The organism is Billgrantia campisalis (genome assembly GCF_022341425.1).
Classification (GTDB): Bacteria; Pseudomonadota; Gammaproteobacteria; order Pseudomonadales; family Halomonadaceae; genus Halomonas; species Halomonas campisalis.
In genome coordinates this window covers 54,484-110,696 of record NZ_JABFUC010000002.1, presented here as the reverse complement: position 1 = coordinate 110,696, position 56,213 = coordinate 54,484, and the positions used below count along the sequence as shown (strand labels likewise).

Annotated in this window: 51 protein-coding genes and 1 tRNA gene (2 of these 52 only partly in view); 30 read left to right on the top strand and 22 right to left on the bottom strand. The window is 66.5% G+C overall.

The annotated features are described in order from the left end of the window. The 3 genes from HOP52_RS02495 to HOP52_RS02485 all read left to right on the top strand — a co-directional run. Window positions 1–867: the 3' portion of an FAD-dependent oxidoreductase gene (locus HOP52_RS02495; RefSeq protein ID WP_238975656.1), read on the top strand. 294 nt of this gene lie to the left of the window's left edge; 867 of the gene's 1,161 nt are visible here — the last part of the coding sequence; its start codon lies off the left edge, out of view; its stop codon occupies window positions 865–867. A gap of 47 nt (window positions 868–914) precedes the next feature. Then, a complete protein-coding gene (locus HOP52_RS02490; protein WP_309674361.1) occupies window positions 915–1,253 on the top strand; it encodes an HU family DNA-binding protein in 339 nt (112 codons plus the stop codon). An 87-nt stretch (window positions 1,254–1,340) separates the two neighbouring features. Beyond that, window positions 1,341–1,697, top strand: coding sequence for a hypothetical protein (locus HOP52_RS02485; protein ID WP_238975654.1), 357 nt, complete (start codon window positions 1,341–1,343; stop codon window positions 1,695–1,697). Between the two features lie 70 nt (window positions 1,698–1,767). Here HOP52_RS02485 and recG read toward each other — a convergent pair whose 3' ends face one another. Both recG and HOP52_RS02475 read right to left on the bottom strand, forming a co-directional pair. Beyond that, window positions 1,768–3,861: an ATP-dependent DNA helicase RecG gene (recG, locus tag HOP52_RS02480; RefSeq protein WP_275298041.1), complete on the bottom strand. Its 2,094-nt coding sequence runs from the start codon at window positions 3,859–3,861 to the stop codon at window positions 1,768–1,770. Then, window positions 3,858–4,778 carry a hydrogen peroxide-inducible genes activator gene (locus tag HOP52_RS02475; RefSeq protein ID WP_238975652.1) on the bottom strand — a complete coding sequence of 307 codons (921 nt, stop codon included), beginning with the start codon at window positions 4,776–4,778 and terminating at the stop codon, window positions 3,858–3,860. The genes recG and HOP52_RS02475 overlap by 4 nt, the downstream gene beginning before the upstream one ends. 79 nt (window positions 4,779–4,857) lie before the next feature. On the opposite strand from HOP52_RS02475, the gene HOP52_RS02470 reads away from it, so the two are divergent. Then, complete coding sequence (locus HOP52_RS02470) at window positions 4,858–5,730, top strand: NAD-dependent epimerase/dehydratase family protein (protein WP_238975650.1); 873 nt, start codon at window positions 4,858–4,860, stop codon at window positions 5,728–5,730. Between the two features lie 77 nt (window positions 5,731–5,807). Here HOP52_RS02470 and thpR read toward each other — a convergent pair whose 3' ends face one another. The 8 genes from thpR to HOP52_RS02430 form a co-directional block, all read right to left on the bottom strand. After that, window positions 5,808–6,323: an RNA 2',3'-cyclic phosphodiesterase gene (gene thpR, locus HOP52_RS02465; RefSeq protein WP_238975648.1), complete on the bottom strand. Its 516-nt coding sequence runs from the start codon at window positions 6,321–6,323 to the stop codon at window positions 5,808–5,810. 7 nt (window positions 6,324–6,330) lie between these two features. Then, window positions 6,331–6,720 (bottom strand): RidA family protein, encoded by a 390-nt coding sequence (locus HOP52_RS02460; protein WP_238975646.1) that lies wholly within the window; start codon window positions 6,718–6,720, stop codon window positions 6,331–6,333. 82 nt (window positions 6,721–6,802) lie between these two features. Next, on the bottom strand, window positions 6,803–8,938 hold the full coding sequence (locus HOP52_RS02455) for a RelA/SpoT family protein (RefSeq protein ID WP_238975644.1): 2,136 nt from the start codon (window positions 8,936–8,938) through the stop codon (window positions 6,803–6,805). Window positions 8,939–8,959: 21 nt separating this feature from the next. Next, complete coding sequence (rpoZ, locus tag HOP52_RS02450) at window positions 8,960–9,220, bottom strand: DNA-directed RNA polymerase subunit omega (RefSeq protein WP_238975642.1); 261 nt, start codon at window positions 9,218–9,220, stop codon at window positions 8,960–8,962. 202 nt (window positions 9,221–9,422) lie between these two features. Then, complete coding sequence (gmk, locus tag HOP52_RS02445) at window positions 9,423–10,037, bottom strand: guanylate kinase (protein ID WP_238975639.1); 615 nt, start codon at window positions 10,035–10,037, stop codon at window positions 9,423–9,425. Window positions 10,038–10,600: 563 nt separating this feature from the next. Beyond that, complete coding sequence (locus tag HOP52_RS02440; RefSeq protein ID WP_238975637.1) at window positions 10,601–11,149, bottom strand: hypothetical protein; 549 nt, start codon at window positions 11,147–11,149, stop codon at window positions 10,601–10,603. A gap of 517 nt (window positions 11,150–11,666) precedes the next feature. After that, complete coding sequence (locus HOP52_RS02435) at window positions 11,667–12,092, bottom strand: PRC-barrel domain-containing protein (RefSeq protein WP_238975635.1); 426 nt, start codon at window positions 12,090–12,092, stop codon at window positions 11,667–11,669. Between the two features lie 378 nt (window positions 12,093–12,470). Then, on the bottom strand, window positions 12,471–13,352 hold the full coding sequence (locus HOP52_RS02430; RefSeq protein ID WP_238975633.1) for a YicC/YloC family endoribonuclease: 882 nt from the start codon (window positions 13,350–13,352) through the stop codon (window positions 12,471–12,473). Between the two features lie 150 nt (window positions 13,353–13,502). Between HOP52_RS02430 and rph the strand changes: the two genes are divergently transcribed. Further along, a complete protein-coding gene (gene rph, locus HOP52_RS02425) occupies window positions 13,503–14,240 on the top strand; it encodes a ribonuclease PH (RefSeq protein WP_238975631.1) in 738 nt (245 codons plus the stop codon). A 79-nt stretch (window positions 14,241–14,319) separates the two neighbouring features. Here the strand turns inward: rph and HOP52_RS02420 are convergent, their stop codons facing one another. After that, window positions 14,320–15,087, bottom strand: coding sequence for an exodeoxyribonuclease III (locus HOP52_RS02420; RefSeq protein WP_238975629.1), 768 nt, complete (start codon window positions 15,085–15,087; stop codon window positions 14,320–14,322). Between the two features lie 143 nt (window positions 15,088–15,230). Here HOP52_RS02420 and pyrE point away from each other — a divergent pair, with 143 nt between their 5' ends. From pyrE to rep, 4 genes are all read left to right on the top strand, one after another. Beyond that, on the top strand, window positions 15,231–15,902 hold the full coding sequence (pyrE, locus tag HOP52_RS02415; protein ID WP_238975627.1) for an orotate phosphoribosyltransferase: 672 nt from the start codon (window positions 15,231–15,233) through the stop codon (window positions 15,900–15,902). Between the two features lie 49 nt (window positions 15,903–15,951). Continuing rightward, window positions 15,952–16,521: a YfaZ family outer membrane protein gene (locus tag HOP52_RS02410; protein ID WP_238975625.1), complete on the top strand. Its 570-nt coding sequence runs from the start codon at window positions 15,952–15,954 to the stop codon at window positions 16,519–16,521. 80 nt (window positions 16,522–16,601) lie between these two features. Continuing rightward, window positions 16,602–17,093 carry a tRNA (uridine(34)/cytosine(34)/5-carboxymethylaminomethyluridine(34)-2'-O)-methyltransferase TrmL gene (gene trmL / locus HOP52_RS02405; RefSeq protein WP_238975623.1) on the top strand — a complete coding sequence of 164 codons (492 nt, stop codon included), beginning with the start codon at window positions 16,602–16,604 and terminating at the stop codon, window positions 17,091–17,093. Continuing rightward, the gene (rep, locus tag HOP52_RS02400; protein WP_238975611.1) at window positions 17,090–19,147 is read left to right on the top strand and encodes a DNA helicase Rep; all 2,058 of its coding nucleotides are present in this window, start codon (window positions 17,090–17,092) and stop codon (window positions 19,145–19,147) included. The genes trmL and rep overlap by 4 nt, the downstream gene beginning before the upstream one ends. Before the next feature lie 88 nt (window positions 19,148–19,235). Here rep and HOP52_RS02395 read toward each other — a convergent pair whose 3' ends face one another. Further along, on the bottom strand, window positions 19,236–20,081 hold the full coding sequence (locus tag HOP52_RS02395) for a c-type cytochrome (RefSeq protein WP_238975609.1): 846 nt from the start codon (window positions 20,079–20,081) through the stop codon (window positions 19,236–19,238). Between the two features lie 287 nt (window positions 20,082–20,368). Between HOP52_RS02395 and lhgO the strand changes: the two genes are divergently transcribed. The 4 genes from lhgO (at window position 20,369) to HOP52_RS02375 (ending at window position 23,883) form a co-directional block, all read left to right on the top strand. Beyond that, window positions 20,369–21,568, top strand: coding sequence for an L-2-hydroxyglutarate oxidase (gene lhgO, locus HOP52_RS02390; RefSeq protein ID WP_238975607.1), 1,200 nt, complete (start codon window positions 20,369–20,371; stop codon window positions 21,566–21,568). Between the two features lie 52 nt (window positions 21,569–21,620). Continuing rightward, window positions 21,621–22,439, top strand: coding sequence for a hypothetical protein (locus HOP52_RS02385; RefSeq protein WP_238975605.1), 819 nt, complete (start codon window positions 21,621–21,623; stop codon window positions 22,437–22,439). Between the two features lie 107 nt (window positions 22,440–22,546). Beyond that, window positions 22,547–23,701 carry a hypothetical protein gene (locus tag HOP52_RS02380; RefSeq protein WP_238975603.1) on the top strand — a complete coding sequence of 385 codons (1,155 nt, stop codon included), beginning with the start codon at window positions 22,547–22,549 and terminating at the stop codon, window positions 23,699–23,701. 105 nt (window positions 23,702–23,806) lie between these two features. Further along, window positions 23,807–23,883, top strand: a tRNA-Arg gene (locus HOP52_RS02375). A gap of 270 nt (window positions 23,884–24,153) precedes the next feature. Here HOP52_RS02375 and HOP52_RS02370 read toward each other — a convergent pair. The 7 genes from HOP52_RS02370 to HOP52_RS02340 form a co-directional block, all read right to left on the bottom strand. Further along, window positions 24,154–24,633: a cytochrome c gene (locus HOP52_RS02370; protein WP_238975601.1), complete on the bottom strand. Its 480-nt coding sequence runs from the start codon at window positions 24,631–24,633 to the stop codon at window positions 24,154–24,156. 28 nt (window positions 24,634–24,661) lie between these two features. Further along, window positions 24,662–27,799: an efflux RND transporter permease subunit gene (locus HOP52_RS02365; RefSeq protein ID WP_238975599.1), complete on the bottom strand. Its 3,138-nt coding sequence runs from the start codon at window positions 27,797–27,799 to the stop codon at window positions 24,662–24,664. Further along, window positions 27,796–29,178 carry an efflux RND transporter periplasmic adaptor subunit gene (locus HOP52_RS02360; RefSeq protein ID WP_238975597.1) on the bottom strand — a complete coding sequence of 461 codons (1,383 nt, stop codon included), beginning with the start codon at window positions 29,176–29,178 and terminating at the stop codon, window positions 27,796–27,798. Before HOP52_RS02360 ends, HOP52_RS02365 begins: the two co-directional genes overlap by 4 nt. Beyond that, window positions 29,175–29,792, bottom strand: coding sequence for a TetR/AcrR family transcriptional regulator (locus tag HOP52_RS02355; protein WP_238975595.1), 618 nt, complete (start codon window positions 29,790–29,792; stop codon window positions 29,175–29,177). The genes HOP52_RS02360 and HOP52_RS02355 overlap by 4 nt, the downstream gene beginning before the upstream one ends. A gap of 352 nt (window positions 29,793–30,144) precedes the next feature. Next, complete coding sequence (locus HOP52_RS02350) at window positions 30,145–30,807, bottom strand: Crp/Fnr family transcriptional regulator (RefSeq protein ID WP_238975593.1); 663 nt, start codon at window positions 30,805–30,807, stop codon at window positions 30,145–30,147. 120 nt (window positions 30,808–30,927) lie between these two features. Next, window positions 30,928–31,929, bottom strand: a complete 1,002-nt coding sequence (gene trxB / locus HOP52_RS02345; RefSeq protein ID WP_238975591.1) for a thioredoxin-disulfide reductase — start codon at window positions 31,927–31,929, stop codon at window positions 30,928–30,930. 39 nt (window positions 31,930–31,968) lie between these two features. Next, window positions 31,969–32,622 carry a DUF4395 domain-containing protein gene (locus HOP52_RS02340; protein WP_238975589.1) on the bottom strand — a complete coding sequence of 218 codons (654 nt, stop codon included), beginning with the start codon at window positions 32,620–32,622 and terminating at the stop codon, window positions 31,969–31,971. Between the two features lie 607 nt (window positions 32,623–33,229). On the opposite strand from HOP52_RS02340, the gene HOP52_RS02335 reads away from it, so the two are divergent. From HOP52_RS02335 to gcvT, 3 genes are all read left to right on the top strand, one after another. Further along, window positions 33,230–34,288 carry a GGDEF domain-containing protein gene (locus HOP52_RS02335; protein WP_338072522.1) on the top strand — a complete coding sequence of 353 codons (1,059 nt, stop codon included), beginning with the start codon at window positions 33,230–33,232 and terminating at the stop codon, window positions 34,286–34,288. A gap of 194 nt (window positions 34,289–34,482) precedes the next feature. Further along, window positions 34,483–35,220 (top strand): sulfite exporter TauE/SafE family protein, encoded by a 738-nt coding sequence (locus HOP52_RS02330; RefSeq protein ID WP_238975583.1) that lies wholly within the window; start codon window positions 34,483–34,485, stop codon window positions 35,218–35,220. Between the two features lie 267 nt (window positions 35,221–35,487). Beyond that, window positions 35,488–36,603, top strand: coding sequence for a glycine cleavage system aminomethyltransferase GcvT (gcvT, locus tag HOP52_RS02325; RefSeq protein WP_238975581.1), 1,116 nt, complete (start codon window positions 35,488–35,490; stop codon window positions 36,601–36,603). Between the two features lie 154 nt (window positions 36,604–36,757). Here gcvT and HOP52_RS02320 read toward each other — a convergent pair whose 3' ends face one another. After that, window positions 36,758–37,549: an IclR family transcriptional regulator domain-containing protein gene (locus HOP52_RS02320; RefSeq protein WP_238975579.1), complete on the bottom strand. Its 792-nt coding sequence runs from the start codon at window positions 37,547–37,549 to the stop codon at window positions 36,758–36,760. 205 nt (window positions 37,550–37,754) lie between these two features. Between HOP52_RS02320 and HOP52_RS02315 the strand changes: the two genes are divergently transcribed. The 4 genes from HOP52_RS02315 to HOP52_RS02300 are packed head-to-tail and all read left to right on the top strand — an operon-like array spanning window position 37,755 to window position 41,430. Continuing rightward, window positions 37,755–38,585, top strand: coding sequence for a CoA transferase subunit A (locus HOP52_RS02315; RefSeq protein WP_238975576.1), 831 nt, complete (start codon window positions 37,755–37,757; stop codon window positions 38,583–38,585). Beyond that, entirely contained in the window at window positions 38,585–39,358 is a 774-nt protein-coding gene (locus HOP52_RS02310; RefSeq protein ID WP_238975575.1) for a CoA-transferase subunit beta, read from the top strand. Before HOP52_RS02315 ends, HOP52_RS02310 begins: the two co-directional genes overlap by 1 nt. 18 nt (window positions 39,359–39,376) lie before the next feature. Next, window positions 39,377–40,579: a 3-oxoadipyl-CoA thiolase gene (pcaF, locus tag HOP52_RS02305; protein WP_238975572.1), complete on the top strand. Its 1,203-nt coding sequence runs from the start codon at window positions 39,377–39,379 to the stop codon at window positions 40,577–40,579. An 11-nt stretch (window positions 40,580–40,590) separates the two neighbouring features. Beyond that, entirely contained in the window at window positions 40,591–41,430 is an 840-nt protein-coding gene (locus HOP52_RS02300) for an alpha/beta fold hydrolase (RefSeq protein WP_238975570.1), read from the top strand. Window positions 41,431–41,437: 7 nt separating this feature from the next. Here the strand turns inward: HOP52_RS02300 and HOP52_RS02295 are convergent, their stop codons facing one another. Next, window positions 41,438–43,162 carry a DUF262 domain-containing protein gene (locus HOP52_RS02295; protein WP_238975568.1) on the bottom strand — a complete coding sequence of 575 codons (1,725 nt, stop codon included), beginning with the start codon at window positions 43,160–43,162 and terminating at the stop codon, window positions 41,438–41,440. A 226-nt stretch (window positions 43,163–43,388) separates the two neighbouring features. Between HOP52_RS02295 and HOP52_RS02290 the strand changes: the two genes are divergently transcribed. Beyond that, window positions 43,389–43,532: a hypothetical protein gene (locus HOP52_RS02290; protein ID WP_238975566.1), complete on the top strand. Its 144-nt coding sequence runs from the start codon at window positions 43,389–43,391 to the stop codon at window positions 43,530–43,532. A gap of 313 nt (window positions 43,533–43,845) precedes the next feature. Then, window positions 43,846–44,658 (top strand): universal stress protein, encoded by an 813-nt coding sequence (locus HOP52_RS02285; RefSeq protein ID WP_238975564.1) that lies wholly within the window; start codon window positions 43,846–43,848, stop codon window positions 44,656–44,658. Here HOP52_RS02285 and HOP52_RS02280 read toward each other — a convergent pair. After that, window positions 44,655–46,370 (bottom strand): methyl-accepting chemotaxis protein, encoded by a 1,716-nt coding sequence (locus HOP52_RS02280; RefSeq protein ID WP_238975562.1) that lies wholly within the window; start codon window positions 46,368–46,370, stop codon window positions 44,655–44,657. The genes HOP52_RS02285 and HOP52_RS02280 overlap by 4 nt on opposite strands. A 313-nt stretch (window positions 46,371–46,683) precedes the next feature. Between HOP52_RS02280 and HOP52_RS02275 the strand changes: the two genes are divergently transcribed. The 8 genes from HOP52_RS02275 to HOP52_RS02240 all read left to right on the top strand — a co-directional run. Further along, a complete protein-coding gene (locus HOP52_RS02275; protein ID WP_238975560.1) occupies window positions 46,684–47,844 on the top strand; it encodes a ChaN family lipoprotein in 1,161 nt (386 codons plus the stop codon). Then, the gene (locus tag HOP52_RS02270) at window positions 47,841–49,814 is read left to right on the top strand and encodes a M1 family metallopeptidase (RefSeq protein ID WP_238975556.1); all 1,974 of its coding nucleotides are present in this window, start codon (window positions 47,841–47,843) and stop codon (window positions 49,812–49,814) included. The genes HOP52_RS02275 and HOP52_RS02270 overlap by 4 nt, the downstream gene beginning before the upstream one ends. A 330-nt stretch (window positions 49,815–50,144) precedes the next feature. Beyond that, on the top strand, window positions 50,145–50,549 hold the full coding sequence (locus HOP52_RS02265; RefSeq protein ID WP_238975554.1) for a ribonucleotide reductase subunit alpha: 405 nt from the start codon (window positions 50,145–50,147) through the stop codon (window positions 50,547–50,549). 126 nt (window positions 50,550–50,675) lie between these two features. Then, window positions 50,676–51,239: an alkyl hydroperoxide reductase subunit C gene (ahpC, locus tag HOP52_RS02260; protein ID WP_238975552.1), complete on the top strand. Its 564-nt coding sequence runs from the start codon at window positions 50,676–50,678 to the stop codon at window positions 51,237–51,239. 191 nt (window positions 51,240–51,430) lie between these two features. Then, the gene (gene ahpF, locus HOP52_RS02255) at window positions 51,431–52,987 is read left to right on the top strand and encodes an alkyl hydroperoxide reductase subunit F (protein WP_238975549.1); all 1,557 of its coding nucleotides are present in this window, start codon (window positions 51,431–51,433) and stop codon (window positions 52,985–52,987) included. Between the two features lie 290 nt (window positions 52,988–53,277). Beyond that, on the top strand, window positions 53,278–54,303 hold the full coding sequence (locus HOP52_RS02250) for an amino acid ABC transporter substrate-binding protein (protein ID WP_238975965.1): 1,026 nt from the start codon (window positions 53,278–53,280) through the stop codon (window positions 54,301–54,303). Between the two features lie 125 nt (window positions 54,304–54,428). Continuing rightward, entirely contained in the window at window positions 54,429–55,619 is a 1,191-nt protein-coding gene (locus HOP52_RS02245) for an amino acid ABC transporter permease (protein ID WP_238975547.1), read from the top strand. Window positions 55,620–55,628: 9 nt separating this feature from the next. Continuing rightward, on the top strand, window positions 55,629–56,213 hold the 5' portion of the coding sequence (locus tag HOP52_RS02240; RefSeq protein WP_238975545.1) for an amino acid ABC transporter permease. Its footprint extends 516 nt past the window's final position; only the first 585 of its 1,101 coding nucleotides appear in the window; it begins with the start codon at window positions 55,629–55,631; the stop codon falls past the right edge of the window.

Here is a 56,213-nt window from a genome sequence, read left to right as displayed (position 1 = left end):
CCCTGGAGCGAGCTGGTGCTGGCCACCGGGGCGGCGCCGACGCTGCCCTTCGCCGTCCCCGAGGCGGTGCGCGAGCGGGTGTTCAGCATCAACGACCTGGATGACTACCGGCGCTTCCACGCCGTGCTGCAGGGGCTGGGTCGCCCGGCGCGGGTGGTAATCATCGGCGCCGGGCTGGTGGGCTGCGAATTCGCCAACGACCTGGTCGCCGGCGGCCACGCGGTCAGCCTGGTGGCGCCGGAAGCCGCCCCGCTGCCGCGGCTGCTCCCCGAGCCGCTGGGCCATGCCCTGGGTGAGGCCTTCCTCGAGGCGGGCATGGCGCTGCATCTGAGGCGCGGCCTGGAGGGGCTCGACGGGGCCGGCGACGAGGTCGTCGTGGCGCTGAACGACGGCAGCCGGCTCGGCGCCGATCTGGTGCTGGCGGCCACCGGCCTGCGTCCGCGTATCGAGCTGGCAAAGGCCGCGGGCCTGGCCGCCGATGCCGCCGGCATCCGTGTCGACCGCACCCTGGCCACGTCGGCGCCGGGCATCTATGCCCTGGGCGATGCGGCCTGCGTGGCGGGCATCAACGCCATGTACGTGCAGCCGCTGCAGGCCAGCGCCAAGGCCCTGGCCGCCACCCTGTCGGGCCAGCCCACCGAGGTGAGCTACGGCGCCTGGCCGGTGCTGGTCAAGACCCCGCTGCTGCCGGTGGTGGCGCTGCCTCCGACGCGCCCCCCGGCGCGCTGGCGGGTCGAGGGCGAGGGGCGTGATCTGGTGGCCTACGCCGAAGCACAAGACGAACGTTTGATCGGTTTTGCGTTGACAGGCAGCCGCGTGCGGCGGAAAGTTGAGCTGGCGCGAGCCGCGCCGCCGTTGCTAGGCTAGTGACGTTGTTGTCTCGCAGGTGCCGTGCTTCACCTCATCTCGATCATGTGAACAATAATACTGCCGGCTCCCACCGCCGGACCCCCAGCCAACATCAGGAGGGCGTTATGCGCAAGCCAGAACTCGCTGCGGCGATCGCCGAGCGTGCGGATCTATCCAAGGACAAGGCCAGTCAGGTGCTCAACGTGATTCTCGACGAGATCACCGGCAGCGTGGCGCAGGGCCAGGATGTATCGCTGATCGGTTTCGGGACCTTCACCGTGCGCGAGCGCGCGGCCCGTACCGGCAAGAACCCCCAGACCGGCCAGCCGCTGGCCATTCCCGCCAGCAAGACGGTGGCCTTCAAGCCCGGCAAGGGGCTCAAGGATGCCGTTGGCAAGGGCTGAGGCTAACGCCGCCAGCGACCTGGCGCGGCCCGTGTACGATGCGGGCCGCGATGCCTTCCCCCTTTTCTCGTTCGAAGCGGACTCGACATGAAGCTGCGACTGATGCTTTGGGTGCTGGGTGTGCTGCTAAAACGCGCCCTGCGGCGCAAGCCGCGATTTCGCGATACCCTAAGCGAGCTGCGTCGCCTCGACTGGGGCATCGCCACCGAGGATCTGCGCATCGCCCGGCACTACCGCATGTCGCCCAACGGCATCGAGAGCGGGGCCGGACTGCCGGTGGACCTCGACCTGGAGCTGCGCTTCGAGGACCAGGCGACGGCGCTCAAGGTGCTGCGCAAGCCCACCCAGCAGGCCTTTCTCGACGGCATGATGGCCGGCAGCGTTCGCCTGGTGGGCGACTCCGGCGACCTGCAGAAGCTGCAGAAGCTACTCAAGTACCTGTAAGGCCTTCGGCCAGCCACAAGCTTCAAGGGGGCAAGCTGCCTCGCCCCTCGCCCCTCGCCCCTCGCTCCTTTCACACCTGCCCGTAGCGCCCGGCCTGCTCGCCCAGCCAGCGGCGGATCAGCGGCTGGCTGGCCTCAGGGTGGCTGGCGAGCAGCGCCTCGGCCAGCGGCGCGACCCGCTCCAGCAGGTCGGCATCGCGCTCCAGGTCGGCGATCTTCATCTGGGCGAGCCCGGTCTGGCGGGTGCCCAGCACCTCGCCGGGGCCACGCAGCTCGAGGTCCTTCTCGGCGATGCGAAAGCCGTCGGTGGTTTCGCGCATCACCGCCAGGCGCTGCCGTGAGTGGGCCGACAGCGGCCCGTGGTAGAGCAGCACGCAGAAGCTCTCGGTGGCGCCGCGCCCGACCCGGCCGCGCAACTGGTGCAGCTGGGAGAGCCCCAGCCGCTCGGGGTTCTCGATGATCATCAGGCTGGCGTTGGGCACGTCCACCCCCACCTCGATCACCGTGGTGGCCACCAGCAGGTCGAGCTCGCCGGCCTTGAAGGCGTCCATGACCGCCGCCTTCTCGGCGGCCTTCATGCGCCCGTGGACCAGGCCGATGGCAAGCGTGGGCAGCGCCTCGCCGAGCTCGTCGCGGGTCGCCTCGGCGGCCTGACACTCCAGCGCCTCGGACTCCTCGATCAGGGTGCAGACCCAGTAGGCCTGGCGCCCCTCGGCGCAGGCGCGGCGGATGCGCTCCACCACCTCGGGGCGGCGCTCGTCGGGCACCGCCACCGTCTTCACCGGGGTGCGCCCCGGCGGCAGCTCGTCGATCACCGAAACGTCCAGGTCGGCGTAGGCGCTCATCGCCAGGGTGCGGGGAATGGGGGTGGCGGTCATCACCAGCTGGTGGGGCGTCAGGCCGCCGGCCTCGCCTTTCTCGCGCAGCGCCAGGCGCTGGTGCACGCCGAAGCGGTGCTGTTCGTCGACGATGGCGAGCCCCAGGCGCTGGAAGTGCACGTCGCCCTGGAACAGCGCGTGGGTGCCGACCACCATGCGGATGCGCCCGTCCTGGATCGCCGCCTTGGTGTCCAGGCGCGCCTTGCCCTTGAGCTTGCCTGAGAGCCAGCCCACCTCGATGCCCAGCGGTTCGAACCAGGCCCGGAAGGCGCGGTAGTGCTGCTCGGCGAGCAGCTCGGTGGGGGCCATCATCGCCGCCTGGCAGTCGCCGGCGATGGCCGAGAGCGCCGCCATTGCCGCCACCACCGTCTTGCCCGAACCCACGTCGCCCTGGACCAGGCGCAGCGTTGGCACCTCGCGGGCCAGGTCGGCGGCGATCTCATCGAGCACCCGGCGCTGGGCGCCGGTCAGCGAGAAGGGCAGCTGGGTGAGAAAGCGCGCCTGCAGGCTGCGTCCGCCGGGCAGCGCCGGGGCGCCATCCTCCTGGATGCGCAGGCGCACCTGCCGCAGGCTGAGGCGATGGGCCAGCAGCTCCTCCAGCGCCAGGCGGCGGGTGGCCGGGTGGCGGCCGCTGGCCAGCAGCTCCGGGTCCACGTCCGGCGGCGGCAGGTGCAGCACCTGCAGGCAGCGGCGCAGCTCGGGCAGGTTGAAGCGGCGCCGCAGCGCCTCGTCGAGCCAGTCGGGCAGGGCCTCGGGGTGGGCGTCGAGCCGCCCCAGGGCCTGCTCGACCAGCGCCCGCAGGCGGGTCTGGTGCAGCCCTTCGGTGGTGGGATAGATCGGCGTCAGGTGATCCTCCACCGGCGGGGCCTCGTCGCTGAGCAGGCGGTACTCTGGGTGGTAAAGCTCGAGCCCGGTGGCCCCGGCGCGGGCCTCGCCGAAGGCGCGCACCCTGGCGCCGGGGCGGAACTGCTGCTGCTGGGCCGGCGAGAAGTGGAAGAAACGCAGGCTGAGGATGCCCGAGCCGTCGCGTAGCCGTACCAGCAGGCTGCGCCGGCGGCCGCGCACCACCTCGCTGGCCATCACCTCGCCCTCCACCACCGCCTCGTGGCCGGCGCGCAGGGTGCCGACGGGGGTGATGCGGGTGCGGTCCTGATAGCGCAGCGGCAGGTGGAACAGCAGGTCGGCGACGCTGTCGATGCGCAGCCGTGCCAGCTTGATCGCCAGTGCCTCGCCGACCCCCTTGAGCTCGCTGACCGGTGCGTCAAGCGCCTTTATCTCAGCGCTCATGCCGGCTCGGGCTGCGCCTCGTGGCACCGGGCGATGGCCGCGGTGACGGTGTCGATGGCCTTGGGCCGCGGGAAGCTGGCGCGCCAAGCGATGGCCACGGTACGCGATGGCGCCGGGTCGCTGAAGGGCCGGCTGACGAGCAGGCCGCTCTCGTAGTGAACGGTGCCGATCGCCGAGCGCGGCAGCACGGTGATCCCCAGCTTGGAAGCCACCATATGGCGAATGGTCTCCAACGAGCCGCCTTCGGCGGTGAGGGTGTTGTGGGGGCTGTTGAGCTTGTGGCTGATCGCCGGACAGGCCTCCAGGATCTGGTCGCGGAAGCAGTGCCCCTCGCCGAGCAGCAGCAGTCGTTCCTCCAGCAGGTCCTCCTTGTTGATGGTGGCACGCTGGCTCCAGGCGTGGTCGGCGGGCATCAGCACCTCGAAGGCTTCGTCGTAGAGCGGCTTGGTGACCACGTCGGTCTCGGTGAAGGGCAGGGCGATGATGATGGCGTCGAGCTCGCCGCTTCTCAGCTTGCGGCGCAGGTTGGCGGTGAAGCCCTCCTCAATGTAGAGCGGCATCTGCGGGGCGCTGCGCGCGAGTTCCGGCACCAGATGGGGAAACAGGTAGGGGCCGATGGTGTAGATGGCGCCGATGCGCAGCGGACTGGCCAACTGGTCCTTGCCGGCATTGGCCAGCTCCTTGATCACGCTGCTCTGCTCCAGCACGCGCTGGGCCTGCTCGACGATCTTCTCGCCCATGGGGGTGACCTGGACGGTGGACTTGGAGCGCTCGAACAGTGCCACGCCCAGCTCTTCCTCAAGCTTCTTGACCGCCACCGAGAGAGTCGGCTGGGACACGAAGCAGCGCTCGGCGGCGCGGCCGAAGTGGCGCTCCTGAGCCAAGGTTACGATGTAGCGAAGTTCTGTTAGAGTCATGGTGGTGCCCGCGGGCATCCTCTCGAACGATGAATGAGGTTTTTCCAATAGGGACTTTTTATCAGGGGGCGAGGGAAAGGTGAAGAAAACGACGCTTATTCTGGGCTGTGGCGACATCGGCATGGTGCTCGGCCGCGAACTGATCGAGGCCGGTCATCGGGTCATCGGCGCCCGTCGCAAGGCGGCGGCGCTGGAGGGAAGCGGTATCGAGCCGATGGCCCTGGACCTCGGCGACGAGGCCGCCCTGGCCAAGCTGCCGAATGCCGACTTCGTGGTCTACGTGCTCAGCGCCGACCGCTTCGACGAGGCCGCCTACCGCACCGCCTACCCCGATGGTCTCAAGGCGGTGCTGCGCACCTACGAGGGGCGCGACAAACCGCCGCAGCGCATCCTCTTCGTCTCCTCCACCAGCGTCTACGGCCAGAAGGAGGGCGAGCGGGTCGACGAGCAGAGCCCGGCCGAGTCCGCCGGCTTCTCCGGCGTGCTGATGCGCGAGGCCGAGCAGGCGCTGCACGACAGCCCCTTGGCCGGCAGCGTGGTGCGCTTCTCGGGGATCTACGGCCCGGGCCGCGACCGGCTGATCCACCAGGTGCTCGAGGGCCGCATTGCGCCCAAGTCGCCGCCTATGTACTCCAACCGCATTCATCGCGACGACTGCGCCGGGGTGCTGGGCCATCTGATCGCCCTGAGCGAGGTCGGGCGGCCGGTCGATGACCTCTACCTGGCCAGCGACTGCGACCCGGCGCCGCTCTATGAGGTGATGGCCTGGATGGCGGGGCTGCTCAAGGTGGAGTCCACCGAGGTGATCCAGGCGCCGCTGCGTAAACGCGCCAGCAAGCGCTGCGACAACAGCCGGCTGCTCGCCACCGGCTATGCCTTCCGCTACCCCAGCTATCGTGACGGCTATGCCCAGGTAATGAAACTGGGTGGTTTCCTGCCCGAGCCGGTGTGAGGCCGGCAGCCTACAAGGCCCAGCGATAGCCCAGGGTCAGGGTCTCGAAGCCGTTTTGGGGATTCTTAGTGAGACGTTCAGCTGCTACGCGAGCGAGCCAGGCTGGCGTAGCGGGCGCCGTGCCGATCCACGCTGGAGTGGATCAGCTCAATCTGATGATAGGCCCAATCGAGGCGAATGTCCGGCAGCACCTCGGTAGCGAGCCGCCGGGCGCGGCGCAGCAGGGTCACGTGAGGGACGAAGCGCGTCGGCCGGCCGCGGTGGCCGAGGGCTTCCAGGTCATTCCACAGCCGTTGGTGCAGAGCGGCAAGGTCCGGATCGGCGGCCGTGCCGCCGACCCAGACGATCCCCGGTCGGTGGAAATGGCCCCAGGCATCGAGCCGCCAGCGCCCCGGGGGAGCGGCGAGACCGCAAACCCAGTCGATCAGCTCGCCGGTCTTCGCTTCCTCCACCTCGCCGAGGAACGCCAGGGTCAGATGCAGGCTCTCGTCGGGCATGCGCCGCCCGCCGCAGCGGGCGTGGGCAACGTCGGCCAGCTCGCCGAGCCGCCCGCGCAGCTCATCCGGCGGCACCAGCGCCAGAAACAGTCGCATCTCCCTACTAGTCGCCGATGACCATTACTGCTTCGGCCTCGAACTGGGCGCCCTTGGGCAACGCCTTGACGCCCACCGCGGCGCGGGCCGGGTAGGGCTTGGCGAAGAACTCCTCCATCACCTGATTGACCACGGCGAAGTTGTCCAGGTCCACCAGGTAGAGGTTGAGCTTGACGATTTCGCCCAGCGAGCCCGCGGCCTCCTCACAGACGGCCTTGAGATTCTCGAACACCTGGCGGGCCTGGGCCTCGATGTCGTCGGAGACGATCTGCATGGTGGCCGGGTCCAGGGGAATCTGGCCCGACAGGTAGACGGTGTTGCCGGCCTTGATGGCCTGGGAGTAGGGGCCGATGGCGGCGGGTGCCTTGTCGGTGTTGATGACGGCCTTGTTGCTCATGGTGGCTCCTTGCGGTTAAGCGGTACAGAGTCAATGAAAGCACTCGCCCACTGCCGGCGACAGCGGGCGAAGCGCAGAGGGGTCAATTGCTGACGCGGGTGATCTTGCCGACGTGGGACAGATTGCGGATGCGCTTGATGATGCGTGCCAGATGCACGCGATTACGCACCGCCAGGGTCAGGTGGACGATGGACAGTCGGGCATCGCGCTCCTCGATGCCGATGCGCTCGATATTGGCGTCGGCATCGGTGACCAGGCCGGCCAGCTCGGCCACCAGGCCGCGGCGGCTCTCGATCTCGAGACGCAGCGCCACCGGGAAGTCCTCGCTGTTGTCATCGGACCACTCCAGGGCGAACAGCTTGTCCGGGTCGCTCTTCAGCTCGTCGAGGTTGCGGCACTCGTCGCGGTGCACCACGATCCCCTTGCCCACCGAGAGGTGGCCGATGACCGGGTCGCCAGGCAGCGGATGGCAGCAGCGGGCGAACTTTATCACCATGCCCTCGGCGCCGCTGATCACGATGGGCCCCTGCTTCTGGGTGACCTGGCGGCGGGTATCGTCGTCGCTGCCGTGAAGGAGGTCGATCAGGCGCCGGGCTACCACGTAGGCCACCCGGGTGCCGAGCCCGATGGACTCCAGCAGGGTATCCTCGTTCTTGAGCGAGAGCTCCTTGAGCAGCCGCGGCAGCAGGTCGTCGGGCAGCTCCTCCAGGCTGGTCTCGAACTCGGCCAGGGCCTTGTTGAGCAGGCGATGGCCCAGCTGCACGGCCTCGGTGTGCTGCTGGTGCTTCAGCGCATGGCGGATCGCCGAGCGTGCCTTGGCGGTGATCACGAAGTTGAGCCAGGCCAGGTTGGGCCGGGCCCCGGGGGCGGTGATGATCTCGAGCGTCTGGCCGCTCTCCAGGCGGGTGGAGAGCGGGGCCAGGTGGCGGTCGATGCGACAGGCGATGCAGCTGTTGCCGATATCGGTGTGCACGCTGTAGGCGAAGTCGATCACCGTGGCGCCCTGGGGCAGCTCCATGATGTCGCCGCGCGGCGTGAAGACGTAGATGTCGTCGGGGAAGAGGTCGTTCTTGACGTGTTCGATGAACTCCAGCGAGTCCCCGGCGTGGCGCTGCATCTCCAGCAGCCCCTTGACCCAGGCCCGGGCCCGGGCGTGACTGCCCTCGGCGATGGGGTGGTCGGTCTGGCCGGCCTTGTAGAGCCAGTGGGCGGCGATGCCGTTGTTGGCCATGGCCTCCATCTCGCGGGTACGGATCTGCACCTCGATGGGCATACCGCCGCTGCCGAACAGGGTGGTGTGCAGGCTCTGGTAGCCGTTGGCCTTGGGGATGGCGATATAGTCCTTGAAGCGCCCCGGCACCGGCTTGTAAACATTGTGCACCACGCCGAGGATGCGGTAGCAGCTGTCGACGTCCTCGGTGACGATGCGAAAGCCGAACACGTCCATGATCTCGGCGAACGGCTTGCGCTGGTCGCGCATCTTCTTGTAGATCGACAGCAGATGCTTCTGGCGGCCGATCACGGTGCCGGCGAGCCCCTCGTCGTCGAGGCTGCTCTGCAGGGTGCTCTGCACCTGGCGGATCGCCGAGCGGCGGTGGCCGCGGGCGCTGGAAACGGCGCGCTTGATGCGCTCGGCGCGCATCGGATGCAGGGCCTGGAAGGAAAGATCCTCGAGCTCGACGCGAATGGTGTTGATACCCAGGCGGCTGGCGATCCGGGCGTAGATCTCCAGGGTCTCCCGGGCGATGCGGCGTTTCTTCTCCGGGCGTAGCGCGCCCAGGGTGCGCATGTTGTGCAGCCGGTCGGCGAGCTTGACGATGATCACCCGGATGTCGCGGGACATCGCCAGCACCATCTTCTGGAAGTTCTCGGCCTGGGCGACCGCCTTGTCCTCGAAGGTGATCTGGGTCAGCTTGGAGACGCCGTCGACCAGCTCCGCCACCGGCTTGCCGAACTGCTCGCCGAGGGCCTCCTTGGAGACGCCGGTATCCTCGATCACGTCGTGCAGCATGGCGGCCATCAGGCTCTGATGGTCCATGTGCATGTTGGCGAGGATATTGGCCACCGCCAGCGGGTGGGTGACATAGGGCTCGCCGGAGCGGCGCCGCTGGCCGTCGTGGGCCTGCTCGGCGTAGTAGAAGGCGCGCTTGACCTGCTGGATCTCGTCCGGGGGAAGATAGCCGCCGAGTCGGTCGGCCAGGTCGTCGATGGTGAACATTAGCGCGCCTCGATTGCTGACTTACTCCTCGAGGGCGATACCCGGCTCGCCTTCGTGGCGAATTCTGACCGGCGCTTCGATCGGCTCGTCCAGTACGCTGTCATCGACCAGGCCCGCGGCGATCTCGCGCAGGGCCATCACGGTGGGCTTGTCGTTTTCCCACGGCAGCTGAGCATCGCGGGAGCCGCGCGCCAGCTGGCGGGCACGCTGGGTGGAGATCATCACCAGCTGGAAACGGTTTTCAACGTTGTCGAGACAATCTTCGACGGTGACTCGCGCCATGAGGGTCTTCCTGAAAGCTGTGGGCAGCGCCGGCCGTGGCCAGCGATGCCGAGAATCGTGCGGGATAGTCTAGGTTACTCGACGCCCGGCGGCTGTGACAAGCGCCCGCCGCCGTAGGACCCCCTCTACAACCTGTCCCCGGCGCCTCTCGCTATTGCAACTGCGAAGCTCTGGGGTATCAAGACAAGCGCCTGCGGCTAAGTTAAGACAAGAGCGCCGCCAGCAGCGGGGCGTGGTCCTCGCTGACCCGGGACAGCGTCAGGCGGCGGCTGATCACCAACGACTGCAGCTCGCGCAGGGCGGTGGTGAAGTCATCGTTGATCACCAGGTAGTCGTACTCCTCATGGTGCGACATCTCGCTGACCGCATCGCGCATGCGCCGCTCGATGGTGGCGTGCTCGTCGGTGCCGCGGCTGGCCAGCCGGCGCTCCAGCTCCTCGCGGGAGGGCGGCAGGATGAAGATCGAAACCGCGTCCGGCATCTGCTGGCGCACCTGGCGCGCCCCCTGCCAGTCGATCTCCAGGATCACGTCCTGGCCGGCATTGAGCATCGCCTCGACCGCCGGCCGCGAGGTGCCGTAGTAGTTGTCGAACACCCGGGCGTACTCGAAGAACTCCCCGCGCTCGATCATCGCCTCGAAGGCCGCTACCTCGACGAAGTGGTAGTTCACCCCGTCCACCTCGCCGCGGCGCCGGGCGCGGGTGGTGTGCGATACCGAGACCTGAATGCCGTCGAGGCTTTCGATCAGCTCGCGTACCAGGGTGGTCTTGCCGGCGCCGGAGGGGGCGGAAACGATGAAAAGCGTACCTTCAGACATAAGATGCGTCCCTGATGTGGCGACGAGTGGTGGAGCGACTGCAAGAAAACGCGGAGTATCGCACGAATCCTCAGCGCGCTGCAGGCCTACTCGATGGGCCGGATCTTAACAAATGGGGGCGTCATATCGACCCAGCGTGCCTCGAGCTGGCGGACGCACTCGCCGCCGTGCCCAGCGGGGGCCATCATCGAAGAAAAAGACGCAGCGATCCAGTTCCGCCCCAGCTGTGCGGATAGAGGCTGTTGCCCAGCGTACTGCGCAAGGCCTGGCAGGCGCCAGTGAGCATGCGCCTGGTATGAGTTGTGGCGTACCAGCGCGAGATTGGCGCTGCCGCTGGCCCGCAGCTGCATGGCCGGCAGGTCGCCGGAGAGGGCATAGCGTCACAGCGATGAACGAACGACAGGACAAACGGCCTCGATGCCGATAACGTCACGCATGGCCTTGGGGGCACGATGTGCCCCCGGTGTCTGTGGATGTTTTCACGCCGTATCATGCGAGATGACGGCGATCTTCCGAATGTGAATTATCAGACCGCACGATGGTGGGATAGTACGGCGCCGGGTTTAGAAGTTGTAACCCAAACCCACCGTATAGGCCCAGGCGCCGTCATCCTGGAACGCATCAGCAGCATCGCTGGTACTGCTGAAGAAGAATTGATACTCGACGCGAGCCAGGAAATAAGTATTCGTCAGCACGTAGTGCTTTACGCCTGTTTCCAGCCCGGCGAAGGCGCTGTCCTTCACACCGTCACCGTAGATGCCGCCGAGGCTGCCGCCGACGAAGGGCCGCGTCTGGTCATCAAGAAACTGATAGTTAATATAGCCGCGGGTCGAGCCGTTCCAGAAATCATTTTTGAGATTTTCACCTTCTATGCTGGCGTAATTGATGCTTTGACGGACACCGGCAACTGTGTCATCCCGCAGGTACCAGCCCAAATCGCCGGTCACGCCGAAGCTGCCACTATCGAAATTCCGGTCGCTGCTGCCGGTCCCCGAGAGGGAGAGTTCCCGGTCGCCCTCTTGTGGGCCGACCAGTGAGGACTGTGCGGATGCTGTCACGGGTAGTACACCGAGCAGAAAGAGAACGATTACCGCAGTGTTGACTTTGCTCATAAGGGATTCCTCGATGGTACTCAATAGTTTGCATTTCTGAAATGCGCCGCTTTCTACCACACCTACTCGGCGCGGACCGTGCGTGGCAGAAATAAAGTCAGTCAGCCGGATTGAACGCACACTATCAATATTGGTGGCTGTCTTTCAGGTTGTCTGTGCGTTAGTGCACACAGCATGCTGAAAAGGGGGTAGGGGCAGAGCTGGTCATTAAGGACACCCTGTCAGTGGCTTACCATTAGTGCGCTAGCCGAGGTGTCAGGCGATAAATCAGCGGTTGGAAAACATCATAAGGGCGACAAAAATAATAATAATGAGAGCCGAAATGGCGGGGTGTTTTAATTTTAGCATGGTGTCTCTTTCGGAGTGTTGGTGGTTTTTCTGGTAGCGATGGGTAGTAGAAGCCTCTCGTTATGCATGATGAGCCATTCTTGCATCATGGCCAAAATAGAAAAGGCAAGTGTGGGGCACTTGCCGTTTCTATTGCCGATATGTTGTGCGTTGCGGTGCTAGAGGTCGGTTATTCGCCTTCGTGGTCTTCGTACTTTTCAGTCTTGCGGAGGCCGTCTCGGCTGGTGTTGATAACCACTACGTAGTCGTCGTCTTCCTGGGTCAGTTTGACGCTGTCCCATTCGATAGCGACTTTCTTCTCGCCTATGCCGAGGAAACCGCCTACGCTGAGAATCAATGCGATGATCTGGCCGTCCTCGTTGAGCAGCAGGTTATCGACGCTGCCGACTTTCCCGTCTTCGGCCGTGCTCTTCACGGTTATATCGATCAGCTCGCTGGCGTGAAATGTTCCGCTGGGCTGTTCGGTCAGGAAGGTGGCGTGCACTGTGGCGTGGTCGGGATCGTCAAGGTGTTCATCGGCCAGGGCCGTGTTTGCTGCAAATATCAGCGCTGGGGTTAGAGTGATACTCAGCAGCAACGGCTTCATCATTTTCATCACTGGCTCCTTGACTCAATTTTATTGCATACTTCGGGTGGCGTCGCACTCCTTGCGACGCGTCGTGCGACATCCTGTCTAGGCACGTCCGTTGCCACACTAGAGTGAAAGTGTAGGCCGTGCAGATCACGCGGTCTGTGCGTTAGCGTACGTTGGAGAAGTGACCAGATGAGAGGTGGTTGTATTTCATGAAACCGGTAGCTGTTCCTCCCCTGGTGTTTAACGTGGTATCTGACGGTGTTTGTGCGAAGTACCACTCCATCCGGAGTGGTACTGGTTTCCGAGTAAAGGCTCGGTAATATCGATCACTTGATCGCTTGGCTGGTGGGGCCATGGATTCCGCTCACATTTTTGATCAGTGATGGATGGCCATGGCCATCACTCGATGTTCTGGATCTGCTCGCGCATCTGTTCGATCAGCACCTTGAGTTCCACCGCGCAGCGGGTGGTGTTGGCCACCACCGACTTCGATGACAGGGTGTTGGCCTCGCGGTTGAGCTCCTGCATCAAAAAGTCCAGGCGCCGGCCCATGGGGCCTTTCTGACCGAGCTGGCGCTCGACCTCGGTGACGTGGGTCTCCAGGCGATCGAGCTCCTCGTCGACGTCGGCCTTCTGGGCCAGTAGCACCAGCTCGGCCTCCAGCCGCTGGGGGTCGAGCTCGGCCTTGACCGTCTCCAGGCGTTCCAGCAGCTGGTTGCGCTGACGCTCCAGGATCAGCGGCATCAGCCGGCGCACCTCGGCGACCTGCTCGCGAATGCCGGTCAGGCGGCTGCGGATCAGCGCGGCGAGCTTGTCGCCCTCCCGCGCCCGGGCCTCGATCAGCTCGCCCAGGGTGGCCTGGAAGAGCGCGGCGGCCTCGGCCTTGACGGCATCCAGGTCGAGGGCTTCGCCCTCCAGTACGCCGGGGTGGTCGAGCAGCGCCAGGGCGTCGGGCAGCGGCGCCTGGGGCAGGGTCTGGCGGACTTCGCCCAGGGCGGCGGCCAGGGCGGTGAGGCGAGCGTGGTTGACCGTCAGCGTTTCGCCGCCGCTGGCCGGCTCGAAGCGCAGGCTGCACTCCACCTTGCCGCGGGCCAGGCGCGTGCGCAGCGCCTCGCGGAAGGCCGGCTCCAGGTCACGCAGCGTCTCGGGCAGACGGAAGTGCGGCTCGAGATAGCGTTGGTTCACCGAGCGCAGCTCCAGCTGCAGGCTGCCCCACTCGGCCTCGCGGGTCTGGCGGGCGAAGGCGGTCATGCTGTGTACTCGGGTGCTCTGCTCAGCCATGTCGGCTCCCTTGCGTGTCGTACGGCGGCCCATCGGAAGGTCTGGGGCGCAGTGTAACCGATTCGCCCGCTCGACCGTGTAGAATGGCTCGCCATTGCGCTGCCGGCACAAGGCTTGCGACATCGATTTTCCACGACACAGAGAGGACACATGGCTTCCGACCTCAAGCGCCCCAGCGGCCGACGGCCCGATCAGCCCCGCGAGATCCGCCTGACCCGCGACTATACCCGCCACGCCGAGGGCTCGGTGCTGGTGGAGTTCGGCGACACCCGGGTGCTGTGCAATGCCAGCGTGGAAGCCGGGGTGCCGCGCTGGCTGCGCGGCAAGAAGCAGGGCTGGGTCACCGCCGAGTACGGCATGCTGCCCCGCGCCACCCATACCCGCGGCGGCCGCGAGGCGAGTCGTGGCAAGCAGGGCGGGCGCACCCTGGAGATCCAGCGGCTGATCGGCCGTTCGCTGCGGGCGGCGGTGAACCTCAAGAAGCTGGGTGAGTTCACCATCACCGTGGACTGTGACGTCATCCAGGCCGACGGCGGCACCCGCACCGCCGCCGTCACCGGCGGCTGCGTGGCGCTGATCGACGCCATCCGCTACCTGCAGCGCGAGAAGCTGATCAAGGGCGACCCCTTCGTGCAGCTGATCAGCTCGGTGTCGGTGGGGGTCTTCAAGGGCGTGCCGGTGGTCGATCTGGACTACCCCGAGGACAGCACCGCCCATACCGACATGAACGTGGTGATGGCCGAGCCGGGCGGCCTGATCGAGGTCCAGGGCACCGCCGAGGCGGGCACCTTCTCGCGGGCCGAACTCGACGCCATGCTCGACCTGGCGGAGAAGGCCGGCGCCGAGCTGTTCGACCACCAGCGTGAGGCGCTGGGCATCCGCCGCTAAGGGAAAAAAGCATCGCGCCGGCCATCAATGGCCGGCGCGATACGTTCCGGCCGGGGCCGGAGCGGCGACGAAGGGAGGCTCAGAGCGTCAGGTCGTACTCGACGATCAGCGGCGCGAACTCCGAGAAGGTCGCGTCGTAGTCGATCCAGGCGTCGACCACGTGGCGCCGGAAATTGGGCCCGACGATCTGGTAGTCGATGCGCCAGCCGTCCTGGCGCGAGCGCGGCACGTCCTGGTCCAGCTCGGGCCACCAGGTGTACTCGCCGGCGTCGCGGTTGATCTCGCGGAAGGTGTCGATAAAGCCGGTGGGGCCGAACACCTGATCCATCCAGGCGCGCTCCTCGGGCTTGAAGCCGGGGGTCGTCTGGTTGTCGGCCCAGTTGGCCAGGTCAATGGTCTTGTGGGCGATGTGCCAGGTGCCGCAGATGATGTACTCGCGGCGCTTGCGGGCCATCTTGCTCAGGTATTCCTGATACTGGGCCATGAAGGCCTGCTTGGCGGCGTAGTCGCTGCCGTCGGGCATCAGGAAGCTGACGATGCTGAAGCGGTCGTAGTCGGCCTGTAGGAAGCGCGCCTCGTGGTCGCACTGGGGGAAACCCAGGCCGTACATGATGGCCTTGGGAATCTTGCGGCAGTAGAGCCCTACTCCGGAGAAACCGTCCTGCTCGGCGTCGAGGAAGTAGCCCTCGTAGCCTTCAGGGTAGAGAATGCTGTCGTCGAGCTCGAAGCTCTTGGCCTTGAGATTCTGGACGCAGACCACGTCGGCGTCCTGGTTGGCCAGCCAGTCGAGGAAGCCGCGGCCGACCGCCTCGCGGATTCCGTTGACATTGATGGTAGCGATTTTCATACATGGTCCCTTTAACGTCGCGCGTGTATGATACCCGACGTTTCGACGTTTGGGTAAATGGCCTCTATCTATAAACATGATAAGGCCATTACGCCAGCGGTATCAGGGTCTGGAGAACGAGGGGAAGCGCCGTGGGGGTCAGCATGCAAGCCTACCAGCGAGAGTTCATCGAGTTTGCCATCGAGCAGGGCGTGCTGAGCTTCGGCGAGTTCACCCTCAAGTCGGGGCGCGTCAGCCCCTACTTCTTCAACGCCGGCCTGTTTCGCACCGGCAGTGCCCTGGCCCGGCTGGGGCGCTTCTACGCCAGCGCCATCGCCGACAGCGGCCTGGCGGTCGACGTGCTGTTCGGCCCCGCCTACAAGGGAATTCCCCTGGCCGCGACCACCGCGGTGGCGCTCGCCGACCATCACCAGCGCGACCTGCCCTTCGCCTTCAATCGCAAGGAGGCCAAGGACCACGGCGAGGGCGGCAACATCGTCGGCGCCGAGCTGGAAGGCCGTATCCTGATCATCGATGATGTGATCACCGCCGGCACCGCCATTCGCGAGGTGATGGCGCTGATCGATGCCGCCGGCGCCGAGGCCGCCGGGGTGGTGATCGCCCTGGACCGCCAGGAGCGCGGCGCCGCCGAAGGTGAAGGACGGGGTCGCAGTGCCATCCAGGAGGTCGAATCCCGCTACGGCATGCCGGTAATCAGCATCGTCACCCTGGATATGGTGCTTGCCTACCTCGAGGAGGCCGGCGACGAGCGGCTGGCCGGGCACGCCCCGGCCATTCGTGACTACCGCGACCGCTTCGGCGTCACGGCGGACTGAGGTGTCGCCCAGGAATGGCGCGGTCCCTGTGCATCACAAGGAGCCTTTGATGAACGTTCTGATCCGACCACTTGGCATCATGGCCATTGCGGGAGCGGCCCTGCTGAGCGCCGGCGCCGCCCAGGCCGTCGGCAGCCTGGACCTCAACCTGGGACCCCACGCGGTACAGTTCGAGGCCCAGGGCGAAGTGACCCAGGGCATCGCCCTGGGCGGCGGGGTGCTGCACAGCGAGTATCGCCGCGATGCCACGGTGTTCCATGCCCAGCTGATGGGCGTGCAGCACGGCCGCGAGCGCGACATCGGCATCGGCGCCCGCTGGACCCAGTACGATACCGACCACGGCAAGGGCGGCGGCCTGGGGCTGGGCGGCTACGGCTACGTCTACCTGCCGCAGATGCCCGAGGTGTCGCTGGGCGGCTACGGCTTCTACACGCCCAGCGTGGTGACCAGCCGCGACCTGGATGACGGCTACGAGATCGGGTTGCGCGCCCGCTACGCCTTCGCCCCCAACGTCGACGGCTATGTCGGCCTGCGCCAGCTGGGCGCCGACTTCGACCGCGACCGCGGCACCCGTACCCTGGATCGTGGCGCTCAGGTCGGTGTGCGCCTGCGCTTCTGATGCCCCCATGCCGCGCATGACATCGGGCCCCGTTATGGGGCCCGACTGCGTTGTGTCGCCGGCTGTTTCGGAATCCGCTTATGCTTGACGTGGTGCTCTACCAGCCCGAGATTCCGCCCAATACCGGCAACCTGATCCGGCTGTGCGCCAATACCGGCTTTCACCTGCATTTGATCGAGCCGCTGGGCTTCGCGCTTGACGACAAGCGCCTGCGCCGCGCCGGGCTCGACTACCACGAATGGGCCGCGGTGAAAGTCCATCGTGACTGGCCGGCCTTTCTCGAAGCGGTCAGACCCGCGCGGGTGTTTGCCGTGTCCACCCGCGGTCGCACCGGCTATCATGAGCCGGCCTATCGCGAAGGGGATGTGCTGCTGTTCGGCCCCGAGACCCGCGGCCTGCCCCAGGCGCTGCTCGACGCCCTGCCCGAGGCCCAGCGGCTGCGCATTCCCATGCTGCCGGAAAGCCGCAGCCTCAATCTCTCCAACGCCTGCGCGGTGATCGTCTTCGAGGCCTGGCGGCAGCTGGGCTATGCCGGCGCCGCGGACGTCGATCTGCCGAGGAAGCCTCGATGACCCCGACCATTGCCAGCCGCGTCGCCCGGCTCAACCCGCGCCAGCAGGAGGCGGTGCGCTATATCGACGGCCCCTGCCTGGTGCTGGCCGGGGCCGGCTCCGGCAAGACCAGCGTGATCACCACCAAGATCGCCTACCTGGTCCAGGAGTGCGGCATGAGCGCCCGGCGCATCGCCGCGGTCACCTTCACCAACAAGGCGGCCCGGGAGATGAAGGAGCGGGTGGGGGAGATGCTCAAGGGTAAGGAGGGCCACGGGCTCACCGTCTCCACCTTCCACACCCTGGGGCTCAACATCATCCGCGGCGAACTCAAGACGCTGGGCTACAAGCCCGGTTTCTCGCTGTTCGACCCGGAGGACGCCAAGGCGCTGCTGCGCGACCTGATGAACAAGGACGCCCAGGTCGACGCCGAGCAGATCAACGCCGTGCAGCACCAGATCTCCCAGTGGAAGAACGACCTGGTGCTGCCGGGCCAGGCGCTCTCCCATGCGGCCAATGACGACGAGCACTACGCCGCCCGGGTCTATGAGGCCTATGTGCGTCACCTCAAGGCCTACAACGCGGTGGACTTCGACGACCTGATCCTGCTGCCGGTGGTGCTGCTGCGCGACGACCCGGAGGTGCTGGCGCGCTGGCGGCGCAAGATTCACTACATGCTGGTGGACGAGTACCAGGACACCAACGTCTCGCAGTACCTGCTGGTCAAGCTGCTGATGGGCGAGCGGTCGACCTTCACCGTGGTCGGCGACGACGACCAGTCGATCTACGCCTGGCGCGGCGCCCGTCCCGAGAACCTGGTCACCCTGGGCGAGGACTTCCCGCGGCTCAAGGTGATCAAGCTGGAGCAGAACTACCGCTCCACCGGCACCATCCTGCGCGCCGCCAACACCCTGATCGCCAACAACCCCCACGTCTACGAGAAGTCGCTGTGGTCGGAGATGGGCCAGGGGGCGCCGATCCGCGTGGTGGTCAACCGCCACGAGGAGGCCGAGGCCGAGCGGGTGGCCAGCGAGATTCTCACCCGGCGCATCAAGGAGCGCTCCGAGTGGCGCGACTTCGCGGTGCTCTATCGCGGCAACTTCCAGGCCCGGCTGCTGGAGCTCAAGCTGCAGCACTATCAGATCCCCTACAAGCTCTCCGGCGGCACCTCCTTCTTCTCGCGCAACGAGATCAAGGACGCCATGGCCTACCTGCGGCTGCTGATCAATCCCGCCGACGACAACGCCTTCCTGCGTATCGTCAACGTGCCGCGCCGCGAGATCGGCCCCGGCACCCTGGAGAAGCTCGCCAACTATGCCACCGACCGCGGGGGCTCGCTGTTCGCCGCCTGCCACGAGCTGGGCCTGGAGCAGCAGCTGCCGGCCCGTGCCGTGGAGCGGTTAGGGAGGTTTACCCATTTCATCGACGGCGTGCGGCGGCGCATGGACGGCGGCGACGCCATCGCCGCCATCCGCGACATGCTGCGCGAGATGGACTACGAGGCCTGGCTCTACCAGAACGCCAGCGCCCCGACCATCGCCGAGCGGCGCATGGCCAACGTCTGGACGCTGATCGACCAGCTCGAGAAGTCGATGAACCGCGAGCCCGAGGAGGATGCCTCCGTTGAGGCGGGCGAGACCGACGACGTGGAGGCGGCGATCTCGCGGCTGGTGCTGCGCGACATCCTCGAGCAGCAGGCCGAGGAGGACGACACCGACAAGGTGCAGCTGCTGACCATGCACGCCTCCAAGGGGCTGGAATTCCCCCACGTCTACCTGATGGGCCTGGAGGAGGAGCTGCTGCCCCACCGCAACGCCATCGAGGCGGGCACCGTGGAGGAGGAGCGCCGCCTGGCCTATGTGGGCATCACCCGGGCACGGCGCACCCTGACGCTGACCCTGGCGCGCCAGCGCAAGGCCTACGGCGAGCTGATGGACTGCGTGCCCAGCCGCTTTCTCGACGAACTGCCGAGCGACGACCTGGAGTGGGAGGGGCGCGCCGACAAGGAGGACCCGGAGAAGAAGCAGGCCCGGGGCCAGGACGCCATTGCCGGGCTGCGCTCTCTACTTGGCTGAGGGCTCTTTACTTGGCTGAGGGCGCCTGCCCCACCAACGCAAACGGGGCGCCGCAAGGCGCCCCGTTCGTCTTACCGCGACTCTCGGGTCAGCGAGTCGGTTCGACCAGGTAGTCGGTGGCGGCACGCACCTCGTCGTCGGAGAGGTTGGCGTGGCCGCCCTTGGGCGGCATGGCGCCGATACCGGTGATGGAGTTCTCGTAGAGGGTCTCCATGCCCTGCTCCATGCGCTCGGCCCAATGCCCTTCATTGCCGCGAATCGGCGCGCCGGCAGCACCGGTCATGTGGCAGGCCATGCAGGCCTGGTTGTAGATGGCCTCGCCATTGATACCGGCCCATGCCGGCTCGTCATCGGTCACGGCTGCCTCGTCGGTGGTCGCTTCCTCCACGGCCTCGTCTTCGACCGCTTCTTCCTCGGTCACGGCCTCTTCGGTGGGGGCTTCCTCAACCGGTGCCTCTTCGGCGGGGGCTTCCTCGGCGACATCCGGCACGTCCATTACCGGCTCGAGCAGGTAGGCGGTGGAGGCGGCGACCTCTTCGTCGGTGAGGTTGGGGTTGCCGCCGCGGGCCGGCATGGCGCCGATCCCGTTGATGGAGTTGGCCAGCAGCTCATCCCAGCCCTTGTCGAGACGGTCGGCCCATTGCCCCTCGTCGCCGCGCACCGGTGCTCCGGCGGCGCCGGTGTCGTGACAGGCCATGCACACCCGGTTGTAGATGGCGCCGCCGTCGATGCCGTTGGCGTCGGCCACGTCATTGCCGTTGTCATCCGCCGGGGCGGCGGCGGTGCCGCAGTCTTCGCCCTGCAGGCAGAGCTGGCCGGCCGGCTTCAGGCGTTCGGCAATGGCATCGCGGTCCACGTCGGCCAGCACGGGCGAGGCGCCCGCCGTCAGGCCCAGGGTGGCCAGGCACCCCATGATCAGCTTGCTGGATTTCACTCTCACCACCTCTTGACGGTCCTGTTATCGAATTCTGTTCGTGGCGACATCGTCGTCGGCATCACGACAGCCCAGGGATGCCATGACGGACACAGTGCGCTCCAGTATACCGGCAACCCGAACCGCTGGAAAACGCCGTTGCCCACGCCTTTGGCATGATAGCGCCGTCGGGGCGCTATTGTGGCACAGCCGGGCGGCCGTTGGCGCCCCGGCTGGTAACTCGCCTCGGCGCCGGGGTATCGTGAACGGATGGTGCCCGGCAGGGGGCAAGGACGAGCGAGGCAGGCGTGTACGACTTCATCATCATCGGCGGCGGTATCCTCGGCTTCTCTACCGCCATGCAGCTGGCCGAGCGCTTTCCCGACAAGAAGATGCTGTTGGTGGAAAAGGAGAGCGGCCCGGCCCGACATCAGAGCGGCCACAACAGCGGGGTGATCCACGCCGGCGTCTACTATGCGCCGGGCAGCCTCAAGGCGCGCTTCTGTCTGGCGGGCAACCGCGCCACCCGGGAATTCTGCGACCGGCACAAGATCGACTACGAGATCTGCGGCAAGCTGCTGGTGGCCACCAACCCGCGCGAGCTCACGCGCATGGAGGCGCTGTGGGAGCGCACCGCGGCCAACGGCCTGGAGCGCGAGTGGCTCTGCGCCGAGGCGCTGGCCGAGCGTGAGCCCCATATCACCGGGATGGGGGCGCTCTTCATCCCCTCCAGCGGTATCGTCGACTATGCCCGGGTCGCCGAGGCCATGGGCGACGAGTTCCAGCGCCGCGGTGGACAGATCCGCTATGACCATAAGGTGACCGGCCTGGACGAGCGCGCCGGCGAAGTGCTGGTGACCACCTCCCAGGGCGAGTACAGCGGCCGCTATCTGGTCTCCTGTTCGGGGCTGATGGCCGACCGCGTGGTGCGCCTGCTGGGGCGCGATCCCGGCTTCACCATCTGCCCGTTCCGCGGCGAGTACTACCGCCTGGCCGATCGCCACAGCGGTATCGTCAACCACCTGATCTATCCGATTCCCGACCCCTCCATGCCGTTTCTCGGCGTGCACCTGACACGCATGATCGATGGCTCGGTGACCGTGGGCCCCAATGCGGTGCTGGCGCTCAAGCGCGAAGGCTATCGCAAGCGTGACGTCTCGCTTCCCGATATGGCGCGGATGTTCACCAACCCGGGGATTCTCAAGGTGCTCGGCCGCAATTTCAGGCCGGGCCTGGTGGAGCTGAAGAACTCGCTGTTTCGCAAGAGCTATCTCGCCGAGGTGCGCAAGTACTGCCCGAGCCTGGCCCTCGACGACCTCGAGCCCTGGCCGGCCGGGGTGCGCGCCCAGGCGGTCTCCCGCGATGGGCGGCTGATCGACGACTTCCTGTTCGTCAACACCCGGCGCACGGTCAACGTCTGCAACGCCCCCTCGCCCGCCGCCACCTCGGCGATTCCCATCGGCCGGCATATCGTGAAGAAGGTCTGCTCCATAGTGCAGGCGAGCTGATGGCCCCCCTTCAACGTGGCGCATCGCGCCCGGCGGGCGGCTGAGGCCGGCCATGTCACGCCGCCTCGGAGTCGACGGGCGCGGCGCCCTGCGCCGGCATGGCCCCCTGGGGCTTGCCGCTATACTGCTCCTGGCATGGTCGCTGCTGGGTGAGGCCACGGCCGGGCTGCTGTTTTTGCCGATCTGGATCGTCACGGCGCAGCTGATCGCCGCCGGCGGCTTCGAGGCCGCGCGCCTAAGGCGCCGGGCCTGGCTGGGGCAGTACCTGCGTGACGACTCCCCCTGGCACCGCTGGCTGCGCGGTGGTCTGTTGATGCTGATCCGCCACCAGTTGCTGGGGGCCTGCCTGGCGCTGCTGTTGCTGGTGAAACTCCGCCTGCTGGCGCCGGTCTACTGGGCGCCGCTGCTGGTCGGCGTGGTGGGGCTGGTGGTGTTGCGCTATGTGCTGCAGCGCCGCCTGGCCCGCCACGTCATCGCCGAGTACCTGCCGGCGGTGACGCGCCGGCTGGTGGTGTGGCCGGCGGCAAGCCTGCTGATCCTGGCGCTGGTGGTTCAGGCGCTGTGGCGGCCGCAGCCCTACCTGGTCGGGCTGGGCTGGGAACAGGCGCTGGTACGCCACGTGCCGTCCGGCGGCGACAGCCTGCTGGCGCTGTGCGAGCGGCTGGCCGAGGCCGTGACCCTGACCCAGTACTGGGCCATGCAGAATGCCGCCGAGCACGCGTCGCTGGGCGAGGGGCTGGCGCTGCTGGGCTGGGTGCTGCTGCTGTTGACGCAGAGCGCCTTCGGCTGGGCCTATGTGCGCCTGCTGGTGGGAACCGACCGGCTTGCCGATGCCCTGCGGCCGCCGGCCGGTAAGCCACCGGCGTCGTAGCGGAGGGGCGCACCGAGTGCCACGGGGCGCGGGTGGCCTGGGTCGAGAGCGGGCTGGGTCAAGAGCGGCCCGGGTCGAGAGCGGAGTAGTAGGAGGCTGAAGCTGCCATGAAAGCCATCATCGAGCGGGTCCCGTCGAGCCAAGCGCCCGGCAGCCAACGCCACCCGGGCTGGCGCCGGTGGGCGGTATCGCTGCTGCTGGTCGGCCTGCTGATGCTGTTGGCCTTCCACCAGAGCCATCGGCTGCAGCCGTCGGACCGCCAGGCGCCGCTGTTCCGGGTGGTGGTGGGCGGCGAAGCCCTGACCCTGGATGCCGAGACCCATGCGGCCTTCGGACGTGACCTGGCCGAGTTCACCGCCGACTTCGACGCCCAGCTGGTGGCCGAGCTGACGCCCTGGATGGCGCCGCGGCTGGAGGCGGCCTTTGCCCCGCTCGAGGCCGCCGTGCCCGGCTATCTCGACTGGTACTTCTCGCTGCGCGGCAGCTACCTGCGGCTGGGCATGGCGATCGCCGGCGATCTCGACGGCTGGCTCGAGGCGAGGCTTCGCGAGCGTCTCATCGAGCAGAGTGGCATAGAGTCGGCGCTGGACGAGCTGCAGGTGGACTTTTCGGCTCGGCTGGCGCAGGCCCAGCAGGCATCGCTAGAGACGCTGGAGCAGCGGCTTCACGCCCGCTATGCCGAGCGTCAGGTCTCACCGGAGAGCGCCGAGAGCGGCTATGTGATCGACCTGGGGGGCGTGTTTCACGAGGCCATTCGCGAGAGCCTGGACCGGCTGCGCTGGAGCACGGCCGGCGTCGGCGGGGCCGCCGGGCTGGTGGCCGGCCGCGCCCTGACCCAGCGGCTGGCCGGCGGAGCCGCCGCCCAGAGTGCCAGGGTCGCCTTAGGGCGAGTCGCCGCCCGCCTGGGCACCCATGCGTCGCGCTCCCTGGCTAGCGGTGCCACCGCCGGTGCGGTGGCAGCACCGACGGGTCCCGGGGCCCTGGTGGCCGGCTCGGCCGCGGTGGCCGTCTCGCTGGCCGCCTTCGCCGCTACCGAGTACGCCCTGCTCAAGGCCGAGGAGGCGCGCTACCGCCCGGCCATGGAGGAGGAACTGCTGGGCGAGGTCGAACGGGTCCGGGAAGAGCTGGGTGAGGCGCTCGAGGCCCGGGCCGCCGCCGCCACCACCACCCTGGTCGCCAGCCTGGAGCGGCTGGCCCGCCAGGCGGAAGCACAGGCCGAGGTGCCCGACGAGTACCGCATCTTCGGCCGCGAAACCCGCTGATGGCGCGCCCGGCCAACCGCGGGCGGGGCACTCGCCCAGGGCCAGGCTGGACAGCGCGACCCTGCCCGGTTACGATGTTGCCGCTTCACGCCGAGCGTGAGGTATGCGCCCGTAGCTCAGTTGGATAGAGTATCGGCCTCCGAAGCCGAGGGTCGCAGGTTCAAATCCTGCCGGGCGCGCCACGAATTCAAAAAAGGGCCTACGACACTGTCGTAGGCCCTTTTTTCTGTCCGTGCCCATACGGTGCCCAAGTCGGAAGGCATGAAGTGACCCCCACCAGAGCTGCACAGGCTATAGTGCAGCCATCAGGAGGACGAGATGAGCCAGGATCAGGCTAAGAAGGCGGCCTGACTCAAACCAGCGGGTCACCGAGAAGGTCGGTACGGTTCACGAGAACAGTCACGCTTCTGTAGGCGCGCCTCGGTATCCTGCTGTTCGGCCGAGGGTTCCATTCATTCGCCGTAAAAGTGCAACCTGAATTCTTCCTTGAACTCCTGATGGCAGTCGAGGCAGTGCTTCTGCACTCGGGAAAATGCTTCAATCACTGCTTCTCCATCCTCCTGACGCGCCTTTGCACCCATTTCCATGGCGGCTTCATGTACCTGCCTGTCGTGTCCCACGAAGCGTGCGGCATCGGTTCCGACAAAGCGCAATATACGTGTCTTTTCGGAGAGCGGTGGTTCGGGATGGTCGGCAATCAGGGGAGTAATTTCCGCTACTAGGTCCCAGTTTTCTCGGGAGATGGCTCCGACAACCTCACGCATATTTTCGTCGAGTTCGCGCATGATGGAGCGAAGCACTAGATCCTCGCTGGAGCTTTCCTGCTCTCTTGCTGAGTGTTGAATGTCATGATCACCAGCCATGAGCCAAGTAGGCAGGGCAGTTAGGGCGAGCAGCAGAACGCTCCTGGTACTGTATTTGCGTAAGGTCATGGTTATTTCCTGTTGTGATGAGCAATTATTAGCGGGTTTCTCGTGCCGGCCATCCTGTTGATGGCTCAGTCGCCTGAACCCACCCCCAGTCGTCGAACAGCACGTAGAGTGCTGGGATCACCAGCAACACCAGCACCGTAGCGCTGAGCAATCCAAACACCACCGAGATCACCAGCGGCTTGATGGCCGCCGCCTGGGTGCTGGTCTCGGCCAGCAGCGGCAGCAGGCCGGCGATGGTGGTGGTGGACGAGATCAGGATGGCGCGCAGCCGGTCGCGGCTGGCTTGGCCGGCGGCTGCTACGGCATCCAGCCCGCGCTCGCGGTGGGTCTTGATGAAGTGGATCAGCAGGATGGCGTTGTTGACCACGATGCCGGCCAGCGATGCCGCACCGATCAATGACGGCATGGAGAGGTAATAGCCCATCAGCACATGTCCCCAGATCGCACCGATGAAGGCTAGCGGGATCGAGAGCATGACGATTAGCGGTTCGACGTAGCTGCGAAACTGAAAGGAGAGGATCACGAAGATGCCCACCAGGCCGATCAGCAGGCCGCGGCCGATGGAGCCGCCGGTCTCGGCGGAGCTAGCAACCTGGCCCTCGAAGGAGACCGCCACACCGGGATGACGCGACCGGAAGTCCTCCAGCCAGCCGCTGCCGACGAGATCATCGACAATGGCCTGACCGCTGGCCTGTCGCGCATCCACGTTGGCCTCCACGGTGACGGTACGCCGCCCATCTATGCGGGTGATACGCGCCCAGTCGCGCCGCTCCTCCGTGTTGGCAACGACCTCCAGGGGCACCCGGCGACCGTCCGGCAGGGCGATGGTCAGATCGGCCAGGGCGTCGAGAGAAGTCCTGTCCGCTTCGGCCAGACGAATCAACACCTCGATCTCCTGGTTGCCGATGCGCTGGGTGTCGGCGATCTCACCCAGCAGCGCCGCGCGCAGCTGGCCGGTCACTTCATTGGCGGTCAGGCCCAGGCCATGGGCACCCTCGGCCATCGAGAAGGTCAGTTGGGGTTTGCCCAGGCGCAGGTCATCGATGACGTTGTAAACGGCCGCATAGCCATCGAGATGAGCGCCAAGCTCCAGCGCCGCCGACTTCATGGCCTCCAGATTATCTCCAGCCAGGCGCACCTCCACCGGCACCCCGGCGGGGCCGAAGCCGGGCTCCTGGATAATCAGCCGCTGCAGCCCCTCGATCTCACCAATGGCCTCCCGCCAGGCAGCGGTCAGTTCATCCAAGGTCACCCGGCGCCGCTCGGCGGTCAGCAGGTCAACGATGACGGTTGCCACATGGGGACCGGCTTCCCGGGCGCTGGGGTTGTGGTTGAAGCGCACCTGAATCGCCTCGACCAGAGGGGTACCGCCTGGCTGCTCCGGCGAGTAGCGCGTATCGAGTTCGCGCATCGCCGCCTCGACCCGCTCGGCCACCGCCTCGGTGCGCGACAGTGGCGTACCTTGAGGCATCAGGATACGTGCCTCCAGTACATCGCCATCGATATCCGGCATCGCCTCACTGCCCACATGCCCCCCGGCCATGAAACCGGCGGATGCCAGAATCACCGTGAAGACGAGGCCCAATACCGCATGCCGAAAGCGGATCGCCCGGTCGGCCAACCGCCCGACGGCCTCGCGAAAACCGCCAAAGCGACGCTCGAAGGCGGCCCGGAAGCGGGAGTCCTGCCCGTCGGCAAGCCGGCCCACGCTGCCCTTGAGACTGCCCTTGAGATGGTGGGGCAGTATCCAGAACGCCTCGACGAGGCTCGCCGCCAGGGCGGCGATCAGCACCACCGGCAGCACCTGCAGCACCGCTCCCAGCTCGCCGGCCAGAAAGGAGAGCGGGGCGAACACCGCCACCGTGGTGAGAAAGGAGGAGAGTACCCCCGGGAGCACCTGCCGCGTACCCGCCACCACCGCCTCCAGCGGCGTGGCGGCCTCCAGGGCGTGGGCGGCGATGTTGTCGGTGATCACGATGGCGTCATCCATGACGATACCGATGGACATCAGCAGCGCTACCAGGGTGATCATGTTCATCGACAGCCCGGTCAGGGCCATGACGATAAAGGCCCCCATGAAGGCGGCCGGCAGCCCCAGCACCGCCCACAGCGCCAGCCGCGGGCGGAAGAAGAGGCTCATCACCAGCACGACCAGCACCAGACCCATCAGGCCGTTGTTCACCAGCATCTGCAGGCGGTCGCGGACGATACTGGTCGCATCCTGGGTTAGCGTCAGCGAGACGCCGCCATCGAAGCGCCGTCGCTCCGACTCGAGTAGTGAGTCAAGACGCTCCTTGACCGTCAGGGCATCGTCATGCAGCGCCTTGCTCACCTCCAGCACCAGCGCCGGCTCGCCGTTGAAGCGGATCTGCTCCTCGGCGCGCTCGCCGGTTTCGGTGATGGTGGCCAGCTCCCCCAAAGTCAGCTCACCGCCTCCGGCATCGGAGACCACCACCAGCTCGGCCAGCTCGGCCGGGGAGCGGCGCTGGTCGGTAAAACGCAGCAGGATGTCACGGTCGGCGGTTTCCAGGGTGCCCAGCGGCAAGTCGAGACTCTGGCCGGCCACCCGCCGCGCGAGCTCTTGCACCGAAAGGCCGTGCTGCCCCAGCACCTCGCGGGGCACTTCCACCTGCCACTGGCGCTGGGACATGCCGTGGATCGCCACCTTGGCCACGCCAGGCAGCGTCATGATGCGCGCTTCCAGGCGCAGGGCGTAATCCTCGAGCTGGCGAGTCGGCATGTCGCCGGATACCGCTACCGCCGCCACCAGGTCGCTGCGGTGAAGCTCCAGCACTACAGGGGCGTCGGCACGGGCTGGCAGCTCGGTGATGGCGCTCACCTCAGTGTCAATCTCATTGAGGAAGCGGATGGCATCGCCCCCAGCAGACATGGTTGCTGTGGCACTGGCCAGGTTGTCCTGGGCAACACAGCGGAACTCATCGAGAAACTCCACGCTCTTCACGGCATCGTGCAGGCGCCGACACACGGCGTCCTCCACGTCGGCAGCGCTGGCCCCGCGATAAACCACCTCTACCGACACTTCCACCGGACGATAATCGGGGAAGGTTTCACGCTTGAGGTGGGGTGCGGCGAACAGCCCGGCGGCCAGCAGCAGTATCAGCAGCAGATTGGCGGCGGTGGGGTGAGCGGCAAACCAGCGAATCATGGCTGCTCTCCCGACACTGCGTCGCCCCAGGCCCGGGCGGCCAGGCGCGCCTCAGTGGCCTCGTCCCGGCGGACGGAGAGCGCCATGCCTTCGATAGCCGGCTGCAGGTCGTCGACAACGACCCGCTCACCTGGGGCGAGGCCTGCCTCGATCACCGCCAGATCCCCTTGCTGGAAGGCCACCGAGACCGGGCGACGTACCAGGCGGTCCTGTCCGTTGACTAGATAGAGCTCGCCTTGGTGGAGCGCCGACGCCGGCACCACGAGTCGCAGTTCGGAGCTCGGCGCCGACAGGCGCACTCGGATATACATGTCGCGCTGCAATGGAGGGCGGTCGGGGGGCCGCGCATCGCGCCAGGGCGCCTCGACCCTGACCACCACCCGCACGGCGCGGGTGGCCGGGTCGAGGCCGCTGGCCACGCGCACCACCCGGCCTTCCCAACCCACACCGGGCGCCCCGACCAGCGCCAGCTCGGCAGCGATGGCATCCAGGTCGATGCGCTCGCTCAGATCCAGGGTGCCGGGCGGCAGCTCGGCCGGCGCCACGCTGCCCAGCAGGCGCCGCATCATGCTGAACGGAATGCGCGCCTCCACCTCGGCAGCAGCCAGGCTATCCGCCTCGAACAGCCGCTGGCCAACGGCTACGAACTGGTGAAGCTCTACATCCACCTCACCCAGGCGTAGGTCATAGGGCGCCACGAAACGGGTATCCGCCAGATCGCGATGTGCCTGGGCCAAGCGCACCGATGCCCGCTCGCGCTGGGCTCCGAGAATGTCGCGCCGAGGCGGCAGCAGGGCCAGGGTGTTCTCCAGCGACGTCACCGCCTGACGCTGCCCCAGGGTACTGCGCCGCTGAGCATCGCGCTGGGAGGTCGATACCGACCCACTGGCCGCCAGACGCTCGATGCGCGAGAGCTCCTGCTCGGCGAGGTCGAGTGCCTGGCGCTCCAAGTCCAGCAAGCGCCGGGTATTGGCCTCCTCTGCCTCGAGCTGAGCCAAGTCGCCGGCCAGACTGGCCAACTCCGCCTCCGCCTCGGCGATGGCGAGTTCATAACGACTCGGGTCCAGGGCCAGCAGCAGAGTGCCTTCGGGCAGCAGGGCACCGCTCTCCAGTGCTGGATGGCGCTCCACCAACCTGCCAGAGACATTGGCCACGGCCTGCCAGGTCTCGGCGGGGCGCGCGATGCCGTGGCCGCGGGCCTCCAGGCGAAACGCCAGCGGCTGCGCCTCGATCACCGCCACCGCCACGGGCGCCGGGGGCGTGTCGCTACGCTCCGGGGTCTGGCGGTTAAGCACAAACAGCACCAGAAGCACCACGCCAACGGCCAAGCCAAGGGCAATTGCCAGCACTCGCCCCAAACGCTGGGCCAGGGCTGTCATGGCCGCGCCTCTCGCTCTTTCTGGATTCCATGACAGTAAAGGTGGAACGCACCCTGGGCCTGCTCAGCAATATGGTTCATGTCGCCGATAATCAGCGACTGCATGACCAGCCCCTGGATGGTGCCGATGAACTGCGTGGCTGCCGTCTCGACATCCAGCTCTCGACGCAATTCGCCTTCCTTCTGAGCCTCGGCCAGCAATTTCTCGATCCGCTCACGGTAGCGAAACAACAGTGAGCGAACCATACGTCGGGCTGGCGTCGGCCGGGCATGCTGCAGTTGGCCCATCATCAGCCGAGGCACGCCCGGATGCTCGACGATGAACGTGATATGGGCATGGAACATCGCCTCGAGCGCAGCCAACGGGCTATCCGCCGAGGCAGCGGCTTTATCCAGCCGCTTTATCACACGTTCGGCCACCCTGCCGATGACGGCCTCCCAGATGGCGTCCTTGCTCGGAAAGTGGCGAAACAGCGCGCCTTGAGTGACGCACATATGTTTGGCGATGCTGCCGGTGGTGATGTTGGCCGGATCATCCTGTGCACTCAACTCAATGACCGTATCAACAGTCCGTTCCCGACGCTCTTCGGCGGTTAGATTGCGCTTCTGTGTCATTACAAGCCCTGAAGATAGTAATTGATTACTACCTTAAGCTGGCCTAATGCACAACGCAACCAGATCTTGACTGAGGAAAAACTAGATGTGTGAACCCACCATGGCAGGCCGACCCGACGAAGGTCATCATCATGTCGCGGGCAACATCAAGCAATGCCTGGCCGCTGACTGAGGGGAAAGACTCGTTCAGAGTATTGGGCAGGCACGCCTCTGCAGTTGATCGGGGATGTCAGCGCTGAGCCGTTGTGGCGTTATGATCCGTCGACGACGTGGGAGGAGGGACGGTTAAATTGCCCTGTGAATCAGGAGTAGGGATTCGATTCATCGACGCTGCTTGCCTTGCATGGGTGGTTTATCCAAGTATTGCACGCCCGGAGGTGCCGGTAGGATCCGGCGGCAGGTCGACGATGTCGATGCGCCCGCGGAAGAGGCGCACCCACCCCCGGCGCTCGAACTCCTTCAGCAGCCGGCTGACCACCTCCCGGGCCGTGCCCAGCTCCACGGCCAGGGTCTGGTGGGTGATGTGGAGCGGGCTCTGGTCGGCGCGCTCCCGAAGCCAGTCGGCAAGGCGCTCGTCCATGCGCCGAAAGGCCACCTCTTCGACCAGCAGCATCAGGGTTTCCAGGCGCTCGCCGTAGGAGGCCATGATCTGGCGGCGAAAGGCCCTGGAGGCCCCCATCAGATCGTCGAACAGGCCATGGGGCAGCAGCATCACCATGGTTGGGCTTTCCACCACCGCCTCGGCACGGTATCCCCTGCCGGCCATCAGACAGCCGATGGAGAGGGTGCAGACCTCGGCGCTGCCGATTCGGTAGAGCACGATTTCGTGGCCGGAATCGCTGGTCATCTGGACCCGAACGCTGCCCTCGATCACCAGCGGAAGTCCCTGGCAGGCGTCGCCCGGCCGAAAGACCTTTTGCCCCTCCGGCAAGTGAACGATGCGCCCCTCGCGGCGGATCCGCTCCCGCAGGGTGTCGTCGATGCCGGCAAATGCCGGGTGGTCAGCCCCCACCATACTCCGCCCCTTCGTGCCTGTACCGGCCTGCCAGCGTAGCACGCCGGCTCAGAGCCAATGATGGACCCAGGTCAAGAGAAATGGCCGGCAGGCACGCGGCCCGCCGGCCATGGCCAGGCGTCAGTCGACTGCCACTTCGGCTGGCGTTTCAGCCCGCTGCGAGGCGCCTCCGGCGTGCTCCTGCAGGAAGCGCTCGGCGTCCAGGGCGGCCATGCAGCCCATGCCGGCGGAGGTAATGGCCTGGCGGTAGACGTGATCCGTTACGTCGCCCGCCGCGAATACGCCGGGCACAGTGGTGGCCGTGGCGTTGCCGTCCAGGCCGCTGCGTATGCGGATATAGCCGTCCTGCATGGCGAGCTGCCCCCGGAACAGCTCGGTATTGGGCTTGTGGCCGATGGCGATGAAGACACCGTCGACGTCCAGCTCCCTTGTCCCGTCGCTGTCGGTCGCGCGCAGCCGTGCCCCCGTGACGCCGCTGTCATCGCCCATCACCTCGTCTAGGGTATGGTTCCACAGCAGGGTGACGCGGCCGGCCTTCTCCCGCTCGAACAGCCGCTGCTGCAGCACCTTCTCGGCCCGCAGCTGGTCCCGACGGTGTACCAGGGTGACGTGCTCGGCGATGTTGGAGAGATACAGCGCCTCCTCCACGGCCGTGTTGCCCCCGCCGATCACCGCCACCTTGCGGCTGCGGTAGAAGAAGCCGTCGCAGGTGGCGCAGCCCGAAACGCCGCGGCCCATGAAGGCCGCCTCGGACTCCAGGCCCAAGTACTGGGCGCTGGCCCCGGTGGCGATGATCAGGGCGTCGCAGGTATAGCTGCCGTTGTCGCCCTCGAGCCGGAACGGACGCTGCTGCAACGCCACGGTGTGGATGTGATCGATGATCACCCGGGTGCCGAACCGCTCGGCGTGGGCGCGCATGTCGTCCATCAGCGCCGGCCCCTGCAGCCCCTCCGGGCCCCCGGGCCAGTTCTCCACCTCCGTGGTGGTGGTGAGTTGCCCGCCCACCTGCAGGCCGGTGACGACAACCGGTTCCAGGTTGGCGCGGGCGGCGTAGACCGCGGCGGTGTAACCGGCGGGGCCGGATCCGAGGATCAATAGCGGTGCGTGAGTGATCGTGCTCATGGTGATTCCTCCGACTAGCCTGGGTTACCGAGGCCTGGGTTACTTGGTGGCGCTTGTCGCAACCACTGCCGAACCGCGCTGAGGCTGCTCGAGCTGAGCCACGAAGGGGGCCGCGGCGAGTACGCCTGCGATGACCAGCACCGCAACCGCCAGTTGGCTACGCTTGGTTTGCGTGATGGGCGCGCGGGTCTTGAGCATGCAGACCCCGCCGGGGCAGAGCTGGGCCTTCTCGCGGAACACCAGGTTGTAGAGCTTGCAGCCGATGCAGATCCCGAACGCCGTCTCGAAGAACATCAGCCCGATGCACATCATGCAGATCGCCAGCACCACGGGGCCGGCCATGTTGAAGCCGTAGACGAGCACCATCACGGTTGTCGCCATCACCAGGCCCAGGGCCCAGGCGAAGCGCTTCTGCGGCGCCCCGGCATACTCGGGCTCCTGGTTGTGCACCATGAGCCGGCCCAGCACCAGGCTCGGGGAGTAGCGCGGATTGATCACGCGGATCGAGAAATCCACGAAGAAGGCCAGCACCACCAGGCGCATGACGGTGAAGTCACCCAGCAGGAATGCCTGAAAGAATCCCACCATGGCAGCGAAGAACAGGATGCCCGCACCGGCGCGCACCTCCCGCTCATTCAGAACCGGGACGGGATACTCCGGCATTGTCTCGCCAAACTGAAATACCTTAGCCATTTCGAAGCCCTCCAGAGCTGTTTCGACACGCTCATTGAAGCCCTGTCGGGTGACGCCATCAGTGACATTGTTACAGAGCGATAGCTGCGTTCCCTCCCGAAGCACCCTGAGCAGCTGGGTATGAGGGCGTTGCTACTGCTGGAGGCGTCGCGGAGCATGGTTCTCGTAGCCACGAGGCAACACAGGTGGCATAACGCTGTACCTGCACGGCTTCCCGCCAGTTGATACTCTCGCCGGTGAAGTAGACCGTCAGGCAGGCCAGCGCTACGACAATCTTGATTGAAATATCTGCCCCGCTATAGCCAAGGGGAGGCAATGCCCGTGGGGCCAGTGCCCCAGTCTGGTCCAGCACGATGAAGATATTGAAAACGTTGGCTTGCTCTACATCATGGCGTTGAGATATACCCCGAGCAATAATTGACCATCATTCTATCGTTATAGGGACAGAGCGCATCGTGCACGGGAGTCATGGATAACTCCGAGGGGCGTTCATAGGGCTGCTGGCACCTTTTCGTTCAGGAGACCAGTGCACACAGGGGCGGTCAGCCCACTGCGCTGGTGCCGCCGCCTTCTCAAGCAACGCCTCAATTCGACAAGGGCTCCGGGCATGCATCCTTATCAAGCGAATCAAGAGCATCGCCGGGCGGTGTTGCAGGCCATGCTGCTGATCACCGTCATCAGCGCCCTTCTCTTTGCGGCCCTCAACTTTCCCGACGACATGGTCCTGGTTGCCTGGATCCAGGTAGCCCTTGCCGCCTTCGCCGCCGGCCTGCTGGTCGTGGTTCGTCGCACGCAGCGCGTTCAGACATGGTGTCTGTGCTTCATGCTGGTGTTGCTGTCGGCAACGCTGCTACTGCTAAGCCGCCCGGAAATCTCGACGTACGCCTTCATCTGGCTGCTGATCATCCCCCTTGTCACCCATCTCTTGCTCGGTTCCAGGCTGGGGCTGCTGCTTTCGCTGGGCTATATGGGGGTTGGCGGCGGCATCTTTCTGTACCGCTTTAGCGGCGACCCCGAACTCGTTCGGGTGGAGGTGCTGTCCAACGTGGTCATCGCCGCACTGACCACCCTGGGCCTGTCACACTTCTACGAACGCACCCGCGAGCGGTCCGAGCGCAAGTTGATGCACCTGGCGACGGTCGACCCGCTGACTGGGCTGGCCAATCGCATGCGCCTCAACGATGTCTTCCAGTGGGAACGGGCACAAGCGCGGCGCAATGGAACCCCGCTGGCAGTGCTTATGCTGGACCTGGATCACTTCAAGCGGATCAACGACGAGCATGGTCACGAGGCCGGCGACACGGTGTTGGTCGCCTTCGCCCGTATGCTGCGGGAGCGCCTGCGGGAGATCGACCTGATCTCACGATCTGGCGGCGAAGAATTCCTGGTACTGCTGACCAACACCGATGGCAAACGAGCTGTCGCCGTGGCGGAGGAGCTGCGGCAGCGATTGGAGCAGTTAGCCATCGAGTACCAGGACAAGGTCCTGAAAGTTACCGTCAGCATCGGCGTTGCCGACTACGGACCCGACGGGATGGACCTGGATACGCTCAGCCGAATCGCCGATGAACGGCTTTACCAGGCCAAGGAGAATGGACGCAACAGAGTCTGCGGCGGCCCTGCGGTGGGGGCCAGGGTAGCGCCGGTGACGGCAGTCGGGGTATAGCTGGGGGCAGCCGTGCCCCCATTTCCCTGGCCTCCGCCCTCTCGAAGCGCCGCAGGTCATACTTGAGCACCACCTGATCCTCCCGCTTGGCGCTTGAGCATAAGGAGCCGCCGTGGCCATCGAACAGGGCGCCTGGAAGCCGGCGGGCATTCGGAGTGTATACTCCGGCGACCTTCTCGATTCGGAACGACAGAATGCTGATCGCCATCTTGACCCTGGCGGTGGCGGGAATCATCAAGGGGGCGATCGGCGCGGGTGTGCCGGTGATCGTCGTGCCCGTCCTGACCATGCTCTACGATGTCCAAATCGCCATTGCCGTGCTGCTGGCGCCCAACCTCATCAGTAACGCCTGGCAGGTGTGGCACTATCGCCGCCACTTGCTGCCCGCCGATTTTCTGCTGGCCTTCTCGCTCAGCGGTGGGCTGGGGGTGGCAGTGGGTACCTGGGCGCTGGTGGTGATCGACAAGGAGACCCTGTCGGTGGTGGTGGCGGGCTGCATTCTGCTCTATCTGGCGGTGCGCTTGCTGCAGGGCACTCGCGCGCTGCCCTATGCCATCGCCAGGCGGCTGGTGCTGCCCCTGGGCGGTCTGGGCGGGGTGCTGCAAGGGGCGGCGGGCATGTCGGCGCCGGTGTCGGTCTCCTTTCTCAACGCCATGCAGCTCGACCGCCGGGTCTACATCGGCTCGATCTCGACCTTCTTTACCGCGATTACCGTGGTGCAGATTCCCGCGATGCTGACCGCGGGCCTGCTCACCTGGCCGCTGGCGGGGGCCAGCGTTGTGGCGCTGGGGGTGATCGCGGCCGGGATGCCCTTGGGCGCGCGCCTGGGGCGCCAGCTGTCGCGGCACTGGCTTCGACAGGGCAATCATGGCCCTGCTGTTCCTGATTGCCATGAAGATCCTCGTCGAGGCCTTCGTTATCGCCTGATGTAATCTCCTGGGCGCCCATGGCATGTTTCCGATAGGAAATTCATTTCTCCTGAGGCGGCTACGGTGTCCCGCCTGAACCGGCCCTTCTAGGGCATGTCAGCGTCTTGGCGCCTGGTCGGATATAAAGGTATTTCCGGTGTGCTGCTATTGTTTCTTATAGGAAACATGGTCTAGTCTGGGTATTCCCGGGTCCGTTCCGGCGGCATGACGACGCCGCGTGATCGACCCCCGACGACCCGACACCGACCGCATCAAGCAGAGGCAGCCCCGATGAGCCAACTGAAACGCACCCCGCTGTATGACCTTCATGTTGCCCACGGCGCCAGGATGGTGCCCTTCGCCGGTTACGAAATGCCCGTCCAGTACCCGGCGGGCGTGAAGCAGGAGCACCAGCACACCCGGGCGGCCTGCGGGCTGTTCGATGTGTCGCACATGGGCCAGTTGCTGCTGCGCGGCCCCGCTCCGGCCGAGGCACTGGAGCGCCTGGTGCCGGCGGATATCGTCGGCCTGCCGGAAGGCATGCAGCGCTACGCCCTCTTCACCCATGAGGATGGCGGGATTCTCGATGACCTGATGGTGGTCAACGCCGGCGACCACCTCTATCTGGTGGTCAATGCCGCCTGCCAGGAGCAGGATATCGCCCACCTGCACGCCCACCTCGCCGACGGGCACGAGATCGAGGTGCTGGACCGGGGACTGCTCGCCCTGCAGGGGCCCGAGGCCGCCACGGTAATGGCACGGCTCTGCCCCGCGGCCTGCGAGCTGGTCTTCATGCAGCACGGCCATTTCGAGATCGACGGCATTCCCGTATGGGTCAGTCGCAGCGGCTACACCGGCGAGGATGGCTTCGAGATCTCGGTCGCCGCCGACCGGACCGAGGCCCTGGCGCGGCGCCTGCTGGCGGAGCCGGAGGTGGCGCCGATCGGCCTGGGCGCCCGGGACTCCCTGCGCCTGGAGGCCGGGCTCTGCCTCTATGGCCACGACATCGATACCGGCACCACCCCGGTCGAAGGCGGGCTGATCTGGGCCATCGGCAAGCCGCGCCGGCATGCCGGCCAGCGTCCCGGCCGCTTCCCGGGCGCCGATCTGATCCTGCATCAGGTGGAGGTCAAGGATCACAGCCGCAAGCGGGTCGGCCTGCTGGGCGAAGGCCGCGCCCCGGTGCGAGAGGGTGCCGAGCTGTACGACGAGGCGGGTAACCTGATCGGCCTGGTCACCTCCGGCGGCTTCGGGCCAACGGTCGGCAAGCCGGTCGCCATGGGCTATGTGCCGGTCGCCCAGGCCGAGATCGGCACCCGGGTCTATGCCGGGGTTCGCGGCAAGCGCCTGCCGATGGTGGTGACCAAGATGCCCTTCGTCACCCCGGGCTACTATCGCGGCAAGTGAGGGGTGCCGTTGAGCCGGGCATCTCATGGAGGCCGGCCGTACCGAAGGGCTCGGCGTGAGCCTGGAGCACCAGCTGGACCGCCGCAGGGTCGCCGTAAAGGGCGAGGGTCTCGCTGAGTGGCCAGAACCTGCAGCTCTCAAGGAGATGGCGAGCTCAGCTGACGCTGGTGCGAATCAACCGGGCCTTCTCCTGCAGCAGCGGCAGGTACTCTTTCATCAGGGTATCGAGATCCACTCGGGCCGCATTGGTGCTGATGTTGATGGCGCCGAGCAGCTTGCCGTTGGCGTCGAAGGCCGGGGCGGCGAGCGAACGCAGGCCGGAATCGAGCTCCTGGTCGACGACCGCATAGCCCTGCTGGCGCGCCGCGAGGATGCGCTGTCTCAGCTCGCTGCGGGTGGTCACCGAGTGCTCGGTGTGGGCCTCGAGCACGACCTCTTCCAGGAAGCCCTCGAGCTGGGCGTCGGACAGCTGGGCCAGCAGCACCCGCCCCATGGAGGTGTAGGCGGCCGGCAGGCGGGTGCCAATCGAGAGGGTGATCGCCATCAGTCGATGGGGGGCGGAGGAGCGTGCCACATAGATGACCTCCTTGCCGTCCAGCACGCCCAGCGACGAGGACTCGCCGCACTCGGCGGTGATCTCCTCCAGCACCTGTTGGATCACGCTGCGGTAGTTGTTGGCGGAGAGGAATGCATAGCCGAGCTGCAGCACCCGCGGGGCCAGCTCGAAGGACCGCCCCTGTTTCCGGACATAGCCCAGGGCATGCAGGGTGAGAAGGAAGCGGCGTGCCTTGGCCCGGTTCATCCCGGTGCGGGCCGCCACCTCGCTCAGGGTCATGCGCGGGTGGGCCTCGTCGAAGGCCAGGATCACCTCCAGGCCACTGGCCAGGGCGGTGACGAACTCGCGATTATCGGGGGTCAGTGCCTCATCGCTGTCTCTGCGTGACATCTCTCCATCCTCCTTGAAGTTACTGTCTGCCCATTAGCCTACCATGCTGCCGCATGGCGAACATGAGTTCGCCATGCGGTTTTTGTTGTGGGGCTGTGTCGCCCCAGGTTTGACGATGGGCGAAAAGCGGGGTAGATTGTTCGCAATACAAATCTATGTTCGTAAAGCGAACAATTTGAAAAGGCAATCGCCAGGAGGAGATCCCATGGCCGAGTTCCTGAGCCTGCATGACGCGGTGGCGCGCTACGTCCACGACGGCGCCACCGTGGCCATGGAAGGCTTTACCCACCTGATTCCCTTCGCCGCGGGTCACGAGGTGATCCGCCAGGGCAAGCGCGACCTGACCCTGATCCGCATGACCCCCGACTTGGTCTACGACCAGCTGATCGGCGCCGGCTGTGCCAGCAAGGTGATCTTCTCCTGGGGCGGCAACCCCGGCGTGGGCTCCCTGCACCGCCTGCGCGACGCCGTGGAGAAGGGCTGGCCCCGCAAGGTCGAGATCCTCGAACACAGCCATGCCGCCATGGCCTGCGCCTTCGAGGCCGGCGCGGCGGGTCTGCCGCTGGCGGTTCTGCGCGGCTACGTGGGCAGCGAGCTGCCCAGCGTCAACGACCAGATCAAGTTCATCGAGTGCCCCTTCACCGGTGAGCGCCTGGCGGCGGTGCCCGCGGTGCGTCCGGATGTCTCCATCGTCCATGCCCAGAAGGCCGACCGGGCCGGTAATGTGCTGGTGGAGGGCATCGTCGGGGTGCAGAAGGAAGCGGTGCTGGCGGCCAGGCAGAGCATCGTCACCGTGGAGGAGGTCGTCGACGACCTGCGCAGCGAGCCGGACTACCACCCCAATGCCTGCATCATCCCGGGCTGGGCCATCAGCGCCATCGCCGTGGCCGAGAAGGGCTCGCTGCCCTCCTATGCCCACGGCTACTACCCGCGCAACAACGCCTTCTACAAGGAGTGGGACGCCATCGCCCGGGACCGCGACGCCTTCACGGCGTGGATCGAAGAGAACGTCATGAATGCAGGGGGGAACGCCTGATGAGCCTCGACTACACCTCCGCCGAGATGATGACCGTCACCGCGGCCCGCGCCCTGGAAAACGGCATGACCTGCTTCGTGGGCATCGGCCTGCCCTCCGAGGCGGCCAACCTGGCGCGGCTGACCCACGCCCCGGACGTGGTGCTGATCTACGAGTCCGGCACCCTGCAGACCAAGCCCGACGTGCTGCCGCTCTCCATCGGCGATGGCGAGCTGGCCGAGACGGCGCTGACCACCGTGGCGGTGCCGGAGATGTTCCGCTACTGGCTGCAGGGCGGGAAGATCGACGTGGGCTTTCTGGGCACCGCCCAGATCGATCGCTACTGCAACCTCAACACCACCCTGATCGGCGACTACCGGGAGCCCAAGGTGCGCCTGCCCGGGGGCGGTGGCGCTCCCGAGATTGCGACGAATGCGGGAGAGGTCTTTATCACCCTGAAGCACTCCAAGCGCGCCTTCGTCGACAAGGTGGACTTCGTCACCACCCTGGGCTTCGGCCGCGACGGCAAGGGCCGCGATGGCGTGCCCAATATCGGTAAGGGGCCGACCCGGGTGATCACCGATCTCTGCGTGATGAAGCCCGACCCCGAGACCAAGGAGCTGGTGGTGGTCTCGCTGCATCCGGGGGTCACCGTCGCCGATGTCCAGGAGGCCACCGGCTGGGAGCTCCGCTTCGCCGACGACCTGGGAGCCACCCCGGAGCCCTCGGCGCATGAGCTCGAGATTCTGCGGGATCTGAAAGCGCGTACCGCCCATGCCCATAGCGGCGAGTAAGCCGAACAGGAGAGCCACATGACCGACGTATTCCTCTGCCATCCGCGGCGCAGCGCCATCGGCCGCTTCGGCGGCACCCTGTCGAGCGTACGCCCCGACGACCTCGCCGCCTGCATCTTCAAGGCGGTGCTGGCCGAGGCCCAGGATCTCGACCCGGCCGCCATCGACGAGGTCTTCATGGGCTGCGCCAACCAGGCCGGCGAGGACAACCGCAACGTGGCACGCATGTCTTCGCTGCTGGCGGGCCTGCCGACCAGTGTGCCCGGCACCACCATGAACCGTCTGTGCGGCTCCGGCATGGATGCGGTGGGCACCGCCTTTCGCGCCATCAAGGCCGGCGAGATGGCGCTGGCCCTCGCCGGCGGCGTGGAGTCCATGTCTCGCGCCCCCTATGTGCTGGGCAAGGCTGACGGCGCCTTCTCACGCGGCCAGAAGATCGAGGACACCACCATCGGCTGGCGCTTCATCAACCCGCTGATGAAGAAGGCCTATGGCGTCGACGCCATGCCGGAGACCGCCGAGAACGTCGCCGAGCAGTTCAAGATCTCCCGCGAGGATCAGGACGCCTTCGCCCTGCGCTCCCAGCAGAAGGCCGCCGTGGCGCAAGAGGCCGGGCGCTTTGCCGAGGAGATCACCCCCATCGAGATCCCCCGGCGCAAGCAGGACCCGCTGATCTTCGACCGGGACGAGCACCCGCGCGCGACCACCCTGGAGAAGCTCGCCGGCCTGCCGACGCCCTTCCGCGAGGGCGGCAGCGTCACCGCCGGCAACGCCTCCGGGGTCAACGACGGCGCCGCTGCCATGCTGGTGGCGAGCGCCGCGGCGGTGGAGCAGCACGGCCTCACCCCCATGGCCAGGATCCTCGGCATGGCCACCGCCGGCGTCGAGCCGCGCATCATGGGCTATGGCCCGGTGCCGGCGGTGAACAAGCTGCTCGAACGCACTGGGGTCTCCCTGGACGAGATCGAGGTGATCGAGCTCAACGAGGCCTTCGCCGCCCAGGCGCTGGCCTGCACGCGGGATCTCGGCATCGCCGACGACGACCCGCGGGTCAACCCCAACGGCGGCGCCATCGCCCTGGGCCACCCGCTGGGCATGTCCGGCGCGCGGCTGCTGCAGACCGCCGCCCATGAGCTGCAGCGGACCGGCAAACGCTATGCCCTGTGCACCATGTGCGTGGGTGTGGGGCAGGGGATTGCTACGCTGATCGAACGCGTGTAACGGAGGCTGTGATGGCATTTCTCACGATCAACGGCCGCAGCGTGGCCTACCGCCTGCTCGGTGCCGAGGCCAACCCGGTGGTGGTGCTGGCGCATCCGCTGGGCATGAGCCAGGCGGTATGGGACGACATCCTGCCCATGCTGCTTCCCCGCTACCGGGTGCTGACCTGGGACCTGCCCGGTCACGGCGCCAGCCAGGCCTGGGGCGAGGGCCCCATCGCCCCGGCCGATCTGGCCGCCGAGGCGCTGGCCCTGGCCGATCACGCCGACGCCGAACGCTTCCACTTCGCCGGCACCTCCATCGGCGGGGTGGTGGGCCAGCAGCTGATCGGCGAGCACGCCGAGCGGCTGCTCTCCGCGACCCTGACCAACACCGGGGCGGTGATCGGCACCCAGGAGCTCTGGACCACCCGCGCAGGACGGGTTCGCAGCGAGGGCCTGGCGGCGATGGCCGAAGAGATCGTGCCGCGTTGGTTCGCCCCGGCCTGCTTCGAGGCCGAACCGGCCCTCAAGGCGGGCTGGTGCACCCAGATGGGCCGTGGCGACGATGACTCCTACGCCAAGCTCTGCGAGATGCTCGGCGGCCACGCCTTTACCGGCAGGCTCTCCGGCTCTCTATCTCGACATCCGGACGTCAAGGTGCAGCTGCTGGGCGGCAGCGAGGACCTGGCCACGCTGCCGGCGACCCTCGAGGCCCTGGCCGCCGAGCTCGACGACGCTCCCCTCGAGATCCTCGACGGCGTCGGCCACGTGCCCTCCGTGGAGGTGCCGGGGCTCTTCGCCGAGATCCTGTTGGCGACCCTGTCGGTGGACCTGGGCGAGGTGGGCTCAAAGGGCGGGGAGGTGTCCTGATACTCCGTTAGTCACCGACAAAGTCGACCCGCCAGATTCCAGCGGCAATATCGGCCAGCCGCTTCTGGCGGGCTTCGATTCGTTTCTCGTCCCAGTGGTCATTCTGTTCGGCAACGGCCCGAGTGATCTGGAAGCTGCTGGCGGCGTAGGCGCGACACTTCTCATCAAAATCGGCATTACCGATATCACGATTGACGCGGCTTTCCAGAGGCGTCATGTTGCCGAGCCGATAGATGAGTCCATCCAACTTTCCGTCCGGGATATGCGCCCAGGCCTCTGCCGGATGTTCCGGCAACACATGCTCCAGGTTATAGGCGGGGCTCTCGAAATCCAGAGACTGGCCGCTGCGCTGGCGCTCGATCTCGAACAGCATGTAGCGGACCACCTTGCGGTTGCGACTGCTGGTGGTGCGCAGTGCCTTCTCGGTGAAGGCGGCCTTGAACCGGCGGTCATCGGGATAGACGCCCCGTAGCGCCGCCAGCACCTGTCGGAGGTTGCCGATCTCGCCTTCAGCGAGTTTCCAGGCCACTTCGTTGTAAGTTCGCTCCTGCTCGTGGGTCGGCAAGCTGCAGATCACGTTGTAGCGGAACGCGATCACGGCCACCGCGCGGAGGATGCGGGTGAACACCTCACGCTCCTGCTCGAAGAACCGTCGGTGGCAGGCCAGCAGCATGGCTAGCGGCTGGCGCACGTTGAACATCTGCAACTGCTCCAGGGCGCGTTGCTCCGGCTCGTTCCAGCTAGGGTCTTGAGGATCCCGAAGGGCCGCATAGAGTCCCGCATGATGATCGAGCTCGCGAATCAGGCCAAAGGCGCCCTCCCGTTCACCGATGTGGCGTCGGATGGTCTTGAACAGCTCAGCCTTGCGCACCAGTCGATGCCGGCTGTTCCAGTAAACGCGCAGAAACTCCGGGAAGCTCTCACTGCCCAGCAGTCCCACGATGCGTTCCCAGCGGTCCTCCAGGGCCTTCAACTCGGTGTCATGGGTCGAAGCGGAGCTGATCAGCGAAAACAGGTAGTTCTTCAACAGGTCGGTGGAGGAGAGACGAACGCCGCGGGCGTTGAGCGTCTCGAACACCTTGAAGGCATTTAGCTCGTCGGTGACCGTGATCACCGTGAAGAACAGCTTGTCGACCAGAGTGTCGATGAAGGCCGCTAACCGCTGGCCGCTGTCCACTTCGCTGCCGACGTGCCCCTTGATGCGCTCCTTGAACCAGCCATACGCCTTGCGCAGCTGGTGCTCCGAGGCGTGTAGGCCGCGTTGCGGCAACCGCTCCAGGGGGACCAGGTAGGTCTGGTAGAAGCGGTCATTGTGGCGGTTCAGGGTCAACTTGGATCGCGGAATCAGCGAGACCGGGTCCATGTAGCCGATATAGCTGTTGCGCAATTGCTCCTGGCGACGGCGATTGTCATCGGCATCCTGTCCAGCCTCGACCAGCAACTGCAGGAGCCCTAGCCCTGCCAGGATCATCACGCTCAGGGTGGTGATGCGCTGCTGACCGTCGATGATGTCGAAGTCTTTGCTGTCGGCAGACTGCAGCACCAGGTAGCCCATGTAGTGGGCCGACTCGCCGTCCTCCTCGAACAGGCCGAGCACATCCTGCCAGAGGTCGTCCCACTCATCCTCTCCCCAAGAGTAGTCGCGCTGAAAGGGCGGTACCCGGTAGGTCAGGCCATTGCCCAGCAGCTGGCGTAGGGTCTGGTTGGCCGTATTGAAATTCATCGTCGCCATGGCGCACCACCACTGATCATGGGCTTGAATCTAGTCAGTTTACCTGCTGCAACAGTGCCTGTAATGGTGGGCCGTCAACATCAGCCACTGCCCTTTCTGCGGTGAGGCCCTGCCTGGCAATAGGCTCAAGGAAGGTCGTGCCGCCGAGATGGCCATGATCGACTATCGCCTCGACGGGTTGGGTCGATAATCCCGAACGCATTGTCAGGTGCCCCTACAGCAGACCATGAACGAATACCAGTACTACGAATTTCTGGCCGTGGACCGGCCCTTGAGTGCAGATGATCAACAGGCGCTGCGAGTGATCTCCAGCCGGGCGCGGATTGCGGCGACCGGCTTTACCAAAACCACTACGAATGGGGCGACCTGAAGGCCGCCCCCACCCGGCTGCTACAGCGCTTCTTCGACCTGCATGTTTATGGGGCGATCTGGGGATCGAAGCGCCTGCCGATGCGGCTGCCCGAGGCGGCACTCGCAGCTACGAGATCGTTGCCGAACAGTGGTGCGCTTGAGCCACGACCCCCGGCAAGCGGCACCAGACGTCGGTCGTGGGGCGTGTTGCGCGCGGCTTGCCTACACTGCCTGACAGCGAAGGCCCTGGTCGGACGCTGTCGCCCAACCGCCCATGGACGAGCGACGGCGACCACCAGGCCGCCGTTGGCAGAGGCTGAGGAGGTGTTGAAATGCTCACTATCCATGTGGCGATCGACGAGTCGGTCTACTCCCTGCGTGGCATCATGCTGGGCGAGATGCTTCAGCGGCAGCTCTCGGGACGGCTGCTGCTGACCTCGGTGGCGACTTCGCCGGAGCGGGCCGAGCGGCGGCGCGAGGCGCTCCTCCAGCTGCTCGAGCGCCACCGTCTGGCGGACTACCGCGAGGCGCTGAATATCGAGGTGGGGGAGGAGGCCGCCACGGTGTTGGCCCGGCTGGCCTCCCAGCCGGATACCCTGCTCTGCCTGACCTCCCACGGTCGCCACTCCACCTCCGAGCTGTTCCTCGGCAGCGTGGCGGCGCAAGCCGTTCGGGAGGCCGGTGCGCCGGTGGTGGTGCGCGGCCCGCGCTTCGACCCGGAGGCCACACGGCGCTTCGACACCCTGATGGTCTGCGTCGACGGCTCGCCGCTCTCGGAAGCGATGCTGCCCCACGCCGTGACCCTGGCGCGCCAGCTGGGGGCGCGCCTGCAACTGCTGCAGGTGCTCGGCAAACGAACGGTTGAGGGGGTGCCGGAGGAGAGCGGCCATGGTGATGTCATGGAATCCAGCTACATGCATGGCCTGGCGCGGCGTCTGCACCAGGCCGATGGCATCGACCCCGATTGGGAGGTGCTGCACGGCGATCCGGCCCAGGCCATCGTTGGCTACCTGGCCGACTGCCGCAATACCCTGCTGGCCATGACCACCCACGGCCGCAGTGGCCTGGCCCGGGTGATCGGTGGCAGCGTCAGCCACGCCGTGCTGCACCAAGCGCGCTGCCCGGTGGCAATACTCAGGCCCTAGAAGGCCTCCCACTCCGGTTCCGCGGCGGCCTTGCGCTGGCGAGCGGCGCGGGGCATGGGGTCGGCCTCAGGGACGGGCGGGGCAGAGGGCTGCGGCATGCTGTCGGCGGCCAGGACAAGCTCCCCCGGGCTCGCCTTGCCCGCCGGGCTCTCGCCCATGCGAAATGAGCTGACCGCTTCGGCGAGCAGGCCCGCCTGGGACTTCAGCGCCGAGGCGGCGGCGGCCGACTGCTCCACCAGGGTGGCGTTCTGCTGAGTGACCTGGTCCATCTGGCTGACCGCGACGCTGACCTGTTCGACCGCCTGGGACTGCTCTTCCGAGGCGGCGTTGATGTCGGCTATCAGCTCCGAGACCTGGCGTACGCTGCCCACGACCTGCTCTATGGCCTCGCCGGCCTGTTTGACCAGTGCACTGCCGTCCTTGACCAGCTCACCGTCGAGGGTGACCAGCGTCTGGATCTCCTTGGCGGCCGTGGCGCAGCGCTGGGCCAGATTGCGCACCTCGCCGGCGACCACGGCGAAACCGCGGCCCTGCTCACCGGCCCGGGCGGCTTCCACCGAGGCATTGAGTGCCAGAATATTGGTCTGAAAGGCGATGCCGTCGATCACCGAGATGATGCTGCCGATCTTCTCCGCGCTCTCTTCGAGCTCCTGCATCTTGCCCATGGCCTGCGTCGTCTTGTCGCCCCCGTTATCGGCCAGCTGACGCGCGTTGCGTGCCAGCTCATTGGCCTGGCGGGTGTTCTCGGCGTTCTGCTTCACCGTCGAGGCGACCTGCTCCATGCTGGTGGCGGTTTCCTGGAGGCTGGCGGCCTGCTCTTCCGTGCGCTGGGAGAGGTCGTGATTGCCCGAGGCGATCTCGCCGGAGGCGGCATGGATGGCCTGGGCGGAGGACTGAATCCGTGCCACCAGCTCGCGCTGCTGGGTCTGGGTCTCGCTGAGGGATTGGAGGGCGAGGCCGATCTCGTCACGGCGCTCCACCTCGATGCGATTGTCCAGGTTGCCGGCGGCGATCGCCTGAAAGTACTCGATCATGCGCCCCAGGGGCCGGGTAATGGCGCGGATCAGCGTCCAGCCGCCCAGGCTGGCGATGAGCAGCGCCAGCACGATCATGGCCGCGGTCAGCAAGCGCATGAAGTCGAAGGTCGACTGGGATGCGGCATACTCGGCGCGAGCCACTTCCCCCTGAAGCTCGATCAGCTCGTACAGCGTCTGGTTGGCGGCAATGAAAGCGGGACGCGTCGCCTCGATCATATGGGCGGAGGCCTGATCGATCCGGCCGGCCTCGTAGAGTGCGATGGCCGGCTCCAGGCCCTGCTGGAAGAAGGCGCGGCGCTGATCGGCATAGCGCTCGGCAAGCTGCGCCTCGCGCGGGGTCAGGAAGGTCGCCATGTAGGTCGTCCAGACTCGCTCCATCGCCTCGATGTTGGCGTCCACGGTATCCAGGTAGGGCTGCCGGTTGGCCTGGCTGGCCGCCTCGTCGCCGGCATGGTCATGGGTCAGGCTGATCTGGTTGAGTTCGATGATGCTGTCGCGCATCAGCTCATCGATGCGGGTCAACTGTTGCACCGGGACCAGGCGGTCCTCGTAGATGGTATCGATGGCGCTGTCCATCGCGGTCATGCCGCGTATGCCCAGGCTGCCGACGACGGCGATCAGCGCGACCAGCAGGGCGATCAGCAGGATCAGGCGAGCTTTGATGGTGAGATTCATTCGGGCTTCCTTGGCAGGGCTGGAGACGAAAACGGCTTGCTGCGACGCTAGGCGAGAAGGGTAGGAAGTGTGCGGCGCTGCCGGATTCTTTCACAAGAAGCTACGCGTGTAGCAATATTTGTAAAAGTATTGTTTTATTTTATATAATACAGTTATTTACGAAGCCTGCGATTATATTGGGCTATTGGCATCATTGCTTTTCGCTATTTGTTTAAGCGTCGCTTGATTTCCCGTTGACGGCGGGCAAGGCCCGCCTCGGAACCGAGCGATACGGTGTTACTCTCACCTCTATCCTCTGGTCATGGAGATACCGATGTCTCTCACCGCTACCCGCGCCGGCTGTCTGGCGCTCGCCTGCCTGGCCGGGACGCTGGCGCTGAGCGCCGCCCCGGCGTGGGCCGATACCTGTCTGGCGCCCGGCGAGTGGCGACAGCCGGGGGGCGAGCGCCTCTCGCCCGCCGAGCTGTTCAGCGACTTGGCCGAGCAGGACGTGGTGCTGCTCGGCGAGCAGCACGACCGCATGGACCACCATCGCTGGCAGCTTTCGACCCTGGCCGGGCTGCATGCCCGCCGCCCCGACCTAGTGATCGGCCTGGAGATGCTGCCGCGGGAGGCCCAGCCGGCGCTGGATGCCTGGGTGGCGGGGGAGCTCGACGAGCAGGCGTTCCTCGACGAGAGCAACTGGCGCACGGCCTGGGGCTTCGACCCGGCGCTCTATTTCCCCATCCTGCACTTCGCGCGGCTGCACCGGGTGCCGCTGCAGGCGGTCAACATCACCCCGGAGCTGCGCGGCCGGCTGGTCAACGAGGGTTGGGAGGCGGTGCCCGAGGCGGAACGCTTTGCCATCAGTGCGCCTGCCGAGCCTCCTGAGGCCTACCGCGAGCGCCTCGCCGAGGTCTATGAGCAGCACCCGTCCCGGGAGGGCGACGAGGCCGACTTCGCCCGCTTCGTCGCCGCCCAGCTGGCCTGGGACCGCGCCATGGCGGCGGGGCTCGCCGAGGCGGGGGAGCAGGGCGCCCTGGTGGTCGGCCTGATCGGCCAGGGGCACCTGGCCTACGGCCACGGCGTTCCCCACCAGCTCTCGGACCTGGGGGTCGAGGCCCACAGCACCCTGCTGCCCTGGCAGGTGGGCGCGCATGAGTGCGAGCCGCCGCCGGCCGGCCTGGCCCGTGCGGTCTTCGCCATTGACGATCGCCAGCCCGAGGCGCTGCCGCCCATGCAGCTGGGGGTCTATATCGTGCCCCATGAGGAGGGGGTGGAGGTGCATGCCACCCTCGAAGGCTCCATCGCCGAGCAGGCCGGCCTGGAAGCGGGCGACGTGATCCTGCGCGCGGCCGGCGAGGCGCTGGCGCGTCCCGCCGACCTGACCGGCCTGGTGCGCCAGCAGCGTCCGGGTACCCTGCTGCCGCTGCAGGTGCGCCGCCACGGCGAGGAGCGGGAAATCCTGGCCCGCTTCCCGCCGCGCTCCTCATGAGGGTCCCCGCCCTGTGTCGCCGGGGCCGGTGTCGGCTCGCGGCTGGGCTGCTGGCAGTGCCGCTGTTGCTGCCGACGGTGGCCGCCGCCGGCGAGGAGGCCGCCGAGCCGCCGAGGGTGGCGATGAGTGTCAGCCTGGACCCGTCGCGGGGCCATCTCGAGGGTGAGATGACGCTCGCAGCGCCGCCCGCGACGGCACGCCTCGGCCTGCTGCCGGGCCTGGCGCTCGAGGCGGCGACGGCCGAGGGCGCGGAGCTGGCGGTGCAGCGCGACGGCGAGGGCCGCTATCGGCTGGCCGTGCCCGAGGGCGCCGAGACCCTGACCCTGCGCTGGCGCGGCGGGCTGGATGGCGGCGAGTCGCGCGTGACGGTAGCGCCGGCCGGGACCCTGCTGCCGGCGGGCAGCGGCTGGTATCCCCGCTTCGCCGACCTCGAGGCCTTCGCCCTCGACCTGGAGATTCGGGTGCCCGAGGGCCAGCGGGCGGTGGGCACCGGCTCGCTGGTGGGCGAACCGCACGACGATGAGGGGGGCTACCGGGTTCGCCACGCCCACCCGCGCACCGACGGCGTGGAGCTGGCGGCGGGGCCCTGGCGCGAGCGGCAGCGCACGGCCGAGGGGGTGCGCCTGCGCACCCTGTTTCCCGCCGAACTGGATGCGGCCTTCGCCGACACCTACCTGGAACACAGCGCCCGCTACCTGGCGCTGTTCAGTGAGCGCGTCGGCCCCTATCCCTACGCCAGCTTCACCATCGCCGCCTCGCCGGCCCCGGTGGGGCTGGCCTTTCCCGGTTTCACACTGCTCGGCGAGCGGGTCATTCCGCTGCCCTTCATTCCCCGCACCTCGCTGGCCCACGAGCTGATGCACGCCTGGTGGGGTGCCGGGGTTCGGGTCGATTACGCTACCGGCAACTGGTCGGAGGCGCTGACCACCTACCTGGCCGACTACCACCTGGACGAGCGGCGCGGCGAGGCGCGCGACACCCGCCGCCGCTGGCTGACCGACCTGGCAGCCCTGCCCGATGGCCGTGAGATGCGCCTGGCGGATTTTCGCGGCGGCCCCGACCCGGCGGGGCGGCTGGTGGGCTACCAGCACGGCGCCATGGTCTTCCATATGCTGCGCGGCCGGATCGGTGACGAGGCCTTCGACGCCGGGCTGCACACCTTCGCCGAGCGCCACTTGTTCCATACCGCCGACTGGGACGACCTGGCCGCCGCCTTCGAGACGGCCGCCGGCGAGCCGCTTGGCGACTTCTTTGACGCCTGGGTGAGGCGCCCGGGGCGTCCCAGCCTGGCGCTGACGGAGGTGGAGCGCCAGCGCACCGAGGAGGGCTGGAAGGTCCGTGGGCGCCTCGAACAGTCCGGAACAGGCGCACCCTGGCCGCTGCGGGTGCCGCTGGCGGTGGAGAGCGAGGCGGGCGTCAGCCGCCAGGTGGTGGAGCTGGAGGGCCGGCATGCCGAGGTCTCGCTGACCCTGGCGGAGGCGCCCCGGGCGCTGGTCGTGGACCCCGACTTCGAGGTGCTGCGCGAGCTCGAGGCGGCGCCTTTCACCCTGCGGCGCCTGGCGCTGGACCCGGACAGCCGCCTGCTGGCCTTGGATGCCGACCTGGCCCCGCTGGGGCAGCGCCTGCCGGGCCGGCCGCGCCCCCTGGAGGCGGTCCCGGCGCGGCTCGAGGAGACGCCGCTGCTGGTGGTGGGCGAGACCGAGGCGGTGGCGGCCTGGCTGGCCGACCAGGGGCTGCCTGCCCCACCCCGCGACATGGCCAGGCGCGGCCAGGCGCGCCTGTGGACCCTGCCGGGCACCCGCACCGCCGCCATGAGCGGCGACAACCGCGAGGCCCTCGAGCAGCTGGCCGGCACGCTGCGCCATCACCAGCACCGCAGCTACCTGGTGCTGGATGCCCGGGGCGAGACCGAGGAGGCCGGCACCTGGCCGCCGGGCGACGACGGCCTGCGCGTCGAGCTGGTGCCGTGATCCTTGGCAAATGACCTCCTCTTCGACCTGTCCCCGGCAGCGCCGTTATACCGAGCTAGAGGTGCTGTATTGGTGACCAGGGATAACGCAGTTACGAAAAGCGAGGGGTGCTGGAGGCAAGCCGAAGGGGAGGTCCTGCGCCAGGGATGGCGCCGGTAGCGCCCAGGGAGGGGTTTACAGCGCCTCCCCGCAGGCTTGCCTGCAGGTCAGCCCGAGCGATGTCAGCTATCTGCGATAGTCCAGAGTAGGTGACCGGAGCGCCTTGCGTCGGGACGGCGGCTGTTCCATCATCGCCCTCCCTGCAGGTGACGCGACTTCCGGAGGACTGCCTTGGCCATTTCCTGCTTTGCCGATCTGTTGAATGAGGCGCACAGCCAGCCCGATCCCCAGCGGCTGCTGTTCGTCTTCACCCGCGCCGAGCTGCCTGACAATCCCACGCCGGAGCAGCGCGCCCGCTTCGAGCAGGGCGAGGGCGGGGTGCTGACGCCGGTGCTGTGTGTCGACAAGACCCTCGATGAGCTCAGCGACATGGCGGCGCTGGTGGCCGAGTCGAAGGAGACGGAGATCGAGTGGGATATCGTCTTCGTGGCGGCCCTGGCCGGTAGCGGGCCCCGGCCGCCGTCGAGCGACGAGGCCGAGTCGCACCTGCAGCGGATGGTCGAATCGCTCAAGATGGGCAACATCGAGAGCTTCCTGGCACTGGACCGCCAGGGTGAGGTGGTGTCATTTCAATAGGTTGGTGAGCCCTTATAGGCAAGGTCAATCACCATCATGACACCATTCAATTTAGACTATTGCGAGGGCCGCGTTACGATAGGCCCCGTATTCGGTACACACCCCATCGACAAGGAGCATTACTGAATGTCCCTGATCAACACTGAAGTCAAGCCGTTCAACGCCACCGCTTTCCACAATGGCGAGTTCATCGATGTCTCCGAAGAGAGCCTGAAGGGCAAGTGGAGCATCTTCTTCTTCTATCCGGCCGACTTCACCTTCGTTTGCCCCACCGAGCTGGGTGACCTGGCAGACAACTACGAGGAGTTCAAGAAGCTGGGCGTCGAGATCTACAGCGTCTCCACCGACACCCACTTCACCCACAAGGCGTGGCACGACAGCTCCGAGACCATCAACAAGATCCAGTACCCGATGCTGGCCGACCCGACCCTGAAGATCTCGCGCAACTTCGAAGTGCTGATCGAAGAGTCCGGCCTGGCCGAGCGCGGCACCTTCGTGATCGACCCGGAAGGCAAGATCCAGATCGTCGAGATCAACGCCGGCAACATCGGCCGTAACGCCGAAGAGCTGCTGCGCAAGGTCAAGGCTGCCCAGTACGTGGCCGCCAACCCGAACGAAGTCTGCCCCGCCAAGTGGAAGGAAGGCGAAGCCACCCTGGCGCCCTCCCTGGATCTGGTCGGCAAGATCTAAACCGATCGCCCGACCCCCGCGAGGCACCCCCTGGCCTCGTGAACTCCGCGCCCGGGCCTGCTGCGCCCGGGCGTTTTTCAAGACGTTTTTCACGATAAGCGCAGACAACTCGCGCAGCCTATCGGCCTAGGCCGTGTATGGCGGCTTGCGCTGCGTCTTTACATTAGCCAAACATGAAGGAATCCGCTGTCATGTTGGACGACAATCTGAAAACTCAGCTCAAAGCCTATCTGCAGAAGGTCACTCGGCCGTTCGAGATCGTCGCGTCCCTCGATGACGGCGACAAGTCGAAGGAACTGCACGATCTTCTCACCGATATCGTCAGCCTGTCCGACAAGATCACCCTGAAGCTCGACGGTCAGGACGCGCGGCGTCCGTCCTTCGCGCTCAACCGCCCCGGCGAAGAGACCGGGATCGTCTTCGCCGGCATCCCCATGGGCCACGAGTTCACCTCTCTGGTGCTGGCACTGCTGCAGGTGGGCGGCCATCCGCCCAAGGCCAGCGACGAAGTGATCGAGCAGATCCAGGGCCTCGAGGGCGAGCTGCACTTCGAGACCTACTACTCGCTCTCCTGCCAGAACTGCCCGGACGTGGTCCAGGCGCTCAACCTCATGGCGGTGCTCAGTCCGAAGGTGCGCCACGTGGCCATCGACGGCGCCCTGTTCCAGGATGAGGTCGAGGCGCGCCAGGTGATGTCGGTGCCCAGCATCTACCTCAACGGCGAGCCCTTCGACCAGGGCCGCATGAGCCTGGAGCAGATTCTCGCCAAGGTGGACACCGGCGCCGCCGAGCGCGAAGCGGCCAAGCTCAGCGAGAAGGATGCCTTCGACGTGCTGATGATCGGTGGTGGCCCGGCCGGTGCCGCGGCGGCCATCTACGCCGCCCGCAAGGGCCTGCGCACCGGCGTGGCGTCCGAGCGCTTCGGCGGTCAGGTGGTGGACACCATGGGCATCGAGAACTTCATCTCCATGAACTACACCGAAGGTCCCAAGCTGGTGGCGGCGCTGGAGGAGCACGTCAAGGAGTATGAGGTCGACGTCATGAACCTGCAGCGCGCCGTCAAACTGGTGCCGGCCACCCAGCCCGGCGGCGAGCACGAGGTGCGCTTCGAATCCGGGGCGAGTCTGAAGAGCAAGACCCTGGTGCTGGCTACCGGCGCCCGCTGGCGCGAGATGAATGTGCCCGGCGAGGCCGAGTATCGCAACAAGGGCGTGGCCTACTGCCCCCACTGCGACGGCCCGCTGTTCAAGGGCAAGCGCGTGGCGGTGATCGGCGGCGGCAACTCCGGCGTCGAGGCGGCCATCGACCTGGCCGGCATCGTCGGCCAGGTGACGCTGATCGAGTTCATGGACGAGATGCGCGCCGACGCCGTGCTGCAGAAGAAGCTGAAGAGCCTGCCCAACGTCGAGATCCTCCTCGGCGCCCGCACCACCGAGGTGAACGGCGACGGCACCCGCGTCAACGGCCTCACCTATGAAGAGCGTGCCAGCGGCGAGATCAAGCGTCTCGACCTGGAGGGCATCTTCGTGCAGATCGGCCTGGTGCCCAACACCGAGTGGCTCAAGGGCTCCCCGGTGGAGATGAGCGAGCGTGGCGAGATCATCGTCGACGCCCACGGCATGACCAGCCTGCCCGGCGTCTTCGCCGCCGGCGACGTCACCACGGTGCCCTACAAGCAGATCATCATCGCCATGGGCGAAGGCTCCAAGGCCGCCCTCGGCGCCTTCGATCACCTGATCCGCAGCTAACCCAGACGCCCCGCGTCGATGGAGCGCCCCCGCCGGCCATGCCGGCGGGGGCGCTGTCGTGCTGGCGGCATGGCTAAAAAGGGGCATTCGCCGCTTGGGCTCAGGTGGAACCGCCCGTCGCTGGTGCAGCGGGAGCCGGTATTTCACTACGTTGGCTAGCGTTGAATTAATGTCCTTCCTGGCCTATCCCTTTTCTGGAACGATGCTTGCTAAGGTCATGGCACATGCCAGAGCGGCATGCATGCTTTGATCCAATGCGTTATATCCAAGAAACAAGGGAGTTTCCCATGCTGTACAACAAGAACAAGCTGGTACTGATGTCTGCGGCAGCCACCCTGGCGCTGGGGGCCTCCGGGCTTGCGGCCGCCTCAACCCTGGAGGACACGCGGGACCGGGGGGCCGTGCAGTGCGGCGTCAGCGATGGTCTGCCGGGCTTCTCCTCTCCCGATGACGAAGGCAACTGGCAGGGGATCGATGTCGATGTCTGCCGCGCCGTAGCCGCGGCGGTCTTCGGCGACGCCGAGGCGGTGCGCTATATCTCGCTGAATGCCGTGGAGCGCTTCACTGCGCTGCAGTCCGGCGAGGTGGATATCCTCTCGCGCAACACCACCTGGACCACCACCCGGGACACCACCCTGGGCCTCAACTTCGCCGGCACCAACTTCTATGACGGCCAGGGCTTCCTGATCAACCGGGACCTCGGCGTAAGCAGCGCCAGCGAGCTGGACGGCGCGGCGGTCTGCGTTCAGTCGGGGACCACCACTGAGCTGAACCTGGCCGACTACTTCCGCGCCAACGGCATGGAGTTCGACCCCATCGTCTTCGATACTTCCGAGCAGACCGTGGGTGGTTTCGAAGCGGGTCGCTGCGACGTCCTCACCTCCGATACCTCCCAGCTGGCCGCCCTGCGCATCCAGCTCTCCGACCCCGCTGGCGCCATGATCCTGCCCGAGGTGATCTCCAAGGAGCCGCTGGGCCCGGTGGTCCGCCAGGGCGACGACCAGTGGTACAACATCGTCAAGTGGTCGCTGTTCGCCATGCTCAACGCCGAGGAGTACGGCATTTCCAGCGACAACATCGATGACCTGCTCGACTCCGAGGATCCCAATGTAGCGCGCCTGCTGGGCCAGGATGGCAACTACGGCGAAGGCATGGGGCTCGACGCCGACTGGTCCTACAACATCATCAGCCAGGTCGGCAACTACGCCCAGGTCTTCGATCGCAACGTCGGCATGGACTCGCCGCTGGAGATCGAGCGCGGGGTCAATGCCCTGTGGATCGACGGTGGCCTGCAGTATGCGCCGCCCGTTCGCTGAGTCTCCGTCCACGGTGCCGGGCTGACCGGCACCTCCTGCACATGATGCGTTAGTCGCTGCCGGCCCGGCCATCCCGGGCCGGTGGCCCCGTGCCCTGCTTGACGGATCCAGGCGGAGAATTGTCCATGTCCGTTCGACCCCAAGCCCGACCCACGGGCCCCAAGCCCCCGTTCTGGCGCGACCGCGCCAAGCGAGCGCTGATTTTCCAGGTGCTGCTGATCGCCGCCGTGGCAGCTTTCCTGCTCTATATCATCGGCAACACCCAGGCCAACCTGGCCGCCCGCGGTATCACCACCGGTTTCGGTTTTCTCGAGAGAACGGCGGGATTCGGCATCGGCCAGAGCCTGATCGAATACTCTTCTCAGAGCACCTACGGCCGGACCTTTCTGGTGGGCCTGCTCAATACCCTGCTGGTCTCTGCCCTGGGCGTCCTGGCGGCGACGATCATCGGCTTTACCGTGGGTATCGCCCGACTGTCGCCCAACTGGCTGATCGCCCGGTTGGCCAGCGGTTATATCGAGATCTTTCGCAACATCCCGCTGCTGCTGCAGATCTTCTTCTGGTACTTCGCCGTGCTCCAGGCGCTGCCCAGCCCCCGCGACAGCCTCACGCTAAGCGAGCTGGTGTTTCTCAATGTCCGCGGCCTCTTCTTGCCGGAGCCGCAGTTCCTGTCGGGCTTCGGGCTGATCCCCACTGCCTTTGCCGTGGCCGTGGTGGCCAGCATCGCCCTGGTGGTCTGGAACAAGCGCCGCCACGAGGCGACCGGGAAGCGACTGCCCGCGGGCTGGATCTCGCTGGCGCTGCTCATCGGCCTGCCGTTCGCGGTGCTGGTGGTAACCGGGGTGCCGGTGACCTGGGAAGTCCCGGAGCTGCGCGGTTTCAACTTCCGTGGCGGGATCACGGTGATTCCCGAATTCCTGGCCCTGTGGCTGGCGTTGTCCATCTATACCGCATCGTTCATCGCCGAGATCGTCCGCTCGGGGATCCAGGCGATTCCCCATGGCCAGACCGAGGCGGCCCAGGCGCTGAGCCTGCCCCAGGGGCTGGTACTGCGCCTGGTGGTGATCCCCCAGGCGCTGCGGGTGATCATTCCGCCGCTCACCAGCCAGTACCTCAACCTGATCAAGAACTCCTCGCTGGCTACCGCCATCGGCTATCCGGACCTGGTCTCGGTCTTCGCCGGCACCACCCTCAATCAGACGGGACAGGCCATCGAAGTGATCTCCATGACCATGGCGGTGTACCTCATTATCAGCCTGCTGGTGTCGCTGTTCATGAACTGGTTCAACGCCCGCGTGGCGCTGGTCGAACGCTAGGAGAGCGCCATGACGATTCGACACGAGATGTTACCCGAGCGCCCGGCGCCGAGCCTGACCGTTGGCCCCATCGCCTGGCTGCGCGCCAATCTGTTCAGCGGGCCGGTGAACAGCGTATTCACCCTGCTGGGCCTGTATCTGCTCTATATCCTGTTGACGCCGACGATCCAGTGGGCCTTCATCAACGCCGACTGGATCGGCACCAGCCGCGACGACTGTTCCCGGGAGGGGGCCTGCTGGGTGTTCGTCAATGCCCGTCTCCCCCAGTTCATCTATGGCCTCTATCCCCGCGCCGAGCTGTGGCGGCCGAATGTGGTCTTCGCCACCTTCGCGGTGCTGATCGCCTGGCTGGCGATTCCCCGGCTGCCCTTCAAGCGCTGGGTCACTCTCATCGCCCTGATCGGTTTCCCCTTGTTCGCCTATGCGATGCTCTACGGTGGTTATTTCGGTCTGCCGGTGGTGGAGACCCATCGCTGGGGTGGGCTGATGCTGACCCTGGTGCTGGCCGTGGTGGGGATGGTGGCGGCACTGCCCATCGGCATCCTGCTGGCGCTGGGGCGGCGCTCCCAGATGCCCATCGTCAAGAGCTTCTGT

Coding starts and splice junctions, on each gene's coding strand:
- HOP52_RS02485 (WP_238975654.1), top strand. CDS start 1,341: ATGAAGCTGCGACTGATGCTTTGGGTGCTGGGTGTGCTGCTAAAACGC.
- recG (WP_275298041.1), bottom strand. CDS start 3,861: ATGAGCGCTGAGATAAAGGCGCTTGACGCACCGGTCAGCGAGCTCAAG.
- HOP52_RS02475 (WP_238975652.1), bottom strand. CDS start 4,778: ATGACTCTAACAGAACTTCGCTACATCGTAACCTTGGCTCAGGAGCGC.
- thpR (WP_238975648.1), bottom strand. CDS start 6,323: ATGCGACTGTTTCTGGCGCTGGTGCCGCCGGATGAGCTGCGCGGGCGG.
- HOP52_RS02460 (WP_238975646.1), bottom strand. CDS start 6,720: ATGAGCAACAAGGCCGTCATCAACACCGACAAGGCACCCGCCGCCATC.
- HOP52_RS02455 (WP_238975644.1), bottom strand. CDS start 8,938: ATGTTCACCATCGACGACCTGGCCGACCGACTCGGCGGCTATCTTCCC.
- rpoZ (WP_238975642.1), bottom strand. CDS start 9,220: ATGGCGCGAGTCACCGTCGAAGATTGTCTCGACAACGTTGAAAACCGT.
- gmk (WP_238975639.1), bottom strand. CDS start 10,037: ATGTCTGAAGGTACGCTTTTCATCGTTTCCGCCCCCTCCGGCGCCGGC.
- HOP52_RS02440 (WP_238975637.1), bottom strand. CDS start 11,149: ATGAGCAAAGTCAACACTGCGGTAATCGTTCTCTTTCTGCTCGGTGTA.
- HOP52_RS02435 (WP_238975635.1), bottom strand. CDS start 12,092: ATGAAAATGATGAAGCCGTTGCTGCTGAGTATCACTCTAACCCCAGCG.
- HOP52_RS02430 (WP_238975633.1), bottom strand. CDS start 13,352: ATGGCTGAGCAGAGCACCCGAGTACACAGCATGACCGCCTTCGCCCGC.
- rph (WP_238975631.1), top strand. CDS start 13,503: ATGGCTTCCGACCTCAAGCGCCCCAGCGGCCGACGGCCCGATCAGCCC.
- HOP52_RS02420 (WP_238975629.1), bottom strand. CDS start 15,087: ATGAAAATCGCTACCATCAATGTCAACGGAATCCGCGAGGCGGTCGGC.
- pyrE (WP_238975627.1), top strand. CDS start 15,231: ATGCAAGCCTACCAGCGAGAGTTCATCGAGTTTGCCATCGAGCAGGGC.
- HOP52_RS02410 (WP_238975625.1), top strand. CDS start 15,952: ATGAACGTTCTGATCCGACCACTTGGCATCATGGCCATTGCGGGAGCG.
- trmL (WP_238975623.1), top strand. CDS start 16,602: ATGCTTGACGTGGTGCTCTACCAGCCCGAGATTCCGCCCAATACCGGC.
- rep (WP_238975611.1), top strand. CDS start 17,090: ATGACCCCGACCATTGCCAGCCGCGTCGCCCGGCTCAACCCGCGCCAG.
- HOP52_RS02385 (WP_238975605.1), top strand. CDS start 21,621: ATGTCACGCCGCCTCGGAGTCGACGGGCGCGGCGCCCTGCGCCGGCAT.
- HOP52_RS02380 (WP_238975603.1), top strand. CDS start 22,547: ATGAAAGCCATCATCGAGCGGGTCCCGTCGAGCCAAGCGCCCGGCAGC.
- HOP52_RS02370 (WP_238975601.1), bottom strand. CDS start 24,633: ATGACCTTACGCAAATACAGTACCAGGAGCGTTCTGCTGCTCGCCCTA.
- HOP52_RS02365 (WP_238975599.1), bottom strand. CDS start 27,799: ATGATTCGCTGGTTTGCCGCTCACCCCACCGCCGCCAATCTGCTGCTG.
- HOP52_RS02360 (WP_238975597.1), bottom strand. CDS start 29,178: ATGACAGCCCTGGCCCAGCGTTTGGGGCGAGTGCTGGCAATTGCCCTT.
- HOP52_RS02355 (WP_238975595.1), bottom strand. CDS start 29,792: ATGACACAGAAGCGCAATCTAACCGCCGAAGAGCGTCGGGAACGGACT.
- HOP52_RS02350 (WP_238975593.1), bottom strand. CDS start 30,807: ATGGTGGGGGCTGACCACCCGGCATTTGCCGGCATCGACGACACCCTG.
- trxB (WP_238975591.1), bottom strand. CDS start 31,929: ATGAGCACGATCACTCACGCACCGCTATTGATCCTCGGATCCGGCCCC.
- HOP52_RS02340 (WP_238975589.1), bottom strand. CDS start 32,622: ATGGCTAAGGTATTTCAGTTTGGCGAGACAATGCCGGAGTATCCCGTC.
- HOP52_RS02335 (WP_338072522.1), top strand. CDS start 33,230: ATGCATCCTTATCAAGCGAATCAAGAGCATCGCCGGGCGGTGTTGCAG.
- HOP52_RS02330 (WP_238975583.1), top strand. CDS start 34,483: ATGCTGATCGCCATCTTGACCCTGGCGGTGGCGGGAATCATCAAGGGG.
- gcvT (WP_238975581.1), top strand. CDS start 35,488: ATGAGCCAACTGAAACGCACCCCGCTGTATGACCTTCATGTTGCCCAC.
- HOP52_RS02320 (WP_238975579.1), bottom strand. CDS start 37,549: ATGTCACGCAGAGACAGCGATGAGGCACTGACCCCCGATAATCGCGAG.
- HOP52_RS02315 (WP_238975576.1), top strand. CDS start 37,755: ATGGCCGAGTTCCTGAGCCTGCATGACGCGGTGGCGCGCTACGTCCAC.
- HOP52_RS02310 (WP_238975575.1), top strand. CDS start 38,585: ATGAGCCTCGACTACACCTCCGCCGAGATGATGACCGTCACCGCGGCC.
- pcaF (WP_238975572.1), top strand. CDS start 39,377: ATGACCGACGTATTCCTCTGCCATCCGCGGCGCAGCGCCATCGGCCGC.
- HOP52_RS02300 (WP_238975570.1), top strand. CDS start 40,591: ATGGCATTTCTCACGATCAACGGCCGCAGCGTGGCCTACCGCCTGCTC.
- HOP52_RS02295 (WP_238975568.1), bottom strand. CDS start 43,162: ATGGCGACGATGAATTTCAATACGGCCAACCAGACCCTACGCCAGCTG.
- HOP52_RS02290 (WP_238975566.1), top strand. CDS start 43,389: ATGAACGAATACCAGTACTACGAATTTCTGGCCGTGGACCGGCCCTTG.
- HOP52_RS02285 (WP_238975564.1), top strand. CDS start 43,846: ATGCTCACTATCCATGTGGCGATCGACGAGTCGGTCTACTCCCTGCGT.
- HOP52_RS02280 (WP_238975562.1), bottom strand. CDS start 46,370: ATGAATCTCACCATCAAAGCTCGCCTGATCCTGCTGATCGCCCTGCTG.
- HOP52_RS02275 (WP_238975560.1), top strand. CDS start 46,684: ATGTCTCTCACCGCTACCCGCGCCGGCTGTCTGGCGCTCGCCTGCCTG.
- HOP52_RS02270 (WP_238975556.1), top strand. CDS start 47,841: ATGAGGGTCCCCGCCCTGTGTCGCCGGGGCCGGTGTCGGCTCGCGGCT.
- ahpC (WP_238975552.1), top strand. CDS start 50,676: ATGTCCCTGATCAACACTGAAGTCAAGCCGTTCAACGCCACCGCTTTC.
- ahpF (WP_238975549.1), top strand. CDS start 51,431: ATGTTGGACGACAATCTGAAAACTCAGCTCAAAGCCTATCTGCAGAAG.
- HOP52_RS02245 (WP_238975547.1), top strand. CDS start 54,429: ATGTCCGTTCGACCCCAAGCCCGACCCACGGGCCCCAAGCCCCCGTTC.